We start from the raw sequence: 57,671 nt of genomic DNA, 5'->3' as shown, positions 1-57,671 counted from the left end.
GGGAGTAGTCCCTGAAATTGATTTTGGAAATTTTAGCAGGTGATCCGGTGGTGGATACCCAGATATTACCGTCACTGGCTCTTACCACACCGCTTACAGACCCTTTCATATCCAAAGCATAGGTGAGCGTGTCCTTATTCGGTTCCACGACATATACTTTAGAGCCGGCGGCGGCAAATATTTTATTGTTGGAAACGGCCAGGGTCAGCTTGGCGGCAGACCGGGAGCCTTTGATAAAGGTGAGGGCTTTGGTGATCGGATTAAATCTGTATAAGCCATTGTTATCACGGATGATGACATTTTCCTCGTTTAACACTGCCACATGCGTAGGCCAGCTTAATGCGGCCAGTTCATCGTTGTAGGCGGCTACCTTTTTAAGCGTTTCCGCATTGGCCACAACGAGCAGGCCGTCGTTGCTAAAAGCGTCGCCTACCGCGTTCTTTTTACCGTTTTGGGAAATGATGTATATTTTGTTGTTGCTGATGAAGAGGTCTTGTGCCACGTTTCCCAGTTGGGTGCCATTGGCCTTAAAGTAAGCACTGTCCGTTATTACGCCTTTGGGACTGATGAATATCAGTGATCCGTTCTCCGTGGTCATGTTGCCCTCATTTAAAATAAAGGTGCCGTATTTGTATTTTCCATATACGGTAACACTTGTCTGGGAGGAGACCTTTTTATTATTGGTGGAAGCGGTGACAGCGATAATATGTTCACCCATGTCCGTTGATACAAATTTAAAAATGGAGTCGGTAGCGGTGGTGCCCTTGCCGTTGACGGTCCAGTTGAAGGTGCTGCCCTGTGGCGCCTTTGCTTTAAACACCAGGGTGTCTTCCTGTGCTACACCGTTTTGAGAAAGCACATTGATGATGGCTACTTCTCCGGTCCCAACCGGCATAGGCTCAGTAGAATCTTTTTTTGAACAGGATACCAATGCGACGGCGACGAACGCCCCAAATGCGAAAACGCTTTTTTTCATAAAATGCTAGTACTAAATGACTGGTTTGATAGCCTATCAGATGACATGCGAAAACAATAAGACGCCGAAATAATTTCAGTGCAAGTTGCATTCAAAGCCCTATCCTCGAAGCTTTAAAAATTATCTGCATTGGCAGGTCTCCTGGCTTGTTCTCACTTCGGACGGCCTTCCCGTTTTTATTCACTAAAAACAGTGGCGAGTAGATGTCCGGGTGTTGTTGCAGAACTTACAGTAGCGGGTCTGCTCAGGATTTACACCTGATTCCCTATTAATTTTAACATCGTGAAACCTATGTTAAAAACCAATTGCGGCGCGAAAGTACAATAAATTATTGAAAAAGAAAGAGGTGCCGTTTGTGTGAACGACTAAAAAAGAATACTTTAGCCAGCTGAATACCAGTTTCTTCAAAAAAGAAAAGAAAGATGATTAACCCAACCACAAACGTATACAGAAAACAACTGATCGAAGGCTTTTCCATTCCCGCGGTTATCCGTAATGGCAGTTATTTTTTTGTTGATATTGATGTTTATGCAGATGGCAGAGTAGACTGCTGGAACTTTGAAGATCTCGCACATTTTAAGGAAGATGTCAGAAGAGGTTGGGTAGTGTTGAATATCCCGGACAATGAAGCTATCTCTATTCATGGACTGGGCAGCTGGACCATCACCAATGGTTCCTGGTTGTTTGATGCGGAAAGTTTTATTGACTATGTGTTGCAGCTGATCAGGATACTCAACCCAACACTGGAAAATATCTACCAATACAGGCAAAAAGTTGTTAATGGTATTAAGATAGGAGAGAGCGCAAACGGAACTGTTTACAAAGAACAAAAAAGAACGGCCAATGATTTTTTTCCTGAAAAAATAGGCGGGGAAAGCATACACCTGTTTTATAAAGTGAGCGAGGAATACCACCTGGTTAAAGTGATCATTTTCCCCGACCTTACCATTCATCTGTCCCGTCTGGAAAAAACGGTATACACCACCCTGGAAGAATTCGAGGAATTAATAACCAAAGGAATAATTTTGTCGGAAGTTCCGGTACATGCTAAAGTCAACATACATGGCCTTGGAAGCTTTACAGTCCAAAAGGAGCAGTATGCCACCGATATCCGGGAGAAATTACTGGAAGTCCGGGACATTATCAGGGAGTTAAAGGGAGAGCCTTCTTCCATCGAAGTTTGCAGAACGGCGTATCAGCAATACCTGGACAATCCAACACTCGAAAATAAGGAGCAGCTGAAGAGCAGTTACGAAGCCGTGCCCGATCATCAGAAAATGTATGTCGGAGATATGGACACCAAAGATGTTGCTGTGAGAATGATCATCTATGGAGAGCAGGAAATTGAAAACTGGTCACATTACCGGGTCGCGAAAGCGAGGGGAGAGAAGTTGCCCGTTATCAATCTTCCTGCACCCAAAGATGAAAGCGATGAATAAGCATTTATTTTTAGTTCCAGTTGTCAACTTTGACATCAACAGGAAAGGGGGCGCCTTTCCCTGTTTCTACCAGTGATTTCAGGCTCATCAGGAATATGGCCCACTTCGTGCTGCAATGGTGCATGAACTCTACCGGCTCTTTCCAGTTCAGATGCTTAAACAGCAGGATGATGTAATCGCCTTCCTGTTTCAGTTCAAAACTGATGGTGGTGCCGATCCATTCCTGCGGGCCATCCAGTACTTCCCATTCCACTTGTGTGGGGGCTTGTAGTTTTTTGACTTTTATATCGAATCCATCATTGCCAAACCGGAATTCGATGATATTGCCCACCTGGTCACCTTCTCCTTTGGTGTCGGTGGTCCACCAGCCGGCAAGTCCGTCCCTTGTTGTAAGTGTGCGGTAAACGTTATCGGGCGAAGCCGTTTTAACGCCCACACGGTGTAAGATGTTCGCCATAGGAAATGTTTTTTTCAAAAGTAGTTTTTTGCGTGAAACTTGGCGGAGGGTGATATGGACAATTTTTAGCGGTGATTTGGACGTTGGAAGGAGATGGGAAATATTAAATATATGATGAAACATAAAGCAATTGTCTTTTTTGTATTTAGCTTAATAGTACTTTCTTGCACAGAAAGGAAATTACGCACCCCTAAAGCGTATCAAAATACCATAAAGCTCGACGCAGATGGTTACGCAAAGCATAAAGGCGTGTTAACGCATCAGATGAGGGAATTGATAACCAGACATGAACAGTCCTTTCACAGTGCCGAATATTATGATTCGACAGCACTACAAATTGATACTATACTGTATAGTAAAGACTATCAAAAGGTAATATTGTTTGTTCTTACGAAAAATCCAGTCAACAGACAGCTTAAGCCTGATAAGAATTATGATTGGTACTATGATGCATTTTGTTATCTGGGGGTACGGCAAGAAGATGGATTCAAATTAAAGTGGATGGACCCGTTCAGTATAATAAATTTCTATGATGGGGAAGCGGCTTCAGAACTTATTAAGGACACGTATTTTACTGAGTTCGCTACACTTAAAGAGGTAAATGGTGAATATAAATACAAATATAACCTTGATGATATGCGGTTTTGGGATGATCCGATTTGGGGAAAGTATTTTGAGAACAACTGATCGTATTATGTATGTCTTATAACAAAAAGCCAGCGTTTACGCTGACTTTGACTTTTTTAATGAATTTGAAAATCAGCTTCCGGCTTCTTTACCCTTCCCGCCACTTCTCTCACCGCCTGAACAATCCCTTTTTTATCATACCCGTACAATTCATGCAGCTGCTGCTGCGTGCCTTGTGTGGCAAATGTGTCCGGCAGTCCCAATCGCTTTAATGTAACGTGATAACCCTGCTCCACCATAAACTCCATCACTGCACTTCCTGCACCTCCCTGTATACAACCATCTTCTACGGTGATCACCGTTGAAAACCTGCTGAACACTTCATGTAGTAATGTCTCGTCCAGTGGCTTAAAGAAGCGAAGATCATAATGTGCTACGTCTAAATGATATGCTTCCAGCTCCTTGCAGGCTGCTGTCACGTATTGTCCCACGGGGCCAAGGGAAAGAATGGCGATATCCCTGCCGGAACGTATTTTACGTCCTTTGCCTATGGCCAGCTTTCTGAAACCGGCAGTTGGAGGCAGGGGCGCTGTCGTCCCTTTAGGGTAACGGACCGCAAACGGCCCGTGGCTTTCACCGGCCTGGGCGGTGAAGAGCAGGTCCCTGAAGTCTTCCGCGTCCATCGGGGAGGCACCGATGATACCGGGCACACATCTTAAAAAAGCGATGTCAAATGCGCCGTGGTGCGTTGGCCCATCCTGACCTGTCACACCGGCCCGGTCAATACAGAAGACGACATTCAGCTTCTGCAGGGCCACGTCGTGGATCACCTGGTCATAGGCGCGTTGTAAGAAAGTGGAGTAGATGGTGCAGTAGGGGAGCAAGCCATCGGCGGCCAGACCGGCAGCAAAAGTTACGGCATGCTGTTCGGTGATGCCTACGTCAAATACGCGTTCCGGCATTTGTTTTTTCATATTGGTGAGCGCGCTTCCGGATAACATCGCGGGTGTTATTGCTATAATTTTCGGATTGCTGTTGGCCAGTGTTATTAACGTATCGCCGAATACCTGCTGAAAAGTGGTGGTGGTGTCTGCATCTAATGTGGCGCCGGTGGCCCTGTCGAATTTTTTGGGCGCATGCCATTTGGCATGGTCGGTCATGGCCGGTGCAAAGCCCTGGCCTTTGGTGGTGACGCAATGCAATAATTTCGGCCCCGGGATGGGCTTCAGTTTCTCCAGTACATGGACCAGCTTCGGCAGGTCATGCCCGTCAACCGGACCGAAATACCGGATGTTCAGCGCTTCGAAGAGATTACTGTAGCGCAGGAGCCCTCCTTTTACGGCTTTCTGAAGTTTCCTGGCCACTTCCACGGGCCAGTTGGCTGGCTGCCCGGGATGTGTTAACAACTTCCTGATGTGCGACTTTAACGCATTGTAATGTTTGCCGGTGGTCAGCTCGGTGAGATAGTTTTGTAGCGCGCCGGTATTGGCGTCGATCGACATATTGTTATCGTTCAGTATCACCAGCATATTAGGCTGTTCATAACCTGCGTTGTTCAGGGCTTCAAAGGCCATGCCTGCTGTCATCGCGCCGTCACCGATCACGGCGATGTGTTGACGGGTGTGATCGCCCCGGTATTTGGCGGCACAGGCCATGCCCAGTATAGCTGAAATGGAAGTGGAAGAATGACCGGTGCCGAAGGCGTCGTATATGCTCTCGTCCCTGCTAGGGAAACCGCTGATGCCCTCCAGCAGCCTGTTGGAATGAAATCGGCTTTTTCTTCCGGTCAGCAGTTTATGCGGATATGCCTGATGGCCAACATCCCAGACCAGTTTGTCTTCCGGAGTGTTGAATACATAATGCAGCGCTACTGTCAGCTCCACTACACCGAGACTGGAACTGAAATGACCTCCGTTCGAGGCAACGTGATCTATCAGGAAAGACCTTATCTCCCCGCAAAGGTGTTGCAGGGAGGTAACGGGCAGGCGCCGTAAATCATCGGGGGTGTCAATATTATAGTGTTCGGGCATTCGACGTTCTTTCCGTCAAATTTAAATCGCTTACTTTTACGGTACAGATACAGATTGTGTATAAATTACCAGTACAGATATGAAGGTGTATAAATTCGAAGCCTTTACCAACGTCATCGAAAAAAACATACGCGAGGGAATTTTCAAGCCCGGGCATAAACTACCTTCTGTCCGCGATCTGAAAGAGCAGTACCAGACAAGCATCAGCACGATACAGCAGGGCTATGAATACCTGGTGGCCTGTGGACTGGTGGAGAGCGTGCCTAAATCGGGTTACTATGTCAGCAACAGACCTGACTTGTCAGACCAGCAGGTGAAGGCCAGACACAGGCCAGTGGTGAGGGACGCCATCTTTAAGCATCATCTTGGCCTCACTACCTCTCTGAAGGAAGGACGGCAGTTCTCAGAATTTAATGTGGCGGCTCCCGGTGATCTGTTGATACCACAGAAATTATTGCTCCGTACCATGCAGCAGGTGATCAGGGAACAAGGCGCTTCGTTGTTACGTTATTACCCTTCAAACGGATCGCCGGCATTAAAGGAAAACATCATTAAAAAAGCAGCTGTCCATCAAACCATTTTAAACCCCGATGAACTGTTGATTACGGACGGTGCCCTACAGGCACTGTACATCGCTTTGTCTGCTGTTTGTAGCCCGGGCGATGTGATTGCTGTGGAAAGTCCTTGTGTGTTTTCTGTCCTGGAAGTGATCAGGGTACTACAGCTCAGGGTGATAGAAGTGCCCGTTGATCCATACGCCGGATTTGATATCGATTTTTTGAAGAAAGCCTGTCGCACCAATGCTATTAAAGCTGTTATTGTAACACCTAATTTTCATAACCCTACCGGGATATTAATGACCGATGAACAGAAGCTGGCGCTGTTGTCTGTAGCCCATCAACACCATGTTGCGTTGATCGAGAACGATGTGTACGGAGACCTGTACTTTCACGGGCAACGGCCTTCTGCGATCAAAAGATTTGATGACAGCGGACTGGTGTTGTCTTATGCATCCTATGCGAAAACACTGGCGCCGGGAATACGCGTGGGTTGGCTGTCGGCGGGTAAATTTATGCAACGTGCCGAGCAGATCAGGTTTGCATTGGGGAGCACCGTTTCCCCCTTGTACCAGGAGACGGCCAGCCGCTTGCTGGCCGGCAACAGTTACGACCGGCATGTTCGCTCCTTCAGAATGCAGCTGGCGAAGAATGCACATCAGGCCATCAATTTATTGTCCGCTTATTTTCCGGAAAAGGCTTCCATCTTTACGCCTTCAGGTGGATATAACATATGGGTAAAGATGCCGGATGATACAGATATGGTCTACTTCTATGACCAATGTGGAAAGATAGGCGTGCGGTTTACACCGGGTTACACCTTCTCGTTTTCAGGCGCTTATGATAAATATTTCAGGTTGGTTTTTGCGGACAGGTTTTCTTCCAAAAGGACGGAAGCGCTTCGGCTGGCCGGCCAGCGGGCACAGTGACCTCTGCGGTGTCCGCTCTCCTGTATGTTGATTGTACAAAATCAAAAACGATTAGCATTGCGAATCAAAAAGAATATCTTACCTTAACTTCTCAGTATCCCCGAAACCATTAAACCCCTTTATATGAGCCCTCAACCAGACCTTGCGGTACAGCGTGCCAATGCACTACTGTCATTCCACCAGTCATTGCCTGCAGGCAAAACCACTCCACTTAATCTTTCCGATGCAGACCAATGCAAACATGCTGAAGTGATGCTGCAGGCAGCCGGCCGTTTCAGCGATGCTTATCCACACCTGTACAAAGCCTTGTATGGCGGCAGCAACCACAGCCCTGAAGGCATGGACACAGTTCATCTGGTGGATTCCGGAAAAACGGCAGCGGGAAAAGCAACAGCGTCAGTGATGGCTTGCTCCGGCGGCAACAATATGATAAGCGGCGGTCACCTCGTGATATTCGATGCCGACAGTGGCGAACTGCTGGCACAGGGAGAGAATACCTCCGTAAGAAGCGGTGTTGTAGTATGTTCTACGCGTGCTGCTTCAGCATTGCCTGCGGGAAAAAAGCTCTCTGTTTTGTACCTCGGCCATACCACTGGCGATGATGGGGCTACCCGGTTTTTCAGCTATGCGAACACGGTTAGCGTAGGCAATGGCATCACCGTAAAAGTAACCGATCCTGTCATCAAAAATTCGACGGACGGCCTTATCCATCTTGGCGTAGGCAGGACAGGAGGGTATCCCACCAGCGATTATATTTATACCGAACCACAGAACCTTAACAATCCCTGGGTCATTTCGCCATTTACCGGCACTGTGCCGCTTAGTGGCGTTATCGATATACAGCATCTCACGGTCGCAGACCTCACTACAAATATTGTGATTCAAAAAACCGGCGGCACTAACATCACATTAAACCGCTCAACCCAGTTCACGCCAGATTCAAGATTTGTAGCTGCTTTCTTTGTTGGAATCTCTCCCAATATTTTACAGTTTAATTTTCCATATGATGGTTTGAGCCATTCCAATACAAGGTCCATCGTCTATGATTCCACTTCTTTTGGCAGTGAAGTGGTGAGCTATTTTTACTTTGCCTTTAACGGTATTCCGCTGCAGGGTGGGGCAGTCGCACCGCCTTTTTATGTATGTAGCATTAATTTCCCCGATGAACCCTCGCTCAATTGTACCAAGATCCCCAACCTCTATTACTGGTGGCATTGCCTGGCCAAAGGCACATTGGTGACACTGGAAGATGGCTCGCAAAAACCGATAGAGGAAATAACACAGGACTACCGGGTGAAAACCGCCGACGGTAAAAGCCTTGGCGTATACGCCACCGTAAAAGGCACACATACCTCCAATGGCACGCCCGGCGAAGACGGCATATACAAAGTGACAACAGCCAATGGAAAAAGTTTTGTGGCCACAGGCGATCACATGGTGTTTACCGCTGCCAACAAATGTAGCAGCGTGCATGACCTCGCGGCAGGCGACGGCATACTCACTGAGGAAGGTGTGTCAACAGTAAAAAGTAAGGATGCCATATCATATGACGATACGTTCTATGCGCTGGCATTGGGGCATCCCGATGAGCAGGCTGCTCCTGGCTTCCCCAAAAACATGGCAGGCTATTATGCCGCCGGCGTATTACATGCCGACCAGAACGCCATGCGTACTCAAACAGCTGCCAGGTACAAAGATCCCGACTATATGCTGCCCCGTATGAAACAGGAGCTTCACCAGGATTACACTTCTGCATTGAACGATATGCGTTCTTAATATTTATTCCGCATGGCTACAAGCGTTATTCAAAACCTTTATTATGCCAGCCCCTATTCGCAATTGCCACCGGGCGTTGGCACGGCAGGTATCACCCTGCAAACAGATCCCAGTCAGTCGCCCACGCCGGCAAACGTCCGCGACCCGGTACTGGTGATACGGTTACGTATGGCGGCCAACCCGCAGGAAGTAATTGCTGTGTCGCCCACCTCCGGCGCCGGCACCAGTGTGAAGACAGCCTTTATTCAGCCTAAGTTCCCGCTATCCGCCACTGATTCGTATATGCTGGACGTGATATGGGTGAGAAATGGCACGCCGGAACCCAGCATCGACTGGAACGCGGCCATTACTTCAGCGCCCGTCACAGCGGCGGAAGTGTCGATATTAAGCGCCAGCTTCGACGGCACCAACGTCACGGCGGTGCTGGGATATGGCCCCAGCGGAATGGGCGTAGGCGCACAGGTAAATGTATATTCCCTTTCGTTCGGAACATATGTGAATGTCGGCAGCATGCAAACGCAGGGCAATACCGTAACGGTGCCGGTCAATAGTACCGGTTTCCCTGCTGTATTTTTCCTGAGTGCACAGGCAGCCATTCCTACCGCCAACACCGGCGGCGCCGGGTCTTTTTCCGGCCCGTTCAGCCTCGGCCCCGCTACGCCTATTACTGCGGCCTGTGGCATACCTCAGGCTGCTAAAACCATCAGCGCCGCGGCATACAACGGGAATACACTGACGCTTTCCTGGGCGCTCGATGCCATAACAGGCTGTGTTGATCCTGACTCCAGCCGCATACAGGTGCTGGCCAACGGAAAAGTTATCGCCCACTATACCGGCGGCCCCTTGTCGGCCATCGTTCCATTGGAGGCCTACGGGCAAAACGGTATCACCATCGCCGTCAGCACGGTTTCAAATAATATCGGCAGCAAACCTTTAACGTTCAGCCTGATCACCACCTCACCGGAGATCACGAACGTGGTGGCCAACAAGTCTTCCGGCAAGGTGACTGCCAGCGTCACCATTCCGACAGGACTGGCAGTACAGGGATATTTAATGGATGGAGACAATGTGCTGGCAGGACCTGTAACAGCCAACGGCAATGTGCTGATCTTCGACTATGCGACGGCTAAATATAATGTGGAGGGCATGGTCGGACTGAGTGTGAGAGGTAACATCGCTTCTGCCGACGGGACCATCACAGGCCCGCGAAGCAAGCCGGCAGTGTTGCTGGCAACAACGCCTTCGCTGAAACTCGCAAATATCCGCACCGATCCCGCCAGCGCAACAAAGTGGCGTATCGATCTTACATGGGACCGCCTGCCGGATGCGGCAGAAAATGTTGCAGCCTACACGGTCAGTCTCTTGCAGGACAATGTAACGGTTGCTACCCAAACACTCAATGCCGTAGCCACTACCCTTTCTTTGGACAAGACAGCTATCGATACCGGCAAAACACAAACCATTCAATTGTCCGCCACCGGCGCTACCGGCGGCGCTTCGCCCACCCAAACGCTGTATGCGCTGTTTGCCGCGCCTGTGCTGGCATCGCTTGCCACCACGCAAAACCAGGTGGCCGCCACCTGGAAGGCGCCGCAAATTCCGGCTGGCAATACAATGCCGGTCATATATCGTTTGACCGCTATTGCCGGTGGCACTGTTATTGGCCGTGGCGGCGAAACAACCGCCACCAGCGCGGCGATACCGCTTGCAGACATCGCTGTTCCCGACACCGGAAGCATGAGTGTCATGGTCAGTGTGGCATTAGGGCCTGTAGTGTTGCAACCGGATACGGGCATGGCAGGCGGAACAAGCGCCACGCCGATTCTAAAAGCCCCGGCCATCAAACAGGTGAGCGCCGATCCCCTTACCAATATATCCACCATCAACTGGGCGGCTGTTGATACTGCCAGCACCTACACCGTTGTTTTCACAGACGGTACTTCGCATAAAGACATTGGCACTACTTCCTACCTGTTGCCACAGGCACTTGCCACCGGCGCGCAGATGGGGTATACGGTACAGGCCAATGGTACGGCGAACGGCGTCGCCCTTACCGGACCGCCATCGGTGTTGACGTACATACCCACCAGCGTGGCCGATATAGCATGGGTGAGGTATAACGGAAGTGATGTGAGCCTGGAGTGGACCGGTGTACCGGACGCTTTGAGCTATAATGTTTTTGTGTACGATGAACTAAACAGCAAGGCTTATACCGGTGCTGTCAGTCAGACTTCGGCTTCTTTTACCATTACGTCGGAACCCGGCAGGGTGTACACCGCCTACGTACAGCCGGTAACAATAGACGGTACAGCGCTGAGAGGAGCAAGAGGCACCTTATTCAGTACAGGCGTATACGTGAGCCAGCAACCCTCTGCTACGGCTTACCCTTATGCTTACATTGCGCAGGCCATGCATGCGTTGGGATCTGCTACGGCCAATCCGCCGGCGCAGGTGATTACGCTGTACCTGCCTGAACTGGGCAGTACTGCCGGCGCACTGGGCACTACGGCCATCTCATCAGGACCGTTTAAAATTGAGCCTTCAGGAGTGGCCGCGCTGCCGTACAAGCTAACGATAGCCGGAGACGCCAGCGTATGGACGTTCAATACCATTGCCATAAGGCCGCAGCTGGGACAGGCTTATGTTACTTTCCTGAAAGACATTGAGAAACCACCTGTTGGTGGTGTGCCCGGCGCCACGGCCTATGGTATTGCTTTGGTGCAATCAGCCATCGCCTGCGCCCTGCCGCAGACATTTGCCGAGCAGCTGTATTACAACTTCGGATTTTCAACCACTACCAATACAGGCGCCGGTTATATCGACCTGCGGCCGGGAATGGTACTGCGGGTGACGGCAAGTGATTATGTCAACATTCCGGGCAGCGTGCCCACATGGATCAATGGATATGGTCCGGGCGCCCCGCTCGATTTTGAGATCGGCAGCTATAATGCAGGCGGCAACTGGCGTACCGGCTTTGACGCTTTCCTGAGCACGCTCTCTTCATTAGGCGCGCTGAATGTAAGCGTTCCGGCCCTGAGCACCGGTTATACACAGGCCGGGCTTGCAGGCGCGGTTGATCTCTATTATTCACAATTCATACAACCCTTCTACCGCCTGTATTTTCCGTCAGCCATCAACCCTGCCTGGGGACAGGGGACCAATTCCACCCAGTCGAATTTTACACTGGTGGCGGCGGCGAAATATGCTGACCTGCAGAATACAAACGTCAACCCGTCCGTCACGCCCACGGCTTACTTCCGAGGCAGGACAATCGTGCAGGTCATGATAAAAGTAATGGTGAACGGGATGGAGAGGCTGGTGCCGGTGGGCGCCACCGTGGGCAACCTGCTGGAGCAGCTGAACATGCTGCCGGCAGCCACTTCCGGACTGTCTAAAAACCTTCGTATATACAGGTCCGTTACAGCGGCCATTACCGGCCCGACAGCTTCCGCTTCAATGACGCCACTGCTGGAGTTGCGGGTAGACTGGAACGGGCTTTCTACGTATGCCATGGGCAATGGACTGAATGCCATGTCAGCACCATTGCTGCCTGGCGACCAGGTATTCACTGATAAAACCGGTGTATGAGCGCTCCCGTATTTAACCAGGTAGGCCCGTTATTGTTATATGAGCTGTCTACATTGCCTGTCGGCAATGCACCCGCTTACTGGGCCGGATATTTCGCGACGGCCTCCAGCAATCTTGGCGCAAACGCCGGCACCACCGCGGTGTGGCAGGACATCAGCGGCGGGTTCTATTTATTCCTTGATAAAAAGCCCGCAGATTTCGCCTTGTTCGTACAGGAACTGGAGGCCCTGCGCCCCAGCCTGGGGCCGCCCAATGTGGTGCGTTTTGTATGGATCATGAATGCGGACCAGCCTTCTCTGAGATGGCAAACCACTTCAGGCCTTGCGGAATATACAGGCAGCGGGACGGATATAACGTGGACGCTTACACGTGCAGTGTCATTCCTGTTTGGAGCGTACCAGTTGTCCATTACAGGGCTGAGCGCGTTGACATATATTGACGACACCCGTGGCGGCGGTATACAATTCACCGCCGGTGGCAGCCTGGACGGGCCGGAAGGTGGCTATGCATTTGGGCCGGTGGCCATGAGCTTCACCGGGCCGGCATTAGGCGCTTTCAACAGCGAAATGAATATCCCGCGCCCTTCCAATCCTGATTTTGCAGGTGTATGGAACGCGTTAAACATCGGGCTGCTGTACGGAGCAGCTCCGGCGGCAGAAACAGATCTCCCGGAAGATAATTATACACAAATGGTGTTCATGCCTGTATTCGACAGGCAGAAAGATACGTTGAACCTGGGACTGCTGTTTGATCCGCTTTACCTGCAGGAGCCCACCCGCACGGCGCTAAGCCTGTTTCCGCCAAGTGGCAATCCTTCACTTATACTGGACAGCTACCTGCGCACCACGCGGGGGTACACTATACAGCTGACACCATTGACCGGCAGTGGGGCTATTCCGGACGCCAGGTTTGTCATCGGCGCATGCCCGGTGCAAACCGGTTCGCCCGATGCTGGATTACGGTACCACTTCAGTCCTGATGGCGCATTCCAGGTTACGGTGAAACCGCCGGCCAGTGCGGCTGCCACCGCTTCCGCTACTGTTGTCACCGACCAACTGCTGTTGGGCCTCTCGGGGCTGGAGTATGCCAACCTGGGCAGCAGCACTTACATGATAGCATTTGAAGGCGGCAAGCCCGCCTATATTCCGCCACCGGGAAAAGATAAAAACGTGGCGCCCGATGTGTCGGAAGCGCTGACAGCTGCGGCCACCACGTCACATTTAACGGTACTGTCGGTGAACAACCAGGGAGCGCAGCCGGTGTATTTTGCGCAACCGCAACAGGCGCCGGTATTCTCCAACCGTCAACAGCGTGAAGACAATGTACTCGACTATAATCCCATACCAGCGTACACACTTCATTATAATGAAGCCCAACGGCCGCCGGTATTTCCTTCCGGTGTTTATGCAGGGCTCACCGGCACGGACGTAGCCGTTGCGTCCGGAATGGAAAATGCCAGTATCGCACCATACAGAAGCTATTGCCTCGGAAAGGAGTATGGCACGACGCCTATTAATGAGATGCCTTCACGCCGCGTCCGCGCGGCAAGGGACCCGCTGGGCGTTACACCGCAGGGAATGGTGGCTGAGCTGACACCGGATTACAACGATTACGACGGACTGATACTGGGCAACATGCCCGGCACCGAATATCCAAGGGTAGACCTGAGCGCCGTGCAGGGAAAGTTCAGGCAGGTGCTGCAAAGCAACCAGCTGTTTTTTGTAGCGGCAAATGTGGACGAACTGATGATGGGCACTTCCGTACGTTACATGTTAACAGATGGAGAGAAGCCTTATCTGCTGGCGATGGGTGTCCCGCAAACGATCATCGATGCGGTATATCAAACACTGACAGGTAAAACGCAACCCTTTGAAACAGAAAAAGATTTTGTGGCATGCATCGGCACTGCGGCCACAGTACAATATCTCCCCGATTTTCTAAAGATAGCAGGCATCCTGAAAGTGGAAATGGACGGATGGGTATTCCAGCTCTCGCCCAGGTCATGGCGTACAGATGCCGCCAGTCCCACTATCATGATTGGTAAGTTCTGCAACCGCACGTTGCTGGACCTTGCCAATGACACCAGCAGCTGGCTCTGGCCGGAAGTAGCCGTACGTAAAGACAGTTCACTGGCTGCCACGCAGACCGTGCTGGTGAACATGTTCAACGCTGCTGCAGAACCTGGCGCTTCCGAAGCCTTGAAAATATTTTACAAAAAGGTGGTGAATGATCCGAACTGGAACGGCTTCCTGTTCCTGAATGCACCGGCGGATATCGCTGAAATGCCCGATGAACTGAAGTTTCTTACTGCGGGCATCGACCTTAAACAATTTTACGCGCATCACATCGGCTTCTCACAAACACCTTTTACGGTAGAAAATGGCATGCCCAAACTGGAGCAGACCGCTGCGTTTGGGTTGATCAACTATAACGACCCACTTGATCTCTATGCCGATGAAAGCATTCCGTTTGGCTTTAAGACGATGGTGCTGCTGGTGCGTTTTGCCAACGCCGCACTGGCTGATTTCTCCGCACAGGTGGAACTGATGCTGAACCAAATGCTGGGAACACCGCTCAGCAAACAAATAGCCGCACGCGGTAATAACCTCATCATGGACGGTTCCTACCAGCGTGTGGGCGGCGCGCCCAGCTATTCATTTGCCCTGATAGGACAGAATATTTTTCTGTCGGGCGGGGGCTCGGCGCTTGCCTCCATTGAAGTGTTGTCTGTGCAGCTGGTCAATGGCGGCAATAAGGCCAATCTCACAGAAGTGCTGACCACATTCATTCTTTCGGGTAACCTGAAGTTTGTGCTGATAGAAGGGTTTGATCTTTTCTCTTTTGGGCCCGGGGAAGATGCCAATGCAGATTATTTTTTGCGCTACAGCGGATTAAGCATAGACATGCAGTTTCTTATGACAGCGCCCGAAGACCAGACATTTACAGTGCGTGAGGCAAATACCGCTTTTGATATGACAGCCAGCCTGGCCAGGCCTTCTTCTTTGTTGAATAATTTTCCGTTGACGGTCACCTCCCTGATAGCCAGTCCGGATTTATCTGAAGAAGGGGAGCCGCCCAGTGGGCAAACGCCGGAAGACATGGGCTACACTTCTGTTTCGGCCCCTATCGACCAAACACCGATGAAGCCATCCTGGTACGGCCTTGTGTTTACGCTGGACCTGGGGACGTTTGGCGCATTGACCGGAAGTGTGAGCTTCAAAATATCCATCCTGGCTGCGTGGTCGTTGGGTGGGGGGACAGACGGACTCGCAGTGTATATGGGCCTGAAACTTCCGGGCATTAACGCCATTGCCGGTAGTTTTCCAATACAGGGCGTGTTGAAAATCGGCTTCAGGAATTTTCAGTTTGAAACTTACCAGACCAACGATAAGAAGCTGGGATACTTATTACGCCTGCGTAATTTTTCCCTGTCTGTATTGTTATGGAGTTTTCCGCCGGGAAACAATAACATCATACTGTTCGGCCAGCCTGGCAACCCCAGAGGATCACTAGGCTGGTATGCAGCGTATGACAGCGGCACCAATAAAAAAACAAATACCATGATTGATCCGGTGCTGCGCCGTCTTGAAACCGGCAGGCGCACACCGCCGGTAGCATAACCTCAAAACCATACAATTTATGGCAACTGGATTTATAGTACTCACCGTAGTGGACGTTGGCCAGGGACAATGCACTTTCCTGGAAGTGTATGACGATAGTAAGACCCCTAAATTGATTCAGACCGTCATGATGGACTGTGGGAGCGACAAAAAAAGCGATGACACGCCTACTAACCTGGAATATATTGCCACCAGGGTGGCATCGATGGCCAAGCCTGCGTTTGATTGCATTATTTTTTCGCACAGCGATAAAGACCACATCAGCCTGACCCAGGATGTACTGGATTTGATCCCCGCCACCAAAAAGCCTGTTGTGAAAAAAGTAGTGTATGGCGGTGACTACGATCAATATGAGAAATCCCATGTTAATATCCTCGATGACCTTCAGACAAACGGTTATTGCACGAAAAAGGATATTATCAGCCCGGGCAGCTATAAAACCAATTATGACAAAAAGAACGGCAAGTTTGCAGGTCGGCCGCTATGGGAAAGCAGTGACAAAGCTGTTAAGATATATTCCGTTGTTGCCAATGTACTATCAAATGATCCCGATTGGGATTCAAATGATGAAGATCTTTGGGGATCAAAGGCTGAGGAAAAAAACCGGGTGTCGATCATCTGCGGCTTATATTATGCCGGCGTATCGTACGTTATTTGCGGAGATGCCACCAATGTGACCATGTCGGTGACCAATCAGCTTTTTAAAGGGACAACGGTCTTTAAAAAAAATGAAATGACCACGTTGCCGCACCATGGCAGCAGGGCAACAGCTTATGCGGTGCCCCGCACGAAAGATCCCAGCGACGCCGCAGTGAAGGTGGTGAACACATTTGCCAAGCTCATGAACTCGAGAATACTCACGGCCAGCGCTTTTGAAAAGCACAGGCATCCGTCTTTGATGCTGATGAACGCCTTTCTGCCTACGCTGACAAAGCCATTCCTTCGCGACGCGAGGCTCAAACAACAAAATACGCACCGGTTGAACGCCTATGTAGATATAGATATCGAGATAAAGAACAATACTCCCCCTCCTACAAAAAAGAAAAAAACGGGCAAGACAAGCGGAGACTTCGTGACACGTGATTCGGTATGGTCTTTTGATTCTACCACCTGTACCTTCACCACCAGATATACTAATCCATGGCTGGTCTATTCTTATAACCTGGGTAATGATAAATGTGAGGCCTCGGATGGCGTGAAAACTAATAAAACCACCAAGGCCCCGGAAGTCATTAACCCACATGCCTGCTGGCAATGGGACGGGCTTTCGGACGGCGAATGTCTTGTAGGTGGTTATGCTGATCTCAGCCTGCCGCTTACAATATTTACAAGCGGCGCCGTGGGATTGGCTATTCAACCCGGTGGTCCTCTGGGAAGAAGAGCTGTGTGGGAATTTGATAAAGATGGAAATGAAATAGCAGGGAAAGACAGCAAGCCATCACCGGTAACCGTCAGGTCAAAAAACATCCCCGCCAGGCAGCCGGCATCCTCCCCAAAACAATTTCAACGCCTGCAACAATTCTATTAAACAGTAATAGACTATGAGCGCTACCAGTGTATATAACGCCCTTAATGACGCTATCCACAATAGTTCCCTTGACCTGTGGACAACCGCCAACAGTTCTACCGATCTCACAGGATTGGTGCCCGTCATGGAGTTGTTTGGTATCCGGTCAAGCTACATGCTTACCAATGTAGCGCTCACCATGTCGCCCAGCGGTACCAGCGTGCTGTTAAGCGGTAGCGGTTCTTTTACCGGCAGTGCCGTCTACCCTGTTACTGCTACAATGCGCTACATGCAGGAAGGCAACGTTTTTTCGCTAATGCTGGCAGTGAAAACAGATTGGGTATTTTCTGATTTTTTCACGCCACTGCCACTCACCTATATGCAGGTACCAGCCATTGCGGAAGGCGTTACCTGGTACGATTCGATTCTGACAGGCATGAAGGTGGGCGCGGCGGAATTTTCAGGCGCCAGCGGAGCCACTTCCCTGTCACTTACCGGCTTTCTGTTACTGCCTGATGAGAATCAGCCGGATAAAAAACACCTGTTAGACAAAACGCCCATGATAGGACCGTGGCCACTCCGTATAACCGGGACCGTTACCATGCCGGACGCTGACCGCACCTATCCGCTGATGAACATCAATGCCACCGGCAGCGCCACCGTAATAGATGCTGGCAGTGAACCGGGCGTACAGGGGCCTCAGCCCATCGCACTCATAAACCCCGGTCTTAACTTCGTCATTGCCCCGCTCTCACAGCCGCAGCCTGGTATCACCGCCTTTTCTACAGTATATCTGTATGGTGATTTTGCTATCGGTAAAATACAGGGGCGTATTCAGACAATCATTCTTTCCACCAACGACCTGTGGAATTTCGTCGTGCTGTTTAAAAAAGAAACCGCCTCACTGGTACAGGGACTTGCAGAACTGATTGGTATTTTTGGTGTTGATCTGCCCCTTCCGATGAACTTTCCGGTGCTGAGTGATTTCTATGTGGCGGAAATAGATATGGACCTGCTGAACAGCGGCACGGACCAGTTCCCGATATTTTCGCTGAATGCGTTCGGGATGACCATACAGTCAGATAAGACCTGGGACCCGCCCGTGCCGTTTGTGACTGTTAACAAGGTCGGGACGCATTGGGTGTGGACCTGGTCTGAAGTGCTTACCGACACCGGTGATTATGTGAAAACGCACGTGGTGACCGGCAGTGTATTCGGCACCATGAACTTTGGATCAAAAGGCTCCACCGTCGTCGTCATTCCTCCTTCCCCGGATAATCCCAATAGCCGGAGAGAATTGTTGGTGCTGAACGATCAAACGGTGTCCTTCGACCTTAAAGTGTCGCTGCCTGATTTGATTATTAGCGGCACGTTGGCAAAAGACAGTTACATCCCCATCGGCAGCGCATTTGCTTATTTCTTTGGCAGCTCCGGCCCCTCTACCGGCCTGCAAACGATGAACGTGACCAAACTGAAATTTTCGGCCGACCCAATAGGTCAAAACTATTTCGCTACCGCAGGTATTCTCTTCGGCGACCCCGCACATCCTGATGCGGTGCAGGGTTGGGAGATCAATCTTTATATAGCTACCATATTGGTGGAAGGGATGGAATTTGATATCGCGCTGAATAACGGGAAAATATCCGGTAGCCTCAGCGGTACATTTTATCTGAAGCAGGGACCACCAGGCAATTACAACCTGCCACGATTCCTGATTTCTGCGGAGTATCCCGTACAGGACCCTGAAACGCCGCAGGGATGGACGCTCAGCGGCAAATTATACGAAGGCACTTCCATTGATCTCGTAGACCTGGTGCAGCGGTTCATCTACGGGGAAGGACATACGAAACCCGACTGGATACCGGATATCCTGGTCGACCGGTTGTATGCCACTTTTGTCACCGGCTCCAAAAAAGACGGCATCCAGATAGTGAAACCTTCCTATACGTTCGGCGCCACTATTTCCGCCCGCTGGGAACCTACGATTTTTGATACGCAGCTGAAAATAAACGCTTCCGCCAGCATTGACATGGAGAAACCTGCCACCGCCGACAAAGCCACAGGCAAGATCAGCGGTATGTTCAGCGTGAACAAGATCAGGCTGTCTGCGGCCCTCACCTTCGGTGTACCGGAAGCTACCTATCTCTTTAAAGTAGAATTTGATAACATATGGCTGCAAGCCACCACGTCCTGGCGCGGTGAACAAAATAACCGCCACCAGGTAGTGTCACTACAGCTGGGCGGTGTAACGCTCGGCGATATCCTGGAATACCTCGTAAACCTCGCTGCACCTACTATCGGATTCAGGCTGGACTCTCCCTGGGACGTGCTGAAACAAATAGACCTGTCCCGCTTCGTGCTGACCATCGATCCCAAAGACAACATTGTAGAGTTTGTGTTTAATGCCAAAGTGGACCTGGTCATAGCGCAACTGGACTCTATCGGCGTACGTTACAGCAGGCAAAGCGGTCAGGGAAAAGTCGACATGATTCTGACCGGCAGCTTCATGGGCCAGCGCTATACGAATGATAATCCATTGAGTTGGGACGTGGTGAACGATCCGCCGCCCGCTGTTCCCGGACAGGGCCAGCACCTGATAGACCTGCGTTACCTGGGCCTGGGCCAGCGTGTTACTTTCATCGGGGATACGCCCAACACTGTCGCGGAGAGCATTGCCAAACTGCGGAAAGACATGACGCCGCCACCCAGTGACGGCAGTCCCATGCCCGCCACCATGCAATATTCAACAGAAAGCCAATGGCTCATTGGTCTGGACATGACGCTCATGAACACGATAGACCTGGGATTTATTTTCAATGACCCAAGGTTGTACGGCCTTTCCATTGCACTGGGAGGCGAACGGGCAGGAGCGCTGGCAGGGCTGAAGTTCGAAATACTCTATAAAAAAATTACGGACGAAATAGGCATGTTCCGTATAGAATTCCAGGTGCCTGATATGTTCCGTACTATTCAACTGGGAGTGGTAACGATCACACTGGGAATCGTAGTCATAGAGATTTATACCAATGGCAATTTCAAAATAGACCTGGGCTTTCCCTACAACCGGAACTTTGCCCGCTCTTTCAGCCTGCAGGCCTATATCTTCATTGGGCGGGGCGGCTTTTATTTCGGGCTGCTTAACGGTGACACCTCTACGCAGGTGCCACGTATTTCCAATGGTACGTTTTCACCGGTGATAGAACTTGGCATCGGCATTGCCGCAGGCGTAGGGCGTGAAATACGTGCAGGCATACTTTCCGGCGGCGCCTATGTAGAGCTGCAGGTAATATTCCAGGGCGTGCTGGCCTGGTTCAACCCCAGCAGCAACGGCTCCGCCTCCGTGACGTATTTCAAATGCCAGGGTGTGGCCGCCCTCTACGGTAAAATATATGGCTCGGTGGATTTTGCCGTGGTAAAGGTTTCCGTGACGCTGGAAGCCTACGTGCAAATCAGCATTATCTATGAGAGCTACCAGCCTATGGTGCTTACACTGGCAGCCGCGGTAAGTGCAAAGGCATCCATCAAAATATTATTCATCAGAATTCATTTCTCCTTCAGTGTAAAACTGGAGATACAGTTTGTAATAGGCTCTGCGCAGCCAACGCCCTGGATACTCAGCAATAACAACGGCAGCTCAAAATCCACGTTGGCAGCGCAAGGGCACACACCGGTGGCATACCGCTCCAAACAAAATTTCTGTTTTAGCAACAACAGGTACCGCCGGTTGAAAGCCCTGCGCAATACACATGATACCGCCCTGAGACGGATGCGGGCAGCAGGTGTTATTACGGGTGATGTCAGCAGCGGTTATGTGCTGCACTGGAAACCTGATAACAAAGTGTTTACCGATTCCCCACGGAAAGCACACCTGACGCTGCTGCCGGCGTTTACCGTGGCTGATGTGCCGGTGAACTGGAATGACACCATTCCTGACAATCCCAATCCTGTTTACAGAAGCGCTTTTGTATTGTTTGCCGATACCGGGATGTCGCCCACTGCCACGGACGCGGCGGCATGTGCCATACGCAGCGCTGCACACAGCGCCATGACTGCCACCGATAACGACACCAGCCTGCTGGCCGCCGATATTTTAACGCAGGGCTTATTGTTATATACTGTCAACGCATTGCCACGCGATGCCGGGGAAGGCAATAACATCACTGCCGGACAAATACAACTGTTACTGGAACAGCTGGACATGCCGGACACGATGGCAACCGGGCTTTCCATCACCGACCTGGCCACCTTCTTCAGCACCAATATTAATTTGTGGATCAGTGGTGATACCGATCCCCGTCCCGATGAAAAATCGGCGATGGTGTTACCGATTCCACCATTCCTTAGCTGGACTTCACCACAAGGAGGTAACATCGATTTTAACACAAAAAATAAAATCGGCCCATGGTATGAGTGGGAGATCTCAAAACTACTGGGCGCCTACTTCCCGGTGGGGAATGAAGCCGGCGGAAAGCCTTCGGATGATGATCCTGCTGCCTACGAATCATTCAGCAGTTTTATGTTCCGCGATTTCTGCCTGATGCTGATACAGAACGGCGTGCAGGAAATGCAGAAGCATCTTGATAATACCACCGTCACAGTACAGGAGATACAAGGCGTGGTGCAGGACCTGGAACAGGTGGCGGCGGCATTGCCGACGGCAACGGTTATATACATCATCTGCTCAGGAGATACGGTTGAAAATGTGGCGGAGCACCTCGGCGCCACACCGGAAGAGCTGCTGTTCCTCAATCCTGCGCTGCCTGCCACGCTGAGCAGCAATCCTGTGGGAACAAGCATCAGCGTTATACTGGGCGTAGCACCTGAGATACTGGGGCTGGACAATGCAGACAAACCCTTCAACATTAATCAGTGTATGCTGGGCACACTGGTACACCAGGCGGCTACAGGTGAAACGTTAAACAGCATCGCGACGTTGTTCCAGCTGGCATCAGCAGCCGATATGCTCGGTTATCACAATCCCGCATTCCCCGACCTGTCATCAGGCAACAATATCCTGAAGGCCGGCGCCGCCTTCGACCTGCCGCAACGCCTGTTTACCAGGGCGCCGGCCGATTTCGTGCAGCTGCGCACAGCGGGAGCATTCTTTGTACGTTATACTGACCTTGCCGTACTGATAAACACGCCGCTGCCTGAAATGGCCAACTGGTACGCGCAGGCCATCGCGGAGCTGAACAAAACATTACTGGACTCACTGTTCCCCAGTCAGCCTGTTCCCGCCTCCGTAGAACTGCCGCCCGGCCATTCCCTGTCAGTGCCGAACGCCTATCACATTGCCTACAAAGAAACGGGTAACACTAACGCCTATACGACTATAGCAGGTGATACGCTGGAACGCATCGGGTTTGCATTGGCATTTCAACAGGATTTTGGCACTACAACACCGCCCGGTGTTCCACAGTGGCCAACTTTCAGGGACGCTGTAACAGCCGCCGGCGCGCAAAGCTGGAATATTCCGGCACAACAGGGACTGATAACAGAGCCGGGTTCCACCATCGAATCACTTACCCGGCAACTGATCATAGACGCAAGCTGGACCAACACCAATCCCTTGTCTCCCTCCACAGGGGTATGGACCTATGACTGGACAAACGTGGCCGTCTGGATCGGTCCGGCCAATATACTGGCGCCGGTGGCTGCTGTGACTGTGCCCAATGCGAAGACTGCGGTGTTTGATGCCGGCACATTGAACTTTAACGTGCTAAATACTACCTACGGTCTGCCGGTAACAGATGCTGCCACCAGGCTCAAAGGCGTGCCCGGACTGTTTGCCAAAGACACAATACTACTGGTAAAACACCTGCCTGCGCAGGATATTGATGTGTTGATCAAAGCGGTGTTAAACGGTGACAGCTTTGCCAGTATCGTTAACCAGTCGTCACGCATGCTCATGTCGGGGCTGCGGCTGCCGGGCCTCAAAGAAGACGGCGGGCATGTGGTGGCCAACCCGGCAACGTCGTTACCATTGTATGACCTTACCGGTCAGCAGTTCAGCGTAGCGGTCAACAAGGACCAACCTGCGGACACAGCGCTCTCCCTGGCACTTTCATCAGAACAGCCGTGGATTGAACTGTTCAATGCCATCACAGTACAACCAGGGCAGACGCTGGCGCAACTGGAACAAACTTATCCCAACCTGCTCATCTACAATCCCGGCCTGAATGAAGATACCTTCAAAGTCGGCATGGTATTGCTGACTGCCACTACCACTACGCTTAGCTACAGTTATACCAATCAGCAGATCCTGGACGCATCGCCGGCAACGGGACTTTCCATTGTGGCAGTGCCGCCTGCGCTTACTGCGCCATCGGTCATGAAGATAAAAGGGACGGTGCCGCGAACGTACGGGCTCGAACATCGTATTGAGTTGCAGTCACCCATGGCGTTGCCCATTCCGCAGGTGCAGGGCCAACAAAATGTGACCGGCAATCCTGGCCTGTGGATGCTTCCGCCGGACCTGATCGATAAAGCACTGGCGCGCGTGGCCACACCGTATGAAATACTGGCTACCCGGCAGGGTTCTCCCGCGGGGAGCGATGCTGTTCAAATGGACAACAGTACGTTTGGCGCTATCATTCCATTTAAAATAAAGCGGCTGGATGATGAAGCCACCCAGTTCAGTTTAATTGGTGTGGATACCGATAAGAGAGATGAACTGCTGCTGATCAGCAGCTGGCTGCACTCGCAGGCGCCGGGCGATAAAACCGCCGCCTACCTGCTACTGTCTCCCGCTCCGGACGCTACCAATACGGCTGGTTTGACAGTACTGGCCAACGATCCAGCCAGGGCTTTCCTGGTAAAAACAAATTTATCCACCATCTCCATGCCGCCGTCGCTGCTGATGGACGCGCCGAAAGGTGCTGTGCCTGACCCCGGCTACTTTGCTTCGATGTCGTTACTGGCTGATTTCCTGGTGTTATTGTGGGAGGGAAGCGTGGTAGGCGGAACGGGTTATTATTTCAGTCCCGGTATCAAGCTGCCTGGCAGCGCTTTCGACCAGCAGGGAAATATCGTGCTGCAGTTGCTGGTCATTGCAGGCACACAACAGGACGTAGCACCGGGTGGCCGCAGCCTGCTGCCGTTCAATAACTGTGCTTTGATAGGTCCGGGTGCGGACAGCGCACAACTATCTATCTACATAGAAAGCAATGGAAGCACAGACCCGTCAGAAACCGTTACACAGGCACTGGTGCCACCAGGCAACGTAGGCTTCGAATTTCTTACAAAAAATCCTGATACGCTCACGGCGGATGATAAAGAGACATTGTTGAAGACGATGTACAGCCTGATGACCTTCGGTGTTGCATCGCAGGCCGGTTCACCGTTTGAAGCGCCGCCTTCGGGTATGCCTGTGGTACCTGACCCTTCGGATGGTGATCCGTCAGAACCCTGGCAAAAAGCGCGGGCCTTCCGCAAGGCAAGGGCCGCAGGGTTAGCGTTGGATGAACCGGAAAAACCATATTGGCAGTACTCACAGGTGATGCCGGTGTCCAGGTTCATAAAGCCCGGTACACCATTGGCAGCGCCCGATGTGAACGGCCTGCCGCCGGTGAAAGGCGATCCTTACCAGGGATTTGGCACACAGGCATCGCTGCCCACCGCCAATTTTGTGTTTGGCTTTGGTGATGTGTTGGGCAACAGGACCGGTGCCAACGGTCCCGGACAAGGCACAACACCTGTAAACGTGGGGTATACTGATAACATGATAGGCATTGGTGACTGGCCATCAACGGCAAGGTATTTTACAGTGCAGAAGGTAAACAATGATGCACAGATCACCGCTGTTGTGGCACCCAGGCCTTCAGAGCTGATGCCGTCGCCATCGCAGAGCGGGGACGTGAACAAAGACCAGATAGTGCAACAGCAACAGAAATACAGCCAGTCGTACTATCAGCTGGTGCAGCCGGGTGTAAATGCATGGCTGGTATCATCACTCCATTTTATTTCCGACCCTCACTACGGCAATAAAGGCACGCAGATAGATGTCAGGCCGCTGTGGCGGTTTGCCGCAGGGGCATACGCGGTCACCAGCAGCGTGGGCATGTTGTCAGCTGCGAAGCCAACAGACTGCGCCACACCGGGCGATATCATCACCAAATACGGCGTGCGTTATGCAGAGCTGGCCATGGCCAATGCCGATACATTGACGGAAGAACTGTTTGGCAGCACTTTACCGGTAGTGCCGGCATATTATCCGTTTGTAGAGCATTTGTCCATCACTGATATGGCTGCGCTGCCGCCCAAGGGCTGGCCCGCCCCGGCTCCGGACGTGCTGTTGACGAACAATGATACGCTGTTGCTGAAAATAGGCGCGGCGCTCACTATCCCCGCCAAAACGATCAATACGGGAGCATCTGCTCCCACACACAGCATGCAGGTGCTGGCAGATGGCAACTACACCAGGGTTATCGACCTGGCCACTGTGAACAGTGCGCTGCCTGTTTTGCAGGAAGGGTTTGAGTTTGCCGTTGAGGTAGATGACGACACCGAAGTAGTGGTGACAGTGGATGCGGTTAATAACAGCTTCGATAAGGTAATTATCCTGTTTGCCAATGCAGGAGTCAATATTACAGTAGCGGCGCTGGCCGATCAGTACAAAGATGTGGAAGGCGTACTGGCTGCGGACAAGTCGCTTTCTGTGTTGACCTATGTGGCACAAAAAGGTAACACATTAAGTGACAATAATAGTGGCGTAAAACTGGCAGACCTGGTTTCAGCGAACCTGACGACCAAAGATCTGTTTGATCCGGGAGCATTGCTTTATTTTGGAGACTTCGCCGGTATTACCGCCGGTGATTCTGCCGATACGCTGAGGCAGTTCGCCGAAAGGTATGCATGCCCGATGGAGTTGTTGCTGAAAGCCAATGCCGTATTTACGCTGCCGGCTTCCAGCAAATTTGTGGTACCGGGCACATTGTCCTGGCCTGCTGACACCATCTCGCTCCGTGTTCCTTATACTATTGCATCCGCTGATACCCTGAATGACATAGCAGCACGGTTCAACTTCAATGCCGCCTCTGGCGCCGCCGGCCAGCAGCTGGCTACGCTGAACGAGAACATGCCGGGAACGCTGATGTCAAACATCGACCTGGTGATACCTGTGGGAGGGACTAACTACACCGTTAACACAGGTACTGACCCATCCTTCGCTTCTGTGCTGAAATCGCTGCAGCAACAGGCCTCTTCCGCTACACTGGCCGATTTGGTGAACGCTATCGGCGGAACGCCGGACAAACTGGCCCCGGGTGGATTATTCGTATGCCCGCCGGCGTTATTGGCGCAGACAACCGCTCCGCAGTCAATACAAAGCATATACAATGTGAGCGCAGGCGCATTTGCACTGGCCAATACAGCGGTACAGCACCTTATTGCCTCCAATGTGGAACTGAAAGCCACAGATCCCGAAGGCAAGATCGTTACTGTCACTACCGCCGGTAATGATACGTTCAACAGCCTTATCACCCGCTTTGCTGAAGCGAAAGTTCTATTGAGCGCTGATGAGATTGTGAATGCCAACCCAACTGCCATGTTGTTTGAACAGCAGGCCATTGCATTGTTACCGCCGGCACAGGTGACATTCCCGGTCAACATCGGACAGGGCGGACCGTATGCGGTACCCGTTGGACCGTTGCAGGTGTCTGTGCGGTTGCTACGGCCTGCGGCGCTTATCTATCCCGGCTTTGAAACACCGGATGGCACAGGTCCCGTTGAAATGGCGGAATCAGATTTTCCGGCGCCGGTAAACAGCAAGGACGCCAAAAGCAGTCTTACGTATAATCAGTTTATCGACGATATGACCAAAGCGCTGGATAAACTGCGGTTGGGCACCGGCCAGGTCAGCGGCGTAGCGCAGGACCTGTGGCAGGTGGAATTTGATGACAACGGCATTAAGAGCGTTACGCTCGAAGGTGCTACCACCGTCAAGGGACAAAAACAGCCGCGGTTCTTTGCGCTGATGCCATTGTACAGCAACCTCGTTACCCGTCCTGTACAGGTGGCGCCATTGAATACTAATGGAACACTCGGCACACCGCAGGACATATCGTATCAAAGCATCGATACAGAATTGTGGGCACGCAGGTTCCTGGAAGATATGGACCGCTTCCTGTCAGGCCCTTATGCCACGGCAGTGTACAATAATGCAGCCATCCGGGACCAGCTGAAAACAGTGATGAACGCCAAGGCTGCTATGATTCCGAAGATAGCAGCAGGTCTGAATACCGTGCTGGACGTTACGGATCCGGGCAAACAACCAGCGCTTGTCAGTGCTGTTGATACTATGAAACAAATGTTGGGCATCAGTCTCGCGAATACCTACGAAGCGGCAGTAATGGTGCAGTACGACTCCACGGTGAATTCGGCATGGCAGAAGGGGCCGGGCCTTATGCCTGCCAACCTGTACGGGCAGGCAGATATCAAAACCGCCGCTGGCGGACCGGTTCCCGGTCTAACCATTATGGCAGCGAAAACAGATCTCTCCAAAGACAAATCTTATGTCAATTTCCTGCTGCTGCTGGATAATCCGGCATTCCATAAAGATGTCTCCGGCTCGTTCGCGTACAACATATCGAATCTTGAATTTAATATCAGTAGTAATAACGTACCACAAAACTACAATGCGTCAGATTGGCTCACCTTTACGCCGTTGCTGACCAGTACTACCAAACCGGCCGCCCTGAAGGGCACCGATCCCGGGAAAGTGGATGTGCCTATTCCATTGAGGAATTTCCCTGAGCTGCCTAAAATAGTAGTGCAGCAGGTCGTACAAAGTTATCCCGATGGAACGCAGGATACCAGTAAGCTGGGCTTGTGGAACTATGAATTTGTGTATACCCACCAGCATGCAGAGCAGGATTATGTGATGATAAAGACAGAATTCAACCTGGGCGCCGGCGCTACGCCAAAGGCATTGCTTACACAGCCAAGAGACCTGTTTACAGAGCTGGCGCAATATGTGAATGTGGCAGATCCGTTATGGGGCCTGTTGCAGGCACTGACGGATAAAAGCAGTACATATGACCCTGTCAGCGTTGCCAATGCAGTACGCACCTTCGCTACGCTGGCCGCTAATGTGGCGGAATATTGGTCCGTGCGGCTGAAACCTTCAGACTTTTATGCACACCCGCAGGAGCTGATGGTGTCCCGGTCCAGCTACTCTTTCAATGCCAGGGTGGGATACCGCGCTAATAAGGACCTGAATGAGCTCACGCTGACCGGTTTGGATGCAACGCCCGGTCCCAATAATACCTGGCCGGAAGTGCACGTGCAAATACCGACCACTGGTTTGTTTATCCAGTTGCAGAGGCAAACGCCGCAGCAAAACTCCACCACGTACCTGGTGCCCCAGGAAATAGAGATACCACCCGTAGCGTGGCCGGTGTTTAAGTTGGTATGGACTGACCTTAACCTGGCAATGGTGCAGAACGCCCGCACGCAAATGAATGTCCAGCGCAACCAGAACCTGTTGGACAATGTGTCCACCAATTCCGCTTTTATCTTCACGACAGATACCGTCATTGCGCCCAGCGTGATTACACCACTAAACAACTTCAGCAAGCGTGTTTATATCAACGGGCTGGGCAACACCCTTACAGATGCGTTGAACGCATGCTTTACCGCTTTATTTGGAAGTGGCATGTCTGGCCAGAAAGTAACTTTTGAGCTGCGGTATGGTTTTGAACTGGTGCCACCTTCAGAAGAGGCGGACGAAGGCCTGGTGACTTACCTGCCGATTGGGTTATATCCTAATCAGACATTGTCAGCCAACACTGCGGCCGCATTGAACGAGGTGGTGCAAACATGGAAGGGGATTAATAACCCGGTGGAAAGAGGCGGGGAGTGGGTGTTTTCCATGAAACTGTATTCGCAGGTTAGCAGCAGCGCCTATTCCCTGATGAACATTGAACATTTGGTATATAAGCTGGATGCGAATTGAGCCGTAGTAAGGTAAGAAACAATGCGTAATTTTGGCTTATGCTAAGATTATTCAAAATGCCCCGGAAATGGAGGACGCTCATATACGGCAGCATCGGAATTCTCTTTGTACTGGCCATCCTGAACATCGTTTTAAACCTGATTGTTCAGCGTGATGTCAGTGAAAAACTACGGCATCTTTCACCTGAATTAAACATCCGTTTTTCTTCCGTTAAAAGCAATTTGCTCACTTCGTCATTGGTGCTGAATGATGTTGCCATAAACTATATGCCAGATGGTAGCGGACATCAGCATTCCCTTCATTTTTTAAGGATGGAACTGCGTGGCGTTAATTTTCTCACGATGTTGTTTCGCCGGACGTTATCTGTCAATAATGTAAAACTCAGTAATGTAGAATTGGATCTTGATGAATTCTTATTAAAGAGAAAAGATGCGGCCGCCGGGCGGCTGTTTGCTAAGGTGCCTTTCAAAAGTATAAGAGTGGGGCATTGTAGCCTTACGGACATCCGGGTGTGGGAGCATGCCGGACAGTCAAGACAGTTGTTGTTAAAGGGCGATATCGGTGTAGACGAGGTAAGTGTCAGTAATATAAATAAAAATTTCACCGCGGAAAATTTTCAATTTGGCACTCTTACAGGCAGCCTGTCAGATATTCATTATGCCATACCGAATGCCTGTCATAGGGTAATGATAAAACAGCTGACGATGGACGGCCCCGGGGAAACGGCGCAGATAAAGGATATACAACTGATACCACAATATAACAAACCTGAATTTTTTAAAAGGTCCGGTAACCAGCCGCTGTATGTAGCAGCTACTGTGTCGGGTATTACCCTTCATAAACCGGACATCCGGCAATTGTTTAATAAAAAACTGGTGGCTGAAAAAATAACTGTCGAACATCCTGTTGTTGATGTCTATAGTGAAGAGACCGGCGTAAAGCAAGTACTGTCCCGTTCTCTTCTTTTTACCAGCCTGAAGAACAATATTTCAGCAATACAGACAGATTTGTTGAAGGTGGACCATGCTTCCATTACCGGCGAGGCAACAACCGGCGATCAGTTAAAATTAAAGGGAGATATGGAGACGGACAAACTAAACGTCCGGATGACAGACAGTCTTTTTGTTAATAAAGATATTCATTTCAGGACGTTCACCTGTTCCCTGGCGGATATTCAGGCTGCCGTCGCCGGCACGCATCAGCGTATTGAAATAAAAAAGCTGTCGATTGACCGAAAAGGGACGCTTCAGGCTACCACCCTGAAGATCAGCCCACAGTATGACAAGCTGGTGATGGGGCAAAAAGCGGGGCACCAGGTAGATGTTGTTGATGCTGCCATCGCAGGTATCACCATCACCCGACTGGATGTTGGTAAATGTCTGCAGCAAAAGGTGATAGCGGAGCAGATATGGATAAAAGAAAGTAATGTTTATGTTTTCAGGGACAGGAGATTGCCTCGTGAGTTACAATACAAACCTTTACCGGTCGCGTTTCTGAGAAGTATGCCTGTCCATTTCAGGGTACATCGCCTTAAGATGTCTGAGTCGACCGTGACGTATGAAGAGTTTCCTAAAAATGGGTTACAGACAGGGACATTAAAAGTGGAGAAATTCCAACTTTCCCTGTCTCCGTTTATCAGTCATCCCAATACGTCAGATCTTGATCATATGGACCTGCATGTAGCAGGGTCTATTATGGGATCGGGCACCATCAGCGCAGCTGTTTATTTGCCGTTTAATGCCGGTAAGGATTATTATATCACCGGGGCGATTAATAACCTTGATGTTACCAGCTTAAATTCATCGGCGGAGAACCTGGGGGATTTTCATGTTGAGTCCGGGCTGCTTAATAATCTGTCGTTTCAATTCAGCCTGAATGATGAAAAAGCAACCGGAAAAGTAGTGGGGGAGTATCACAATCTGGTTTTGGACAAATTGAAGGGGCAGCCCAAAAAAATAGCAAAGTTTCCATCCTTTATGCTGAAACATGTGATCATTCCTAAAAATAAGGACAAGTCACTGCCGGTGGCCCGTCGTACAGGTACCATCGATTACCGGTTTGACCATACCCGTTCTGTTTCCTTCTATCTGTTGAAGTCATTGCTGTCTGGCATAGAATCGAGTTTTACATTTGGATTTCTGCTCCCGAAGTAATCATTTTATTTGTTGTCCGGAGACCATACTTCAGCCTCCGGACAGCATTGTTATTTTTTCAGCCTTTTTATTTCCTTACTTTGTTCTGCCAGCAATTGTTGCTGGGCGGTTACTTTATTATTGAGTTCTATCAGGTGTAATGTCAGTTCTTCTATTTTCTGCAACAGTTTGGCCTGGGTGTCAGCAACGTCAACGCCATTGGCCTTTACCTGTTCTTCTGACGGCATATCAGGCAGACGTTTGTTTTTCTTAATAAATGCTTCGGTTTCGGTTAAAGATGGGAGGGGGTATCCATCCTGAAACACGAAGTCGGCCCATCCGGACTGGGTTACTCTGACCCTTGTTGCTGTAATGGTCCCGTTCACAGCCAGCTTGGATTGAGGATTTTGTGTGCCGATACCAACATTCCCGTTTTGCACGAGCCGGAGTTCTGCGGTATTGGTGGCTGCTCCTGCTACCTTAAGAGAAGTATAGTCACCTACTGTGGTGTTATATCCATAAGACATCATGATGTCGTTTGGCAATGTGCCTGTGAGTGCGCGGAAGATGCCGTTTGAAGATTTAATATCTCCGTTTACTTCTAATTTGGCCTGAGGAGTGGTGGTGCCGATGCCGATGTTTCCGCCCTGTTTAATGTACATTAAGGAGGTGTTAATCCCTGAATTGTAAAATTCCCAGCCTCCGTTGGCATCAACAGTGGAACAATCAAAGCGCAAAGTCCGGTAGGTAGCGTTAAATGGTCTGATGAAGTGGCTCTTTATCGTGTATCCGGTAGCTGCATCAACGCCGATGCTCAGGCCTTGCTCGTTACTGATGCTAATGCTCTTGGTGGTGGTATTTCCGTTGGTTGTTACTTGTTCCAGTGTTTGCGCGTCAGCATAGAAATAGGACAATAGCAGGCTACAAAGGATAAATGGATGTTTTTTTCTCATAGATATCATTTTTTGCAAGATACAGAAGAAACAAGTATATATCCGCTTATTTGCTCAATAACCGTTTGCTGACTACCTGCATGAGAAGTTCGCGCTGGCTGCGACTAACGGGAAGTGTATGTCCGCCGGCCTGCACCATGTTGCTGTCGAGCTTACTGATCTGATGGAGATTGACAATATAGGATTTATGTATTCTCAGGAAGCTGTCTGCCGGCAGCTGTTGTTCCACATTTTTAAACGTCAGGTAGGCGATGATTTTAGTGTGGATGGTTTGGATGAGCACATAGTTTTGCATGCTTTCGACGAAGAGGATGTCTGACAGCATCACTTTTTCGTATACCTGTTTGTGTTTTACAAAGATATAATCCTTCACCGGGGGATGTGGGGCGGAGGAAGGCTGCTGACGCAGCTGGAAATAGTCCTTTGCTTTCTGTACCGACTGGGTAAAGCGTTGCAGGGAAAGTGGTTTTAGCAGATAGTCGAGCACGTTAAGACGGAAACCATCCAGTGCATAGTCCGGATAAGCGGTGACCAGGACCGTTACCGGCGGGTTGGATAACGTTTCCAGCAGATGCAGCCCGCTTGCTTTGGGCATGTTAATGTCAAGGAACATCAGATCTACCGGCGTAGTCTCCAGCATTTCGCGTGCTGATGCTACGTTATTGGCAGTACCGGCCAGTGAGAGGAAATCGAATGTCCTGATATACTTTTTTAGTCCTTCCCGGGCGAGTGCTTCGTCATCAACGATGATACATTTGATTTCCATACGGCAGTTTTTATCAGAGAACATTGATTTTTATTTCCAGGTAAACAACAAACTGGTCTGTGGTTTCTTTTATGCTCAGGAAGTGCTGCTCCGGGTAGAGCAGGGCCAGTCTTTTTTGCACGTTGGCCAGTCCGATTCCTTTGTGGGGAGAAGCAGCCACGGGACCATCCGCACTGTGTTCCTTACTGTTTTTGACAATAAAAAACAACGTGCCTTCTTCCACAGCAAGGTCTATACAGATAAAATTAGGCTGGTCCGTAAACAGGGACACATGTTTAAAGGCATTTTCCACAAAGGGCGTAAGGATCAGGGGAGCAATAAAACAAAGCGGTAGCTGTGGTTCCCAGTTGCAGGTTACCTTCAGTTCATTGCAGCGCCGTTTGTTTTCCACATTTACATAATTCTGCAGATAGGAGACCTCCTGTTGCAATGGTATGGCGGGTTTAGAGGCGTCGTAGAGCTGGTACCGCAAAATATCGGAGAATTCCAGCACCATATCTGCTGCCTGCCTGGCGTCTCTTTCTATCAATACATGGATGCTGTTCATCATATTGAACATAAAGTGTGGGTTCAACTGGTCACGCAGTAGCGTCAGTTCCGCTTCCAGGTGGGTGGTGCGGAGCTGTTCGTGGTCAATCAGGGTTTTGGCGTATTCCTGGTAAAAGCGAATGCCGCAGATGGTACCGCTGGTGAAAAGCATTCCGATAAAGAGACCGGGAAACATGGTTTGCAGGCCACAGTTCTGTGGCTCGGCCATTACTTTCCTGACGCTGTTGCACAACATCGGCAAACTCAGATACACGGTGATCAGGCTGGTAAGAAGGCAGATGACCACTGCCAGCAAGGCAAACAGGAGCATCTTCCGGTGCCTGATAAAGTAGGGGAGCAGCCAGTAACAGAGTAAAAAAGTAATGAACGTACCTGGGACCGACTCCATCAGCCCCAACTGAATCGCTTCCCGGTCGGGAAGCCCCTGCATACGGACCTGCAGATAGGTGAGGCCCATGTCCATTGCCCAGATAATGAGGATGACAGGCCAGGTGTTTATCAGGAAGAATGGCTTAGGCATCTGTCAGTTTTTACTGCAAAAAAGTAAAAAAAAATTGAATTAGGCGGGATTCCGGAAATACTTAACATCCATTTATAGCAGATCATATAGCATTTCTGCACTTTAGTCAGCAATTCCGGTATGGTGATCAAAATTCATATAGCCGGTCAGGTAATCTCTTTTTCTTTGCATGTGTAAACCGGAAACCAGTAGCAGAAAAGGGAAGCACAGCACTTCCTGCTTTGTACTGAGCATTGGCGCCTTTGCCTGTTAACAAACCATTTGTCTAAGTAAAAACCTAAACTGCAATTTTATGACACATCGCAACATGGAACGGGGAGTCAATCTGCCCAAACTATCAATGGCCTTATTGGGAGCTGCACTGCTGGCAGGAGCTGCCTGTAATAAGGTATCTCTGCCGGAGGCTGGCACCGGCACCGGTGTAAAAAATCCTGTTACCATCCCCGCTCCGGCGCCAGGCCTGCTGACCCGCGTAAATATCGGCGGTACACAGGGCGTTATTCAGCTGATCAGCTACAACCAGCAACTGCAACCTGTTTTGATTACCCAGTATGCTGGTAATCTGTTGACAGAAAAAGATTCGATTGTATATGACGCCAACGGTAAACTGCAAAAGGTGTTGAACTATTCTCCCGACTTCCTGACAGCCGGAAAATTTAATCTGTCCGGTAATACAAAGTTTGAATGGGACGCTAAAGGTAACATCTCCCGGAAAACAATCTACGATCAGGAAACAGGCAAGGTGGAAGAAGACGAGCAATACACCTACGACGACGGCGGTAGGCTGGTAAGTATCATTACGGCAACAGATGGGGTTACTAATCTGAAGTTGGTGACGGCGTACGCCTATGAGCAGAAAAACATCAAAAAAGAAACGGTAACCGACGGTGCCAGGGTAATTTCTGATTTGTTGGTGGCCGGTTTTGACCAGCATCCTACCTACATTACCCATCCGCTGTTACGTTATTTGCTCACAGGCGCCGGACATGAAGCATTTAGTGACCAGAATCCACTGGAAACAAGAAAGGTGCAGTATGTTACACTGAACGGCAAACAGGATTCCATTGTAACGGTGCAGAAGAATACTTATGCCTATAACAATGCCAGTCGTCCGGTAAAGGTGGACTTCACCAGCACTATTTACGGGGTCGGCAATCAACAACCCACCAATAGCAAGGGTAACATCGGTTACGAATACAGCAAATAGGGTAGTAAGTTATCCGATGAACAAGCGCCTCCAGACTGTCCGGAGGCGCTTGTTTTAGCGGGCAACGCCACTGTTGTCATGTGGTAAATGACAGCAGTGGCGAAGGGAGGGGGTCAAAGAATGGATAAAGGCCGGCTATTCAATTGCGAAACTGACCAACCGGTCGGGGTTTGGCAACGCCGCCCACCTGTATAGTGTGGGCTGGTTGCGTTTGGGTGTGGTTTTCCAATACCGCCATCCATATGATAGCAGCCAGTATTATTTTTTTTCATACAGTTAAAAGTTGAGTAGCGGGAGAATGTTATCAGGCAATCGTAAAGAGGAAGGACGCGATGATCATCCATGCGCCAACGATGATGCCCAGTATGCCCAGTTTGCCTTGTTTGGGTGCTACCTTGGTGCGGATATGTGCTGCTTTTTCCCGGGCCTTTTCATTGTTGGACAGGAAAAATTTGTTGATAAGCGGGAATCCGAGCAGGAAGCCAAGGCTTGCTTCCACCAGGCTGCCGGCTGCCAGGGTGAGCCACCAGATGGGGGCGGAGGTCAGCCAGCCTATATTCAGGATAGCGCTTACAAGGCCCCATATACCCCAGAAACAGAAAATAATCCCGATCCATCCCTGGTAGGGTTCCACTTTTTCCAATAACTCCTTCGCATTGGGTTTTTTAGATAAAAGCAGCGAGGGAACGGCGATGATGCTCAGCAGGATTAATGTTATTCCGTAGATCATAATGTTGCATTTTTTATTCAGGAGATTGTTTGACCGGATTGTTCCGTTTTGTTATGCAACAAAGGTAGCCAGGTACGATGGGGGCGGCAACATCGTATTCAGTGAAAATCAATACCCTGTTTTCAGGGGGTTAGCTGAGCAGGCCCAGTTTGACGGCGTACCTTGTAAGGCCGGCCAGGTTCCGCACTTTCAGTTTCAGGATGAGGGTTTTGCGGTAGCTTTCAATCGTATGTTTGCTGAGGAATAGTTTGTCCGCGATCTCCTGGGTGGTATATTCTTCGGCGATCAGTTTCAGTACGTCCTTTTCGCGGGAGGTGAGCATTTCAAGGGTTTCTTTTTCTTTGTTGAAAACGCTTTTGAGATACTCCTGTTTCACGGCTTCCGAGAAGTATTTCCCGCCTTTGAGGATCGTTTTGATCGCATTCAGTAATTCGTCTGAGTCGGCATTTTTCGACAAAAAACCATCGACGTTATTTTGAATAAGCGTATCAATCATATTACTGTCAGTATGCATGCTTACCACCAGCGTGCTGACCTCCGGCCTTTTTTCCTTGATATGGTTATTCAGGGTGATACCGTCCATGTCAGGCATACTGATATCGGTAATCACCAGGTCGACCTGCTCACCGGGGTGCTGGTCGAGATAGTTCACGACCAGCTGGCCGTTATGGGCATAATAGAGCACGTGGAAGTCCTTTTCTTGCGCTATCAGCCTGATAAGGCCTTCCAGAAACAATTTATGGTCGTCTGCCAGGATAATATTATGCTTCATAACAAGCGGGATTTAGCGGTATTTCAATGTCAATTACGGTGCCTTTCGAAGGGAAGGAGTCAATGGTAAACACGCCGTCGAATAATTTCAACCGGTCCCGGATATTCTGAAACCCGATACCATATTTCACTGTTTCCGGGGAAAATCCCCGGCCATTATCTTCAAACAGCAACTTCAGCATACCGTCCAGTTGGGTCAGTTGTACTTCTACTTTCGTAGCCTGACTGTGTTTCTGGGCGTTGGTGATCAGCTCCTGGATGATTTTATAGATCTCCACCTTCAGAGAGGTGCCAAGCCGGTCAATTTCATCGCCGGGAAAGGCGTGAAAGGTAATAGTGGCGTTGCCGGGCACATTGAATTGTGTGATATAGCCGGAAATAAGTTCGGCAAAACCGGTGTTGGCGAATTTCTGAGGAACAAGATCATGGGAAAGGTCACGTACCTGGCGATAGGTGTCGTCCACCTGCCGGATGAGTGTTTCCAGTTTATTCACACTGGTTTGATGGGAGAGCTGAAGTTTAATGGCAGCGAGGTTGCCGCCGATACTGTCATGCAGTTCGCCTGCAATCCGTTTCCGCTCTTTTTCCTGGCCGACAACGGAGGCTTTCAGTAATTCCAGCTCCTTATCTTTCAGCAATGCCGCGATTTTTTGCCGGTTCATTTCCTCCATCGTTGTATTTAGTTTGCTCTGCGCCTGTAGTTTCTGGTAATATAGATACAGCAGGCCGATGACAGGCAGGAGGATGACAAGGAACCCGATGAGCAAACTGTATTTTATCGTTTTCTGGTGGTTTAATTCGTTTTCCTTGTTTAATATTTCCTTTTCTTTCCGGGCGGTCTGGTATTTTATCTCGAGTTCGTTGATTTCTTTTTTATTCTGTTTGTCCAATACCTCCCGGGAAATGCCCAGGTACTGGGTCATCAGTGCATAGGCGTTTTTATAATCGCCTGTTACCGCGTACAGGTTACGCAGGCTGTTCAGTACTTTTAGCTGGGCTTTCAGGTCGTTCCATTGAAGGGCGTTGGAGTACACGAGGGATAGCAAGGTTTTTGCGTTGTCATATTCCTTCCGGGAGATCAGCAGGTCTCCCATCCTTTGTCCTGCGCTGATGTACAGGTCAAAAAACTGGTGCTGCTGCGCATTGTTTTTTACATTGTTGTAGATCGTATAGGCTTCCTCTTCCTGGTGGTTGAATTCCGCTATAATACCGAGTGTCAGTTGTGCCTGAAGTTCTTTTTTTTCCTGGTGCTGTTGTTGGAAATAGTGCAATGCTTTTTCAGTATAAAGCTTCGCTTCAGGGAAATTTTTCTGTCCGAGAAAAATAATGCCCAGCCGCTCATAGACCAGATGTTTGAGCTGTTCGTCCGGGTCCGTGTTCAACAGCTCCCTGTATGCTGTGATGGCTTTGTCATATTCATTACGGGCGGAATATATGTTGGCGATGCCCAGTTTGTTGTCATTAATGGCGCCTCTGTTATTGAGCGACTCCGCAATCCTGACGCCCTGAAGATAGAAACGTAGGGCTTCGTCATACAGGCCGTTCTCACTGTAAGCATTAGCCAGTGTGAGATAAAGGGAAACCTGGGAGGACTGTTTGTCAGCCGCAGGGAGATCGCTTTGGTCAAGACTGCTGATAAGCTGTTGCGCATAAAAGATCACGGAGTCTGTAGTGCCATGGGCGGCGTGGAAAGCCAGCAACGGCTGTACGGCCTGTATTTTTGTTTTAATATCGGTGGCAAGGAACACCTTCCGCAAGAGAGAGTCGGGCGTTTTTACCGGTACATCTCCATAACCTGTGAAAGCGGTGCCACTTTGGGCCAGACAGGCACAGGAAACTGTCAGCAGACCTGCCAAAAATAAGGCTGATGCTTTGCTTAGCCCGGTTCGGATTAATATGTTGACTATAGCAATCAGGGAAAATGCTTTTATTTAGAGCGGCAAGGTAATAATTAAATGTATCATTTTGATTATACGGCAGTTGTTTACTGTTTCTACCACTAAACAAAGAATCCTTTTATAAACCGAAACAATTTTTAGTTTTATGGTCAATTATGGGAATGGATAAACTGCTTCATGCAAATGACCAGGACCTTTTAGCGGAAATTGGCAGAAGGAATGGTTTTGCTTTCGATGTGCTTTATAACCGATATTGGAAAGATGTTTTCAATATCGCTTACAAGCGGATACGGAATACAGACCTGGCGCAGGATATAGCCCAGGATGTCTTTGTGCAGTTGTGGACCAGGGAGAAAACCACCCTCATTGATAATCTCCCCGGATATTTACGCATTGCCACCCGCAACAGGGTTTTCAGGCAAATTGAAAAGGAAAGCCGCTATAACTTCCTGCCGGCAGACAGTGAAGACCAGCTTCAGGGCTATGCTCTTGCCGACGATCATGTCTTGTACAAGGAGTTCCATGCTGCATTTGAAGCACTGACTAATTCCCTTCCCCCGCAACAGCAACAGATTTTCCGCCTGCGCTTCCAGGATGGATACAATACGCAGCAAATTGCCGGGCAACTTGGAATTTCTGAGAAAACAGTCAGAAACCAGATGGGACGTGCCCTCTCGAAACTGAGAAGTTCCCTGGTCCTACTCCACATTGTCTGTATACTGACAATGAAATAAGCCGATTTACACATGATGATAAAAAATATTTATTTCAGCGTGGGCGGAATTTAACTTTTTGACTCATGCTATATAGAAACTGGTAACAATGGATAATAACGAGGCCGGGCTTTTTAAAATAATGCTAAATCGATATAGGAGTGGCATTGCGACCAGGGAGGAAATTTCTTTCCTGGAGGCCTGGTTTGACCTGGCCGACAGTGAGGACGATTTCATCACGGCAGAAAATGAGGCGGGGTTTGACAGTCTGAAGGCTGCCATGAAAGACAGGATAGACATGAAAATTGCGAATGCAGATAACTTACAGCCGGCGCTGTATCGTCGTATACCCGTACGCCGTTGGGTTGCCGCCGCCGCAATGATCGTTCTGATTGGCGCCGGTACCTTGTTCCTTGCCAGGAAATCATTTCATCAACCGGCGCAGCAGCGCCTCGCCTCCCGTAATAACCGCGTCCCTACGCTTCGCCTCGCCAACGGTACGGTTATAACACTGGATAGTACTGCCGCCGGCAAGATTGCCAGCCAAAATGGTGTCATCATCTCGAAGGAAAAAGACGGGACTCTGGTTTATTCTTCAGCGCCAGCCGAAAAAAGCAACGCTGACCAGGAAAACGTATTATCTACCCCTGCGGGCATGAAATTTAAAATTATATTACCCGATGGTTCAAGAGTGTGGCTTAACGCCGTCAGCACTCTGAAATACCCGGCTGCCTTTGGTAATACCGGCAGGGTTGTAGAGTTGGAAGGGGAGGCTTACTTTGACGTTGCCCAAGACCCGGACCGGCCATTTATCGTAAAATCAGGCGCCCGATCTGTGCACGTGCTCGGTACCATCTTTAACATCAATGCATATCCGGAAGAGGGCGTGTCGAAAACAACGCTCATACAGGGATCTGTTAAAGTCGTCTATAATAGCAGATCAGTTGTGGTCCATCCCGGCCAGCAGGCCATCTGCGATCCTAATAGTAACAACTACCTCCACACTGTCAACGCCGATACAGAAAAGGAAACTGCCTGGACCAATAATATGTTTTCTTTTAAAAACGACAGCCTGCAGTCCGTATTGCGCGACGTGGCCCGGTGGTACAATGTAGTGATCAAATATAGCGGCCATATCCCTGATGAAAGATTTTCCGGGGAAATTTCCCGGAGCAGCCAACTGAAAGATGTTCTGAAAATACTTGAAATCAACGGCGTCACATTTGAGATAAAAGAAAATGTCATTACCGTAATCAATAAGAATTAAGGTGATTAATCAGTAACCATCACTTGTCAACTGAAATATCAAAGATTGTATGAATGAAATTGTGTCATCAAAAAAACCAACATTTCTATATTAACCAGGACTTACGATAGTGTCTGTTCCCGTTAGTAATACCAGCTGCGGGCCAACACATATCTGTTCATTTTATCGACTAAATCCGACCATCATGAAATTCAAGTTTCATTGCCCTCCCTTGCCAGTCATGGCAGGGGCTGGGAAATGCATGCCCTCACGTTCCGGCAAATGGCTCATGCTTCCCCTGATTGTTTTGCTATTTATCCCGGTACGTGCAGCCAGCCAACACGTAACTGTCAGCCGGCAAAACGCTTCGCTGGAAACTATTTTTAATGACATCAAAAAACAAACCGGCTTCACATTTTTCTACAAGGAAAATATTAATCCCGCATCCATGAAAACGGACATTGACCTAAAGGATGCAGGCATCGAAGAGGCACTGAAATCCTGCCTTAAAAAATTTAATCTTAGCTTCACGATTGTTAACAAAACAATTGTAATCACCGCCGGCACCGGTGCCAATAACAGCTCCCCATCCATCGTAACGGGCATAATAGATAGTTTATTCACCGGAAAGATCGTAGACAGTCTGACAAAAGAGGCCATGATCGCTGTGTCTGTATACCTTAAAAATACCGGTGAAAGAACGCTGACAAACGACAGGGGCCTGTTCACCGTCAAGGCCGCACCCGGGGATATACTCCAGCTAACCAGTGTAGGCTACCGAACAAAGGAAATTCCTGTAAATGCAGTTCGCAACCAATCCATCCTGATGTCTCCAAAGTCAAGTTCGCTCAATGATGTGGTGGTAACAGGCTACCAGGTGATTAAGAAAGATAATTATACCGGTAACGCCGTTGTTGTGAAAGGCGAGGATCTGAAAAGGCTTAATCCGCAGAATATGCTGAAAGGCCTGGCTTCCTTTGATCCTTCCTTCAGGATAGCAGATAATAACCTCCTGGGCTCCGACCCCAACGCGATGCCCAAAATCAATATCAGGGGCACTACCGCCATGCCAAACGGTGAGATACTGGACAGGAACAACCTCTCCAGTTCGTACAATTTGCCGGTGTTTATCATGGACGGATTTGAAGTTCCCCTGCAGAAGGTGGTAGATATGGATATTAACCGCATTGCCAGTGTGACGATCCTCAAAGATGCCGCCGCCACCGCGGTGTATGGCTCCCGGGCAGCCAATGGTGTGATTGTAATCACTACCAAGGCCCCGCAGCCGGGTCGCCTCCGTCTTTCGTACAATGCTGAAATGAAGGCCACAGTACCGGACCTCAGCGACTATAGTGTGCTCAATGCAACAGACAAACTGGAGTATGAAAGACGTGCCGGCCTTTATTCAACTCAAAATAACACCGCCTCCACACAGGACGAACTCGACCAGCAATACTATTCCAAACTTAAAAACGTAGTGAGCGGAGTCAATACATACTGGCTCTCCCAGCCATTGCGAAACGCATATTCACAGAAGCATACCGTATATGTTGAAGGAGGAGACTCCAGCTTCCGTTACGGCGTGGACCTCCGTTATCAAACGGACCCGGGCGTGATGAAAAATTCGGGCCGTAACCGTTACAGTGGTGGTATGAGCTTTACGTACAACCCTAACCGTAATCTGATATTGAAAAATGATCTCACCGTTACACAAGTAAATGCGCGCAATTCCAATTATGGCAGTTTTGCAACCTATGTGGCCATGAACCCATATTATCCAATTTATGGAGACGACGGCAAACTGATTCGTGAAATTGCCAACTGGCGCGTGGATACACATCTGCCGGGCCAGGACCAGTACAAAAACGTACCAGTATTGAACCCACTCTATGAAGCCAGCCTCGGCAACTTCGATAAATCCGGATATACAGAACTGATAGATGCGTTCTCTGCTGATTGGCGCATCACCCCAGCATTACGTGTAATAGGCCTGGTAAGCCTGAACAGCACTAAATCCACTGCCGATAAATTTGTTTCTCCGTTTAGCAACGCTTTCTACCTGGACCCTCCCAACGCAGTGATGAACAGAGGGTCTTATGATTTCAGCGCCACGCGCTCCCTGAACCTGGACGGAAACATCCGGATGGTATACAATACGTTGATCGGCGACCATTCGCTGAATGCTGTACTGGGTGCCAACATCACGTCTTCCACTACAGATTTTAAAGGTTTCCAGGCCCGTGGATTTTCAAATGACAAATTCAGCAGCATTGCATTTGCACGTACCTATACACCCAATGACGCCCCTAAAGGCAGTGTGGATGAAAGACGCCTGATCGGTTCATTCTTTAGTGGCAGCTATTCTTATAAAAACAGGTACCTGTTCGATGCAGCTGTTCGTTTGGATGGCTCATCGGCATTTGGTGCCAATAAAAGAGTGGCACCATTCTGGTCAGGAGGTATTGGATGGAATGTTCATAACGAAGATTGGTTCAGGAACAGCCTTCCCGTACTTTCAAGATTAAAACTTACCGGTACAACTGGCGTGACAGGTTCAGTTGACTTCCCTCCGTTCCTGGCGAAAACGACATATAATTATCAGACTGCCAACTGGTACTCCACCGGCATTGGCGCTATAGTAAACGGCTATGGTAATGATAACCTCCAATGGCAGAAAACCACCAACTATGAAGTGCGTGCAGAGATTGGTTTCCTGCAGGACAGGATCATAATTACACCTGTTTATTACTACAAGCTTACTAAAGGCCTGCTGACTGATATCAACATCGCCCCGTCTACGGGTTTCTCTACCTATAAAGAAAATCTGGGAGATATGGCCAATAAAGGATATGAGCTCTATCTGTCCATCAACGCATTGCGCAAAAACAATCTAAACATCAATATTACCGGCAACCTCGCCCATAACACCAATTCAATTGTCAAAATTTCAAACGCGCTGAAAGCCTATAACGAAAGCGTGAACAACTACCAGCTGGACCCATCCAAAGGAGTACAGGGAAAGCCGCTGTTACGCTTTGCGGAAGGGCAATCGTATAATACTATATACGGTGTGAAATCACACGGTATAGACCCTCAAAACGGACGGGAGATCTACGAAAAACCAGACGGCAGTCTCACCTACGATTATGACGTGACGTACACACGGCCCATTGGCGATTATACACCAAAGGCAGAAGGTTTCTTTGGTAGCAATATCACCTGGAAGCACTGGATGATGAGTTTCAGTTTTCATTACAAATTCGGCGGAGATATGTACAATCAGACACTTGTAGACAGGATTGAAAATGCCGACCCCCGCTTTAATGTTGACAGCAGGGCCCTTGCGATGCGCTGGCAGCATCCCGGCGATATGGCGCTGTATAAGAACATTACGGACCTGAGCCTGACTTATGCCTCCAGCAGGTTCGTACAGAAAGAAAATCTGTTGGAACTGCAGTCGCTGTACCTCTCTTATGACCTGGCACAGGACCTCGCAAAGAGTATCGGTTTGCAGTCCCTGCGTGGCGCTGTTACGATGAACGACATCCTCCGTATGTCCAGTATCAAACAGGAGCGTGGTATAGATTACCCTTTTGCTAGAAGTCTTACCTGTTCTATCCTCGCTACCTTCTAAAATGTAAGCATCATGAAAAAACTAATAATAATACTGGGTCTGTGTGTATCGATGATTTCCTGTAAAAAGTTTCTTGATATAAAACCTCAAACACAGATAGACAGGGATGAACTTTTTAACTCAGAACAGGGATTCAAAGAGGCCCTGAATGGGATTTACACACTCTGCGCCAGCCAGTCGCTTTATGGCGGGCAGCTTTCCTATAATATGCTGGATGTACTGGGCCAGAACTATACATTCAGTGATGTTACCAACCAGGAAATTGCCAACTTCATATATACCGGTGGCAGCATTAAAAGCATGGTAAATGATGTATGGCGCAACGCCTACAAAGCAGTAGCCAATTGTAATTATCTGTTGCAGGCTATTGACAGGGACACTGCCATTTTCAGCAAAGGTAATTACCGCCTGATTAAAGGTGAGACGCTCGCATTGCGTGCCTATGTCCATTTTGATATGCTACGGATGTTTGCGCCGTCGTATGTCAACGGGGCAACACAAAAAGGCATTCCTTATGTAACCCGCGTGGGGATCAATTCTACCGCCTTCTCGACCGTAAACACGGTAATAGACAGTGTATTGAAAGACCTGTCTGCCGCAAAAATATTATTGCAAAACGATCCAATAAGAAACGCCGCCTATACCGTGGGATATCCGGGAGACAATGTAAACACAGAATTGGATAACCCCGACCTGTTCATGCAAAACAGGCGTCACCGGCTTAACTATTACGCTGTCTGCGGGGAACTGGCACGTGTTTACCTCTATCGCAACGACTATCCGAATGCGCTTTCAAATGCAATGGAAGTGATACAGGCAGAGAAATTTCCGTTTACCAGGCAGGAGGATTTTTTCCAGACAGACATTCAGAAAAGAGACCGTATTTTCTATAAGGAGATTATTGGCTGCTGGTATACAGAAACAACAACTGTTATTGAATCGCTGCAGGACAGATTTACCAAACAGAATCCTGCCTATAGTGCTACCACTGACCAGGTAAATGATATTTATGAAATTGGTACTTCCGGTGCGGAAGACTGGCGGTTGAAGCAATGGTTTCTGAATACCGCTGCGGCTACCGGTGGACCTGACCGCGCCGTATTACAGAAATATTATCGCAACGCATCTCCTCTCACCAACATACATCCCCTGGTAGCTCCGGCTATCCGGTTATCTGAGCTGTACTACATCGCAGCCGAATCTACCTTTGACCAGGACCCTCAACTGGCGCTCAGCTATTATAACAAAGTACGGGTCGCACGCGGAATCGGACAACAGGTTAACAGTGTTCCCAATAAATCAGCATTTATTGACCTGCTAATAAAGGAAGCCCGCAAGGAATTTTATGGTGAAAGCCAGATATTCTTTATGTACAAGCGTCTTTACCACGCAGTATACATCAATGCCACCAATAGTAAACAACCATCAAACAGCATTTTCGTACTCCCGTTACCGGACGATGAAAATGCTTACAGAAATAATTAACAGTATACCATGAGAAAATGTTCCATCATCATAATGATTGCCTTCCTGCTATTCAGCTGTAAACGGGACAGCATTGAACCGTATGATCTGGTAAAAGACAATATCTACCTGAATTATCCTAATACAGACAGCCTTGTTTATTCTTTTGCATTTCATCCTGAACTGGAAAAAGATACCATTTGGGTGCCGGTTATTGTATCTGGTAAGACTGCCCGGCAGGACCGGTATTTCGCACTGACAGCCGTGGACAGCAATACTACCGCTGTATCGGGCCGACATTATGAGCAGTTGAAATCATCATATATAATGCCCGCGGATTCGGGTACGGTCAAGGTCCCTGTTATACTGCTGAATACAGATCTTGCACTGGCTGAAACATCCGTGTACCTTACTTTTCAGGTTTCAGGTGGTAAGGATTTTGCCACCGACCTGCCGGTGAAAATACGCACCAGGCGCATCCTGTATTCCAACAGGCTGGAACAGCCGGCATGGTGGGCGTCATGGGCCGGAAACCTCGGGAAGTACTCCCGGGTGAAACATCAGCTGTTCCTTATTAGCAGCGGCACTACCGATCTGGTGATTGTCAATTCCTATCCTGACTGGTACATGGAAGTCCCGCGAACGCTCTATTATATCGCCAATACCAGATATCTCCTGCAATATCCATTTCAGTGGGTCAGTGAACATCCTGAGTCGGGTTATATGCTGGAGAAAAGAAATGATGGCACTGGAGATTACGATTTTTTCAACAAAAATGCTTCTGCCAGGCGTTTCCTCCTGAGGTATTATGCATCAGCCAATAAGTATGTTTTTATCGATGAAAATGGAGAGCAGGTGCTCTTCTAAAAGTACAACTATGTATAAAGGAATAATTATCATTTTTTTATCTGCCTGCGTCATTATGGCTTGTAAAAAAGACCTGGGGAACTATAAATATACTGTACCCTCAGAGCCGGTACTTCATGGTATTGCAGACAGCACTATAGCTGCAACCGTAGGTGATTCACTGGTTATTAGCCCGCTGGTGACGCTTGCAGATGGCAATCCCTCCACGGACCTCACATTCGATTGGGACATCCTCGTTGCAGAGGAAGCCAGATCTGACCACTATACAGGTTATCCTTTAAGAATAGTGTATAATCTGAAACCGATGGTCCGCGATGCCAAGATCACCATAACGGATAAACGAAACGGAATTAAATATTTCTACAAATTTAAGATCAGCGGCGGTACCCGGTTCGCCAAAGGAGCAACTGTATTAAGTATAGATAAAGGGGTTACCCGTCTGTCATTTATACGGCCCGACAGTACGGTGAATCCCGACTTGTACCATGCATTGCACAACGATGATCTCCCGGCCAACCCGGTACAGCTGTTTGCAAAACCACTCGCATACCAGGAAAACAGTGTAGAGGACTATTGGGTGATCTGTAAAGACCCTTCAAAACAAAGCGTTATAATCGATGGCAGTACCATGCTACGTAAACGTTATTTTGGAGAACAATTCTTTAACCCTCCTGCGGCCATGGAAACGCAGGTGTTTAATGGCGCACAAGGCATACCAACGGGAATTGTCAATGGTAAACTGTACCTCAGTATCACTACTACGGCGCCTTTCGCGCCGGACTTTGGTAAATTTTCCAGCATGCAGACAGGAAACTATTACCTGGCCCCTTTCTACAGCCGGTATAATTTCTTTTTTGCATTCGACACCATACGTCATGGTTTTGTGACTTTTGACGGTGGTGGCAATTTTATGGGAAGTGATTACCAGGTGATAGGAAACGCATTTAATCCTGCTGATCTGGGCCCCGGCGTGCTGCTTTACATGCAGGCTATCCCCAGTGTATCCTATGCATATTACAGGGCGGCCGACGGAAACGTATACGAATATACATTTACCGTGCAGATGGCCAACTATGACCTGCGGACAATTCTGCCTACACGGAAACGCGTATTTAAGGGTGCTGCATTACTAACAGCCGGCAGCCGCTGGCAACGCTCCGCAGTGGATATATTTTATTTCACCTCCAATGATAAAATCTACCGGTATAATCCTGTTAACGAAGATTTACGCCCGTTGGATGCCAATTTTAATGGCAAAAAGGTGACCATGCTGAAACTGAGCACTGACGGCAATACGCTCACAGCTGGAGTAGAAGGCAGCGTTGTGGCATTGGATGTAAGTGTTGGTAAGAATGGAAGCATTACCGGTCATGTAGATGGAATCCCCGGCGCTCCGGTAGATATTGTATCAAAAAATTAAATATAAAGCGTGATGAAAAACATTTTAATACTGGCAGCTATCAGTCTGCCGTTAGCCAGCCAGGCGCAGAAAGGAACCTTTCGTATTGAAGGGAATATCGGTAAACTGAATACTCCTGCCATGGCCTATATCGATTATATGAGCGATGGCGTAGGAAAGGAAGACAGTGCCGCCGTTACAAATGGTAAATTCACCTTCAGCGGTGTCAGCTCCGGTTATTCCTACGCACGCATGGCGCTGAGCCATGATGGAGGAGGAAAACAGAAAGCCGTTTATACCGGCGACGTGATTTACTTCTATTTTGGGGCGGAAAAAATCAAGATCACCGCTGCAGATTCACTGGCGAATGCCAGCTTCACCGGTTCTAAAGTATACGATGAATTTCAGGCGTATAACGCAGCCATTGGTGGTACTATTATGGACCTGAACAAGTGGGCCAATGGGCAGGTAAGTTCGGCAACTCCTGCACAGCGGCAGGATACTGCGTTCCTTGGCCGGATCAATGCCACCTATAGGAAGCGCATGGCTGACCGGGCGAATGCGCAAATCGAATACGCAAAAAAACATCCCGACTCCTACTTCGGCATGGTGGCCTTATCAGAAGGAACCGGCACCCCCGTGGATGTGAACAGGATAGAGCCGATCTTTAACAGCATGAGTGAAAGGCTGCGTATGAGCGACCCCGGCAGGGAGCTGCAACAACGCATCCTTGCGGCCAAAACTATCTATGTAGGTGCTTCGGCGCCCAGGTTTACCCAGACCGACATAAACGGTAAACCGTTACGCCTGGATGATCTGAAAAACAAATATGTACTGGTGGAGTTTTGGGCCAGTTGGTGCAGTCCCTGCCGGGCAGAGAACCCGAACCTCACCAAACAATATGCGAAATATAAAAACCTGGGATTTGAAGTAATTGCAGTCTCATTGGACGATCATAAGGACAAATGGCTGGAGGCCATCGCTAAAGATCAGCTCCCATGGCTCCATGTATCCGATCTGAAAGGATGGAATAATGAGGTGGGACGCCAATATGGTATCCGCGCGGTACCAGCAAACTTCCTGTTGGATGAAAATAAGCATATTATTGCCATGAATCTTCGCGGGGAACAACTGAATAAAAAACTGGCAGAATTATTTGGCAACTGAGATAACCTCAATGACAAAAGCCTTTAATTCGGCCATTTTGCCATCACGGAACCGCCATACATCACAGTAGGCATAATGGACCAGGGTCCCTTTTTCATTCTTCATGCTGATTTTACCAATAGCCGTAACAAAATCGTCTTCGGCAATCAGGTTTTCGACCATGAATTTTGGCGGCTCCGCATAGGCTGTTGTCATATATTGCCGGACAGCTTCTTTCCCCTGTAATGTCCTGTCACCTACAAATGTCCATGTCGTATCGTCAGTGCAGAAAGACAGAAAACCTTCATTGTCCCCTGCAGCGACGGCTGCATTTGCCTTTTCCAGTATGGCTTTATGGTCGTGGTTCATATAGTATCCTGTTTTGATGATTGATGAAACCTATCAAAAGGCGCTCCATAAATTATCATATTATACAGCGATGTTATAGTGCCTGTTGTGGAAAATCAAGGACGGGAAAATTGTGGAGGTGATGAATTTTGCCGCAGATCAGCATGAGGCTGACCGCTTCTTTTACAAGGCATATCAGCTGAAGCCTGTCCAGGAAAGAATGGCCTGATTTACATTTCTATCATAAAAACAGCAAAGCCGCTTGAATCGCAGGATTTAAGTGGCTTTGTGTTAACTATCTTCCCACTATCTTTTTCGTTACAAATTCATTAAAAAAGAAATCCCTGTAAATACCTCCGATGGGGATTTCATTGGCTCCGATGTACACCGTGTTATTATCCACAGAATCAATATGCTTTACATTGATGACATAAGACTTGCTGACTCTCACAAACATATCTTTGGGTAATTGATCATAGATGGTTTTGATATTCATCGCCGTAATTACTTTCTGGTTTTCGCTGTGCATCACCACATAATCTTTTAAACCCTGGATAAAAAGTATATTATTGAAATAGACTTTAAAAATCCTCCGGTTTGCTTTCACAAAGAAAAAATCGTCTGCTATCTGTTCTATATTGTTATGGCCGTAATCCGCTTTGAATAATTTGGAGTAGGTGTGGGCTTTGTCGACCGCCTTCTGAAAACGTTCTAATTTTATGGGTTTTATCAGGTAGTCAATGGCGTCTACTTCGTAGCTGTCGGTAGCAAATTCAGCGTAGGCAGTGGTGAAAATCACAAATGTTTCTTTCGGAATAGTTCTGGCAAACTCAATTCCGTTGATTCCCGGCATTTGTATGTCGAGGAAAATTAATTCGACTGAATTGTTTTCTATAAAGTCTTTGGCGGTTTCGGGACTGTTGAACGAACCGATTAAATCTAAATTATCCGTTTGGTGGACCAGCATCGCTATGGCTTCCCTTGCCAGTGGTTCGTCATCTATAATGATACAGTTCATAATGTTATGCGCTTTACTATATAATGAATAGTCATTCGCTGCTAGGCAGCCCGTAGCTTGATGGTCAACGTCACGCAATACCTTTCCGGGTCATCTTCTATAAGTAAGCTATGTGTTGCCGGGAACAAAAGTTCCAGTCTCCGTTTGATATTCGTTAGTCCCAATCCGCCGGTGTTATTGGCAGATTTGAGTGCCGGCTTGGAGTTGACGCATTTAAAGAAAAGCTCGTCGTTCCGGACATCAAAATACAGATTTACATAAGATGGTTTTGTTACGTCATTGTTGTGCTTTACTGCATTTTCCACAAACGAAATAAACAACAATGGCGGAATTTGCACGCCGCTCAAACTTCCCTCTTTTGAAATCAGGAAATCAAAACTGTCCCGCCGTACTTTCTCCAGGTTTAGAAAATCTTCCAGGAAACGGATGTCCGACGTCAACAGCACCTTGTCCCTTGCACTGTCATAAAGCTGGTAGCGAAGCAGGTCGCTCAGTTTCATTAAAACCTGCGAGGCTTTCTCCGGGTCTTTCTTCGTTAGAACATTGGCGTTGTTTAGCATATTAAACAAAAAATGCGGATTGATTTGGTTTTTTAATTGTTCCAGTTCTGCAACGGTTTTTGACTGTTCCAGCTCGTAGATCAATTGTTTGTCCATCATTCCCTTCTGAAACAATTTTATGGAAGAAGAGGCGGCTAACAGCAGCGCGGTAAGGAAGGAAAAAAGAGGGATGTTCAGCCCGTTTGCTTTGTTGAAAGGATTGAAAAAATAGCCACAAACAGCCATGATAACCAGGATGCCGATCACAGACAAACAGTATTTAATGCTTCTGTTCCTGAACAAAAGCCTCGGCACCAATACATACATATTTACATAAAATAATATAATAAAGTATGCAAATACGGCTATCGGGCTGGCAATGACGGACGTGCTGTTGTATAGCACAATTGCTATAAAAGCAATAAACAGCAGATGCCGGAATATTCTGAGGTCAGGTGAGATCAGGAAACGAAACAGCACGTTTTCGCTAATAAGCTGCTGATGGCTAAAATCATTCATTTATCAAGTTGTCTGGAATAAACTTAATGTTTAAAGCACTGGTCTGATCTGCTTTTATACGAAAATGCATGCTTTTTATACGAAAGCAGAAAGTATTGCAAAAACGCCTAAGGCAGGAAATATATTTTGTAGTGCCCTTACGCTCCTTGCTATAAAAGATATCACACTTAATATAATTATAAAAAGACAGTTATCCAAAGAAATAGTTTTGTGTCCAATTACAACTGTTAAAATGTTTTTAAAGGATGAGATATAAGATCATTTCTGTACTGCTGCTTATAATCCTTTCATTTGAGGTCTATTCGCAGGAGAAAGTCACCTTGAGCGGAATTGTCACCATGAAATCGAACACCGAAACAATAATCGGTGCCAGCATTTTTATTCCGGGAGTAAAGGCCTCATCCGTCACCAATGCGTATGGCTTTTATTCCATCACCCTGCCCAAAGGGGAATATACAATCATTGTCAGCTGTATAGGATTTGAGACGATAGAAGAACATATCTCCCTTACAGCCAACATCAGGAAAAATTTTTCGCTGGCGGAGAAAAGCAAAACCCTGGATGAAGTAGTGGTGAAAAGCAGTGGCTCCGCAAATAACATCCGGAAACCGGAAATGAGTGTGAATAAGCTCTCTATCGCTACCATCAAAAAGATGCCGGCTGTTATGGGAGAAGTGGACGTTTTAAAAGCTATTCTGCAGCTGCCGGGCGTGTCTACTGCACAGGAAGGGGCAACAGGCTTTAACGTGAGGGGCGGGTCGGTGGACGGTAATCTGGTATTGTTGGATGAAGCCGTTGTTTACAATACATCACACCTGTTCGGCTTTCTGTCCGTTTTTAATGCCGATGTGATTAAAGATTTGAAATTATATAAAGGAGGCATACCTGCTAACTTCGGTGGACGTACGTCTGCTGTTTTGGATATTTATCAGAAAGAAGGCAATAACGAAGAATATCACCTGTCGGGCGGCATTGGCGTGGTTTCGAGCAGATTGTTGGCAGAAGGCCCTATTGTTAAAGAAAAGAGTTCGTTCGTGGTGGCCGGTCGCGCTTCATATGCCCATTTATTCCTGAAACTGGCAGACAAACCGAATTCTATTTCCTTTTATGATTTAAATGCCAAGCTGAACTTTAAGCTCAATGATAATAACAGGCTTTTCCTTTCAGGATATTTCGGTAAGGATAATATGGATTTCAGCAATTTTTTCAGCAACGATTATGGAAATTCATTCTTTAATCTCCGCTGGAACCATATATTTTCCGATAAATTCTTTTCCAATGCATCAGTTATTTACAGTAAGTACGATTATGGCCTGAAGATAAAATATGTTGGCATTGACTGGGCATCGGACATCCGTAATTATAATTTTAAGTATGATTTTAATCATCACCTGTCTGATAAGCTGGTCCTGAATTATGGCATCAATTCCATTTATTACCAGTTCAATCCTGGTTCCATCAAGCCTTTGGATGCTACGTCGCCTGTCAACCCCGACCAGATCGAAAAAAAATATGCCTGGGAAAATGCCTTGTATCTCAGTGCCGAACAGCAGCTCACGGACAAAATATCATTGACATATGGGCTGCGCTACAGCAATTTCCTGCGGTTGGGGGAACAGCATGTAAATAATTACGCCAATGACCAGGCGGTGGTATTCAATCCACATATGCAGATTTATGAAGAAGGAACACCTATAGGTACAACGTACTACAGTAAAAACCAGAAAATCGTTGATTTTGGAAATTTAGAACCTCGTCTGGCGGTTTCCTATGCTATCAATGACAACCAGTCCATTAAAGCGAGTTACAACCGGATGAGCCAGTATATCCATTTAATTTCCAACACAGCTTCTGTCTCCCCGCTGGATATCTGGGCGCCAAGTGATCAATTCCTGAAACCCGAAATCCTGGACCAGGTGGCATTGGGCTATTTCAGCAATTTTCGCAATGGAAAATATTCCCTGGAAACGGAGGCTTTTTTCAAGAAAATCAAAAACAAAGCAGATTACATCGATGGCGCGGAATTAATTGCCCGCAAAGCCATAGAGCAGGTACTGCTAAACGGAGAGGGCAGGGCTTATGGACTGGAGATGATGCTGAAGAAGAATACCGGCAAACTGACAGGCTGGCTTTCCTACACCCTTTCTAAAGCGGAGCAACGTACTCCGGGACGAAATGCCGAAGAGACCGGCATTAACAATGGAAAATGGTACCGCGCCAATTACGATAAAACGCATAACCTCTCCCTGACAGCCGCTTACCAACTGACGAAAAAATGGAGCTTCGGCGGGATGTTTACCTATCAGACGGGAAAAGCGGCCACCTATCCCATCGGCAAATACCAGTATCAGGGAATTACGATTGCCAACTACGGAGAACGAAATGCCAATTCGCTGCCGGCTTATCATCATTTGGATTTATCGGCCACCTACACACCAAAGCCTGACAGTAAAAAAAGATGGAAAGGGGAGTGGGTGTTCAGTATTTACAATGTTTATGGCAGAAACAACGCCGCTGCTCTTATGTTCGAGCAAAACAGGGAGACAGGGTTGAGTGAGGCAAAGAAGATATCGATTTTCGGTATCGTGCCCGGTGTGACCTATAATTTCAAATTTTAATGCCAATAGTATCAAATGAAAAATATTCTTAAATACCTGGTTGTTGTATGTGTATTTTTTCTGCTGTCCTGCACAAAGGTGATTGACGTGGATTTGGAGACAGCAGCGCCGAAACTGGTCATTGACGCGTCAATTGATTGGATAAAGGGTACGACAGGGCATGAGCAGAAAATCAGGCTCTCCACCACCACCGGATATTACAGTACAACATTTCCAACGGTGTCCGGAGCGGATATCGTTATTACAAATTCGGAAAATGCTGTCTTTAGTTTTGTAGAAAATCCCGGTACGGGAGAATATATCTGCTCCGATTTCCACCCGGTTATCGGGGAGACTTATGCATTAAAAGTAGTTTTAAATGCAGAAGTTTACACCGCCACTGAGACCTGTATTGGTGTTCCGGACATTGAAAATAATATCGAACAAAACGACAAAGGCGGATTCGGTGGTGATGAAGTGGAAATAAAATATACGTACCAGGATAATGGCAATGAGGCAAATTATTATCTGCACCGTATTCTGTCACCTGTATCAGTGTATCCGGACTACAAAGCGAAAGATGACGAAAACAGCCAGGGCAAAATGATGCAGGAATATTTCTCTGACAAGGACCTGAAGGCCGGAGATAAGATAAACATCCGGTTGTATGGCATCTCCAGGAGATACTATGATTATTTCAGGAAATTGTTGGCTGCGTCCGGGGCCGGCAGTGGCCCGTTTCAGGCAACGCCAGGGTCGGTGAGAGGAAATATCATCAACCAGACCCATTTCGAAAACTTTGCTTACGGATATTTCAGGTTATCGGAAGTGGACGTAAAAGATTATACGGTACAATAATAAACAGCTCATAGTCATTTCCTGCGCTGTTTCCTGGCTTATTGCTCCTGCAGCACCACATGCTTGATATTTTTCCGGTCGTAGGTATAGGTAATATGCACCTGTCCATCGCGGGTTTGTATAATGGCTGGATAGCTGAATTCCTCAGTGGTCCCATCTTCCAGTACCAAGATATCTTTCCATTGCACACCGTCGCGGGAAGCCGCCACGCGCAGGCGGGAGCGGCCATTAAACCAATCCTTGCCCGGCAGGTCAGGATTATAGACAATCAGTTGCAAGCCACTTTTTAATGTCACCGCATCCGTGCCTGAGTTGGGATTAGGCAGGGATGTTTCGCTTAAAGATGACCAGGTGGCTCCATTATCTGCTGACCATGATTGTACAACCTTTCCTTGTTTACTCCTGCACAGCAGCTGCAACTTCCCTTTATCGTAGCGCAGTATGCTCGGCTGTATCACATCCAGTGCAGAACCGGTATCTATGGGGATGATCTTCCAGTGGCGAAAATGAACATCTGTCTGTTCTATCTGGATTCTCCAGTGGCCTCCTTCCTCTTCCACACTGGACGGGCATAGCACCTTATCTCCCAATACCAAAGCCTTGTTTTTCACGGGCCCGATTACGTTGTCAGGCAGGCGTGTAGCGGCCGACCAGCTACGGCCGTTGTCCGCTGACGTTTTCATCATTCCCCACCATTCGCGTGGATTGGGCCCTATCTTGTAAAATAGCACCAGCTTGTTCTTCAACGGCAGCAAAACCGGATTCCAGCACGGATAACGGACCGTATCGTGTAAAATGCCGGTAGCTACAACGCCTGGAGAAACACTGCCATGTGCCGGGATTAACCCTTCCCAGATCACCACGTCCTTCGCGCCTTCGTGCGTTCCTCCGAAGCAGGCGATATGCAGGCCCCCGCCGGCATCTTCCGCAAGCGTAGAAGCGTGACAGTTATTAAAAGGAGGGTCCTTAAAGAGTAACTCCTGCTTCACTATACGCCAGTGGGACTGCCCCCTTGCCGGAAAAACTCCTGCAAGCAGATATAATAAAACGAATGTGCATATTTTCATATCCGCCAAAGATTAAACAAAAATTCCAAAATTGCCACTCAGTAGCTTATAACCAGACTAATTATTTATATTTATAGGGATTGACATCAGTTTTTTCAACATGATCTATGGTCAGTTAAAGAAAAACCCGTATGAAATATTTTGCTGTAGCTTTTTTGATGATAGTAATTGGCTGTTCACAAGAAAAGAAGACATCGGTGTCTTATGATGCCGGGGTTACGTTTGTTCATACCAGCGATACATCAAGAATATTTAAGCCAGGAACTGATGTAACAGACGCTCTGCATCACAGGCCCATCGATTTGGATATCTGGTATCCTGCATATCACGCTGAGGCAGATACGCAACTCCTGGTCAGAGACTTATTTAGGTTGCTGGAAACCAGGGCAAATTATTATTCCGGGTCTAAAGTCGGTGACGGAATATCCGGCCAGTTCGCTCAGTTTTTCTGTACTACATTTAAGTGTGCTGATTCAACAAGTCTTCTCCGGTTCAAAACCAATAGTTTCAAAAATGCTGCAGCCGCCTCGGGGAGGTTTCCTATAGTGGTCTACATGACCGCTTTTAATGGAATGAGCTATGAGAATTTTTCAATGTTTGAATCTTTGGCCCAAAAGGGGTTTATTGTAGTGTCAATAAGTTCAATTGGCCGTTTCCCCGGTGATATGACTACAAAAAAAGAAGATCTGATGGAGCAGGTCTATGATGCCGTAGCAGCGGTAAAGGAACTGAAAAAAAATCCCAATGCCGATACCAACAGCATTGCCATAGTCGGTTATAGCTGGGGTGGGCTGTCAGGCGCAATTTTAGCAGGAAAACTGCCGAAGGTGAAGTGCATGGTTTCTCTGGAAGGATCGGAGTTTCATCACTATGGAAATGAGGATATGGACTTTGAAGCGATAAAAAATAGTGATGATTTTAAAAACCTTCAATTTTCCATTCCGTATTTAAGGATGGAAAGCTCGCCGTCAAATGGGTCTGGGAAAAAGGATTCAGTTTATGATTTTGTGTCAGACCATGTTAAAGAAGCTCATATTTTCACGATTGACTCTATCCAACATGAGGATTTTGATTGTTTTTCCCTGGTTGTAAAAAAGGCGGGCAATTGCCCTGTTAATCAGCGTTATCATTCAGCTTTACAGTTAACAGTCGGTTTTTTAGAGACCGAACTGAAAGGGAAAGATAATTTCCTTCCTGCCGTTGATGCGCTGATGAATAAAACGATAAGGAAAAAGTAAGGAGCTTTGGCGATATGTATTTTTGATTTTTCT

General features: G+C 48.5%; 33 protein-coding genes and 1 riboswitch (1 of these 34 cut by a window edge). Of the genes, 20 read left to right on the top strand and 13 right to left on the bottom strand.

The genetic code is table 11. The features are described 5' to 3' along the window. Positions 1–895, bottom strand: partial view of a DUF5074 domain-containing protein gene (locus tag HGH92_RS03975; protein ID WP_211092530.1) — the 5' portion only. 380 nt of this gene lie to the left of the window's left edge; the window shows 895 of its 1,275 coding nt (coding positions 1–895); it begins with the start codon at positions 893–895; its stop codon lies beyond the left edge, outside the window. Positions 896–1,089: 194 nt separating this feature from the next. Then, positions 1,090–1,297, bottom strand: a riboswitch (cobalamin riboswitch). A 101-nt stretch (positions 1,298–1,398) separates the two neighbouring features. Here HGH92_RS03975 and HGH92_RS03970 point away from each other — a divergent pair. Next, a complete protein-coding gene (locus tag HGH92_RS03970; RefSeq protein ID WP_168869454.1) occupies positions 1,399–2,415 on the top strand; it encodes a hypothetical protein in 1,017 nt (338 codons plus the stop codon). Positions 2,416–2,425: 10 nt separating this feature from the next. On the opposite strand, the gene HGH92_RS03965 is transcribed toward HGH92_RS03970, so the two are convergent. Then, on the bottom strand, positions 2,426–2,872 hold the full coding sequence (locus HGH92_RS03965) for an SRPBCC family protein (protein ID WP_168869453.1): 447 nt from the start codon (positions 2,870–2,872) through the stop codon (positions 2,426–2,428). A gap of 111 nt (positions 2,873–2,983) precedes the next feature. On the opposite strand from HGH92_RS03965, the gene HGH92_RS03960 reads away from it, so the two are divergent. Then, positions 2,984–3,559 carry a hypothetical protein gene (locus tag HGH92_RS03960; protein WP_168869452.1) on the top strand — a complete coding sequence of 192 codons (576 nt, stop codon included), beginning with the start codon at positions 2,984–2,986 and terminating at the stop codon, positions 3,557–3,559. A gap of 56 nt (positions 3,560–3,615) precedes the next feature. Here HGH92_RS03960 and dxs read toward each other — a convergent pair whose 3' ends face one another. Continuing rightward, the gene (gene dxs, locus HGH92_RS03955) at positions 3,616–5,529 is read right to left on the bottom strand and encodes a 1-deoxy-D-xylulose-5-phosphate synthase (protein ID WP_168869451.1); all 1,914 of its coding nucleotides are present in this window, start codon (positions 5,527–5,529) and stop codon (positions 3,616–3,618) included. 79 nt (positions 5,530–5,608) lie between these two features. On the opposite strand from dxs, the gene HGH92_RS03950 reads away from it, so the two are divergent. The 7 genes from HGH92_RS03950 to HGH92_RS03920 all read left to right on the top strand — a co-directional run bounded on the left by HGH92_RS03950 (position 5,609) and on the right by HGH92_RS03920 (position 31,612). Continuing rightward, a complete protein-coding gene (locus tag HGH92_RS03950; RefSeq protein ID WP_168869450.1) occupies positions 5,609–7,015 on the top strand; it encodes a PLP-dependent aminotransferase family protein in 1,407 nt (468 codons plus the stop codon). 123 nt (positions 7,016–7,138) lie between these two features. Further along, positions 7,139–8,791, top strand: a complete 1,653-nt coding sequence (locus tag HGH92_RS03945; RefSeq protein WP_168869449.1) for a Hint domain-containing protein — start codon at positions 7,139–7,141, stop codon at positions 8,789–8,791. A gap of 12 nt (positions 8,792–8,803) precedes the next feature. Further along, positions 8,804–12,379, top strand: a complete 3,576-nt coding sequence (locus tag HGH92_RS03940; RefSeq protein WP_168869448.1) for a hypothetical protein — start codon at positions 8,804–8,806, stop codon at positions 12,377–12,379. Further along, positions 12,376–15,999: a hemagglutinin protein gene (locus HGH92_RS03935; protein ID WP_168869447.1), complete on the top strand. Its 3,624-nt coding sequence runs from the start codon at positions 12,376–12,378 to the stop codon at positions 15,997–15,999. Before HGH92_RS03940 ends, HGH92_RS03935 begins: the two co-directional genes overlap by 4 nt. 19 nt (positions 16,000–16,018) lie before the next feature. Beyond that, on the top strand, positions 16,019–17,527 hold the full coding sequence (locus HGH92_RS03930; protein WP_168869446.1) for a hypothetical protein: 1,509 nt from the start codon (positions 16,019–16,021) through the stop codon (positions 17,525–17,527). Between the two features lie 13 nt (positions 17,528–17,540). Beyond that, positions 17,541–29,459: a hypothetical protein gene (locus HGH92_RS03925; RefSeq protein WP_168869445.1), complete on the top strand. Its 11,919-nt coding sequence runs from the start codon at positions 17,541–17,543 to the stop codon at positions 29,457–29,459. 38 nt (positions 29,460–29,497) lie between these two features. Then, positions 29,498–31,612, top strand: a complete 2,115-nt coding sequence (locus HGH92_RS03920) for a DUF748 domain-containing protein (protein WP_168869444.1) — start codon at positions 29,498–29,500, stop codon at positions 31,610–31,612. A 50-nt stretch (positions 31,613–31,662) separates the two neighbouring features. On the opposite strand, the gene HGH92_RS03915 is transcribed toward HGH92_RS03920, so the two are convergent. From HGH92_RS03915 to HGH92_RS03905, 3 genes are read right to left on the bottom strand one after another with little or no spacing between them, the layout of a single operon-like run. Beyond that, on the bottom strand, positions 31,663–32,544 hold the full coding sequence (locus HGH92_RS03915) for a TMF family protein (protein ID WP_168869443.1): 882 nt from the start codon (positions 32,542–32,544) through the stop codon (positions 31,663–31,665). A 46-nt stretch (positions 32,545–32,590) separates the two neighbouring features. Further along, positions 32,591–33,310, bottom strand: a complete 720-nt coding sequence (locus tag HGH92_RS03910) for a LytR/AlgR family response regulator transcription factor (protein ID WP_168869442.1) — start codon at positions 33,308–33,310, stop codon at positions 32,591–32,593. A gap of 13 nt (positions 33,311–33,323) precedes the next feature. Beyond that, entirely contained in the window at positions 33,324–34,379 is a 1,056-nt protein-coding gene (locus HGH92_RS03905; protein ID WP_168869441.1) for a sensor histidine kinase, read from the bottom strand. A 292-nt stretch (positions 34,380–34,671) separates the two neighbouring features. Here HGH92_RS03905 and HGH92_RS03900 point away from each other — a divergent pair, with 292 nt between their 5' ends. Then, a complete protein-coding gene (locus HGH92_RS03900) occupies positions 34,672–35,586 on the top strand; it encodes a hypothetical protein (protein ID WP_168869440.1) in 915 nt (304 codons plus the stop codon). A gap of 304 nt (positions 35,587–35,890) precedes the next feature. Here HGH92_RS03900 and HGH92_RS03895 read toward each other — a convergent pair whose 3' ends face one another. The 3 genes from HGH92_RS03895 to HGH92_RS03885 form a co-directional block, all read right to left on the bottom strand. After that, positions 35,891–36,316, bottom strand: coding sequence for a hypothetical protein (locus tag HGH92_RS03895; RefSeq protein ID WP_168869439.1), 426 nt, complete (start codon positions 36,314–36,316; stop codon positions 35,891–35,893). A 130-nt stretch (positions 36,317–36,446) separates the two neighbouring features. Continuing rightward, positions 36,447–37,088, bottom strand: coding sequence for a response regulator (locus HGH92_RS03890; protein ID WP_168869438.1), 642 nt, complete (start codon positions 37,086–37,088; stop codon positions 36,447–36,449). After that, positions 37,078–38,943 carry an ATP-binding protein gene (locus tag HGH92_RS03885; protein ID WP_168869437.1) on the bottom strand — a complete coding sequence of 622 codons (1,866 nt, stop codon included), beginning with the start codon at positions 38,941–38,943 and terminating at the stop codon, positions 37,078–37,080. The genes HGH92_RS03890 and HGH92_RS03885 overlap by 11 nt, the downstream gene beginning before the upstream one ends. Positions 38,944–39,146: 203 nt before the next feature. On the opposite strand from HGH92_RS03885, the gene HGH92_RS03880 reads away from it, so the two are divergent. From HGH92_RS03880 to HGH92_RS03850, 7 genes are all read left to right on the top strand, one after another. Then, positions 39,147–39,719 carry an RNA polymerase sigma factor gene (locus HGH92_RS03880; protein WP_211092529.1) on the top strand — a complete coding sequence of 191 codons (573 nt, stop codon included), beginning with the start codon at positions 39,147–39,149 and terminating at the stop codon, positions 39,717–39,719. 121 nt (positions 39,720–39,840) lie between these two features. After that, positions 39,841–40,965 (top strand): FecR family protein, encoded by a 1,125-nt coding sequence (locus HGH92_RS03875; RefSeq protein ID WP_168869435.1) that lies wholly within the window; start codon positions 39,841–39,843, stop codon positions 40,963–40,965. A 184-nt stretch (positions 40,966–41,149) separates the two neighbouring features. Then, the gene (locus HGH92_RS03870) at positions 41,150–44,578 is read left to right on the top strand and encodes a SusC/RagA family TonB-linked outer membrane protein (RefSeq protein WP_168869434.1); all 3,429 of its coding nucleotides are present in this window, start codon (positions 41,150–41,152) and stop codon (positions 44,576–44,578) included. Positions 44,579–44,590: 12 nt separating this feature from the next. Further along, complete coding sequence (locus HGH92_RS03865) at positions 44,591–46,063, top strand: RagB/SusD family nutrient uptake outer membrane protein (protein ID WP_168869433.1); 1,473 nt, start codon at positions 44,591–44,593, stop codon at positions 46,061–46,063. Between the two features lie 9 nt (positions 46,064–46,072). Beyond that, complete coding sequence (locus tag HGH92_RS03860) at positions 46,073–46,909, top strand: DUF4843 domain-containing protein (RefSeq protein ID WP_168869432.1); 837 nt, start codon at positions 46,073–46,075, stop codon at positions 46,907–46,909. A 10-nt stretch (positions 46,910–46,919) separates the two neighbouring features. Continuing rightward, entirely contained in the window at positions 46,920–48,329 is a 1,410-nt protein-coding gene (locus HGH92_RS03855) for a PKD-like family lipoprotein (protein WP_168869431.1), read from the top strand. Positions 48,330–48,341: 12 nt separating this feature from the next. Next, positions 48,342–49,475: a TlpA disulfide reductase family protein gene (locus tag HGH92_RS03850; protein ID WP_168869430.1), complete on the top strand. Its 1,134-nt coding sequence runs from the start codon at positions 48,342–48,344 to the stop codon at positions 49,473–49,475. On the opposite strand, the gene HGH92_RS03845 is transcribed toward HGH92_RS03850, so the two are convergent. The 3 genes from HGH92_RS03845 to HGH92_RS03835 all read right to left on the bottom strand — a co-directional run bounded on the left by HGH92_RS03845 (position 49,461) and on the right by HGH92_RS03835 (position 51,878). After that, complete coding sequence (locus tag HGH92_RS03845) at positions 49,461–49,823, bottom strand: nuclear transport factor 2 family protein (RefSeq protein ID WP_168869429.1); 363 nt, start codon at positions 49,821–49,823, stop codon at positions 49,461–49,463. The genes HGH92_RS03850 and HGH92_RS03845 overlap by 15 nt on opposite strands. Before the next feature lie 274 nt (positions 49,824–50,097). Beyond that, on the bottom strand, positions 50,098–50,820 hold the full coding sequence (locus HGH92_RS03840; RefSeq protein WP_168869428.1) for a LytR/AlgR family response regulator transcription factor: 723 nt from the start codon (positions 50,818–50,820) through the stop codon (positions 50,098–50,100). Between the two features lie 41 nt (positions 50,821–50,861). Next, positions 50,862–51,878, bottom strand: coding sequence for a sensor histidine kinase (locus HGH92_RS03835; RefSeq protein ID WP_168869427.1), 1,017 nt, complete (start codon positions 51,876–51,878; stop codon positions 50,862–50,864). Positions 51,879–52,123: 245 nt separating this feature from the next. On the opposite strand from HGH92_RS03835, the gene HGH92_RS03830 reads away from it, so the two are divergent. Beyond that, positions 52,124–54,496, top strand: coding sequence for a TonB-dependent receptor (locus tag HGH92_RS03830; RefSeq protein ID WP_168869426.1), 2,373 nt, complete (start codon positions 52,124–52,126; stop codon positions 54,494–54,496). A gap of 15 nt (positions 54,497–54,511) precedes the next feature. Then, positions 54,512–55,333: a DUF4249 domain-containing protein gene (locus HGH92_RS03825; protein WP_168869425.1), complete on the top strand. Its 822-nt coding sequence runs from the start codon at positions 54,512–54,514 to the stop codon at positions 55,331–55,333. Positions 55,334–55,371: 38 nt separating this feature from the next. Here HGH92_RS03825 and HGH92_RS03820 read toward each other — a convergent pair whose 3' ends face one another. Then, on the bottom strand, positions 55,372–56,400 hold the full coding sequence (locus HGH92_RS03820; RefSeq protein WP_168869424.1) for a sialidase family protein: 1,029 nt from the start codon (positions 56,398–56,400) through the stop codon (positions 55,372–55,374). Between the two features lie 131 nt (positions 56,401–56,531). Between HGH92_RS03820 and HGH92_RS03815 the strand changes: the two genes are divergently transcribed. Continuing rightward, positions 56,532–57,638: an alpha/beta hydrolase family protein gene (locus HGH92_RS03815; RefSeq protein WP_168869423.1), complete on the top strand. Its 1,107-nt coding sequence runs from the start codon at positions 56,532–56,534 to the stop codon at positions 57,636–57,638. Positions 57,639–57,671: the final 33 nt, after the last annotated feature.

The sequence above is a fragment of the Chitinophaga varians genome (genome assembly GCF_012641275.1).
GTDB classification, from domain to species: Bacteria; Bacteroidota; Bacteroidia; order Chitinophagales; family Chitinophagaceae; genus Chitinophaga; species Chitinophaga varians_A.
The sequence above is the reverse complement of the archived record's forward strand: the minus strand, read 5'-3'. Positions and strand labels throughout refer to the sequence as shown.

Bases quoted from the DNA above. Each gene is read 5' to 3' on its own strand.
- HGH92_RS03915 (WP_168869443.1), bottom strand. From the start codon at position 32,544: ATGAGAAAAAAACATCCATTTATCCTTTGTAGCCTGCTATTGTCCTAT.
- HGH92_RS03855 (WP_168869431.1), top strand. From the start codon at position 46,920: ATGTATAAAGGAATAATTATCATTTTTTTATCTGCCTGCGTCATTATG.
- dxs (WP_168869451.1), bottom strand. From the start codon at position 5,529: ATGCCCGAACACTATAATATTGACACCCCCGATGATTTACGGCGCCTG.
- HGH92_RS03870 (WP_168869434.1), top strand. From the start codon at position 41,150: ATGAAATTCAAGTTTCATTGCCCTCCCTTGCCAGTCATGGCAGGGGCT.
- HGH92_RS03820 (WP_168869424.1), bottom strand. From the start codon at position 56,400: ATGAAAATATGCACATTCGTTTTATTATATCTGCTTGCAGGAGTTTTT.
- HGH92_RS03970 (WP_168869454.1), top strand. From the start codon at position 1,399: ATGATTAACCCAACCACAAACGTATACAGAAAACAACTGATCGAAGGC.
- HGH92_RS03825 (WP_168869425.1), top strand. From the start codon at position 54,512: ATGAAAAATATTCTTAAATACCTGGTTGTTGTATGTGTATTTTTTCTG.
- HGH92_RS03850 (WP_168869430.1), top strand. From the start codon at position 48,342: ATGAAAAACATTTTAATACTGGCAGCTATCAGTCTGCCGTTAGCCAGC.
- HGH92_RS03895 (WP_168869439.1), bottom strand. From the start codon at position 36,316: ATGATCTACGGAATAACATTAATCCTGCTGAGCATCATCGCCGTTCCC.
- HGH92_RS03880 (WP_211092529.1), top strand. From the start codon at position 39,147: ATGGATAAACTGCTTCATGCAAATGACCAGGACCTTTTAGCGGAAATT.
- HGH92_RS03950 (WP_168869450.1), top strand. From the start codon at position 5,609: ATGAAGGTGTATAAATTCGAAGCCTTTACCAACGTCATCGAAAAAAAC.
- HGH92_RS03965 (WP_168869453.1), bottom strand. From the start codon at position 2,872: ATGGCGAACATCTTACACCGTGTGGGCGTTAAAACGGCTTCGCCCGAT.
- HGH92_RS03830 (WP_168869426.1), top strand. From the start codon at position 52,124: ATGAGATATAAGATCATTTCTGTACTGCTGCTTATAATCCTTTCATTT.
- HGH92_RS03925 (WP_168869445.1), top strand. From the start codon at position 17,541: ATGAGCGCTACCAGTGTATATAACGCCCTTAATGACGCTATCCACAAT.
- HGH92_RS03835 (WP_168869427.1), bottom strand. From the start codon at position 51,878: ATGAATGATTTTAGCCATCAGCAGCTTATTAGCGAAAACGTGCTGTTT.
- HGH92_RS03860 (WP_168869432.1), top strand. From the start codon at position 46,073: ATGAGAAAATGTTCCATCATCATAATGATTGCCTTCCTGCTATTCAGC.
- HGH92_RS03935 (WP_168869447.1), top strand. From the start codon at position 12,376: ATGAGCGCTCCCGTATTTAACCAGGTAGGCCCGTTATTGTTATATGAG.
- HGH92_RS03905 (WP_168869441.1), bottom strand. From the start codon at position 34,379: ATGCCTAAGCCATTCTTCCTGATAAACACCTGGCCTGTCATCCTCATT.
- HGH92_RS03910 (WP_168869442.1), bottom strand. From the start codon at position 33,310: ATGGAAATCAAATGTATCATCGTTGATGACGAAGCACTCGCCCGGGAA.
- HGH92_RS03890 (WP_168869438.1), bottom strand. From the start codon at position 37,088: ATGAAGCATAATATTATCCTGGCAGACGACCATAAATTGTTTCTGGAA.
- HGH92_RS03840 (WP_168869428.1), bottom strand. From the start codon at position 50,820: ATGAACTGTATCATTATAGATGACGAACCACTGGCAAGGGAAGCCATA.
- HGH92_RS03845 (WP_168869429.1), bottom strand. From the start codon at position 49,823: ATGAACCACGACCATAAAGCCATACTGGAAAAGGCAAATGCAGCCGTC.
- HGH92_RS03945 (WP_168869449.1), top strand. From the start codon at position 7,139: ATGAGCCCTCAACCAGACCTTGCGGTACAGCGTGCCAATGCACTACTG.
- HGH92_RS03940 (WP_168869448.1), top strand. From the start codon at position 8,804: ATGGCTACAAGCGTTATTCAAAACCTTTATTATGCCAGCCCCTATTCG.
- HGH92_RS03875 (WP_168869435.1), top strand. From the start codon at position 39,841: ATGCTAAATCGATATAGGAGTGGCATTGCGACCAGGGAGGAAATTTCT.
- HGH92_RS03815 (WP_168869423.1), top strand. From the start codon at position 56,532: ATGAAATATTTTGCTGTAGCTTTTTTGATGATAGTAATTGGCTGTTCA.
- HGH92_RS03930 (WP_168869446.1), top strand. From the start codon at position 16,019: ATGGCAACTGGATTTATAGTACTCACCGTAGTGGACGTTGGCCAGGGA.
- HGH92_RS03920 (WP_168869444.1), top strand. From the start codon at position 29,498: ATGCTAAGATTATTCAAAATGCCCCGGAAATGGAGGACGCTCATATAC.
- HGH92_RS03900 (WP_168869440.1), top strand. From the start codon at position 34,672: ATGACACATCGCAACATGGAACGGGGAGTCAATCTGCCCAAACTATCA.
- HGH92_RS03960 (WP_168869452.1), top strand. From the start codon at position 2,984: ATGATGAAACATAAAGCAATTGTCTTTTTTGTATTTAGCTTAATAGTA.
- HGH92_RS03865 (WP_168869433.1), top strand. From the start codon at position 44,591: ATGAAAAAACTAATAATAATACTGGGTCTGTGTGTATCGATGATTTCC.